Below are 57,671 nucleotides of genomic sequence, written 5' to 3' on the forward strand. Positions count from 1 at the left end.
TGCCGGCCGCACGGGCGTTCCGGGACCTCGGCTTCACCTCCCTCGCGGCCGTCGAACTGCGCAACCGGCTCGACGTGGCCACCGGGCTCACCCTGCCCGCCACGCTCGCCTTCGACCACCCCGACCCCACCGCCCTGGCGGCCCACCTGCGCACCGCACTGCTCGGTGGGGCGGCGCTGCCCGCGACCCGGACCTCGACGGTACGGCCCGCCGACGACGACCCGATCGTCATCGTCGGCATGGGTTGCCGGTTCCCCGCCGGGGCCGGATCACCGGCGCGGTTCTGGCGGCTGCTCGCCGACGGCGTCGACGCGATGACCGACTTCCCGACCGACCGGCACTGGGACCTGGCCGCGCTGCACCACCCCGACCCGGACCACCCCGGCGCGTCGTCGGTGACGCAGGGGGCGTTCCTCGACGACGCCGGGGCGTTCGACGCGGAGTTCTTCGGCATCTCCCCCCGCGAGGCGGTCGCCATGGACCCGCAGCAGCGGCTGCTGCTGGAGGTGTCCTGGGCGGCGATCGAGGACGCCCGGATCGACCCGCTCTCCCTGCGCGGCAGCCGCGTTGGCGTCTTCGCCGGCACCAACGGCCAGGACTTCGACAACCTCATCCGGTACGGCGGGGAACACCTCGCCGGCTACGGCGCCACCGGCGCCTCGGCGAGCGTGCTGTCGGGGCGGGTGGCGTACTCGTTCGGGTTCGAGGGGCCGGCGGTCACCGTGGACACGGCGTGTTCGTCGTCGCTGGTGGCGTTGCACCTGGCGGCGCAGTCGCTGCGGGCCGGGGAGTGCGACCTCGCCCTCGCCGGCGGTGTGACGGTCATGGCCACCCCCGGGGCGTTCGTCGAGTTCTCCCGGCAGCGCGGGCTCTCCACCGACGGGCGCTGCCGCTCGTTCGCCGACTCCGCCGACGGCACGGGTTGGGGCGAGGGCGTCGGGGTGTTGCTGGTGCAGCGCCTGTCCGACGCCCGGCGGGACAACCGCCGGGTCCTGGCGGTGCTGCGCGGCAGCGCGGTCAACCAGGACGGCGCGTCCAACGGCCTGACCGCGCCGAACGGGCCGGCGCAGCAGCGGGTGATCCGGCAGGCCCTGGCGAACGCCGGGTTGAGCACCGCCGACGTGGACGCGGTCGAGGCGCACGGCACCGGCACCACGTTGGGCGATCCGATCGAGGCGCAGGCCCTGCTCGCCACCTACGGGCAGGGTCGGGACGGGCACGAGCCGCTGCTGGTCGGGTCGGTCAAGTCGAACATCGGCCACACCCAGGCCGCGGCGGGTGTCGCCGGGATGATCAAGATGATGCTGGCGATGCGGCACGGTGTGGTGCCGGCGACGCTGCACGTGGACGCCCCGTCGTCGAAGGTGGACTGGTCCGCCGGTGCGGTCGCGCTGGTGACCGAGGCGCGGCAGTGGCCGACGGTGGACCGACCCCGGCGGGCGGCGGTGTCGTCGTTCGGCATCTCCGGCACCAACGCCCACGTCATCCTCGAACAGCCCGAGCCAGAGCCGGAGTCACCGCCGGCGTCGGGTGACGCGCAGCCGGGTACGAGCGTCGACCTGCCGGTGGTGCCGTGGTTGGTGTCGGCGCGCTCGGGTCCGGCTCTGGCCGGGCAGGCGGCCCGGTTGGCGGAGTACGCGCGTGTCCGCGACGACCTGTCCCTGGTGGATGTGGGCTGGTCCCTGGCCACGTCTCGGGCGGCCCTGGAACACCGGGCGGTGGTGCTGGGCGCCACGGCCGACGACCTGCGTGGGGGACTGGCCGCGCTGGCCGACGGTGGATCCGCACCCGGGGTGGTAACCGGGCAGGTGTCCTCGGGTCGTCGGGCGATCCTGTTCACCGGTCAGGGTGCGCAGCGTGCGGGTATGGGTCGGGAGTTGTATGCCCGGTTCCCGGTGTACGCGGACGTGTTCGACCGGGTGTGTGCGCTGTTCGAGGGTCGGTTGGATCATCCGTTGCGGGAGGTGGTGTTCGCCGATCCGGGTAGTGAGCTGGCGGCCTTGCTGGGTCAGACGGTGTTCACCCAGGCGGGGTTGTTCGCGGTGGAGGTGGCGCTGTTCGAGTTGCTCTCCTCCTGGGGGATGCGGGTCGATTACCTTGCCGGGCATTCGATCGGTGAGGTGGTTGCCGCTCATGTGGCGGGGGTGTTGTCGCTGGAGGATGCCTGTGCGTTGGTGGCGGCGCGGGGTTCGTTGATGCAGGCGCTGCCGTCTGGTGGCGGGATGCTGGCGGTCGGCGCGAGTGAGGCCGAGGTCCGCGAGGTCATCGGCACTGCCACCGGCAGCGGGGCTGCCGCTGACGGCAGTGGCAGCGTCAGTGTGGTCGATCATGGCAGCGCGGCCATCGCCGACATCGCGGGCACTGCCACCGGTGACACCGGCGAGAGCGGCGGCCCGGCCGGCATCGCTGCCGGTGTCGGCGGTGCCGGTGTCGGCGGTGCTGTGGACGTTGCGGCGGTGAACGGCCCCCGGTCGGTCGTGCTGTCCGGGCCGGTGGCCGAGCTGGACCGGGTTGCGCGGGTGTGTGGTGAGCGGGGTTGGCGGGTCAAGCGCCTGTCAGTCAGTCACGCCTTCCACTCCCGGCTGATGGAGCCGATGCTGGAGCAGTTCCGCACGATCCTGACCGGCCTCGACTGGCACGCCCCGAAGCTGCCGATCGTGTCCAACCTGACCGGCCAGATCGCCGACCCGACGGACATCGCCGGGCCGGACTACTGGGTCCGGCACGTGCGAGAAGCGGTCCGCTTCGCCGACGCGGTCGCCACCCTGCACCAGGCCGGGGTCACCACCTTCCTCGAAGTCGGCCCCGACGCCACCCTCACGGCGATGGCTGCCGACACCCCCACCGACCGTCCCACCCACCACATCGCCGCCCTGCGCCGCGACCAACCGGAGACCACCAGCCTGGTCACCGCCCTGGCCCGCCTGCACGTCACCGGCACCCCGGTGGACTGGACGCCCTGGTTCACCCACACCGGCCACCAGCCCCGCACCGTCGACCTGCCCACCTACGCCTTCCAGCGGACCTGGTACTGGCCGGAGGCGACCACGACCGGGAGCGGGAGCGCCGGCACCGACGGCGAACTCGACCAGCGGTTCTGGGCGGCGGTGGAGCAGGAGGACCTGGCCGGGTTGGGGGAGGAGTTCCAGCTGGCGGCCGATCAGCCGTTGAGTGCGTTGCTGCCGACGCTGGCGCGGTGGCGGCGGGCGGGACGGCGACGTGCCACCGCCGACTCCTGGCGCCACCGCGTCGAGTGGCGGCCTGCTCCCTCCGTACCCGAGCAGGGGTTGGCCGGGAGGTGGCTGGTCCTGGCGCTGCCCGATCAGGCCGACCACCCGCTCGTCGGTGGCCTGGCCGCGCACGGCGCCGACGTCGTGCCGGTGGTCCTCGACCCGGCGGCGACCCGCCGGGACGACCTGGCCGCGCGGCTGCGCGCCACCCTGCTCCACCTCGGCGAGGTCGCCGGGGTGGTGTCGTTGCTGTCGTTGTCCGGCGTGGGTGTCGGTGGGGTGTTGGCGGCGGTGCAGGCGCTGGGTGCGTCCGACCTGGGTGGTCGGGTGTGGTGGGTGACGCGGGGTGCGGTGTCGGTGGGCCGCTCGGACGCGGTGGTGGATCCGGTCGGGGCGGCCGGCTGGGGCCTCGTGAGGGTGGCGGCGTTGGAGGATCCGCGTCGTTGGGGTGGTCTGGTGGATCTGCCGGAGGTGCTCGACGCGCGGGCGGTGCGGCGGGTGTGTGGGGTGTTGGCTTCCGGGGTCGAGGATCAGGTGGCGGTGCGGTCGTCGGGGGTGTTCGTCCGGCGTCTGGTGCGGGCCGTCGATGACGTGGTGCGGCGTGAGTTCCGGCTGTCGGGCACGGTGCTGGTGACCGGTGGCACGGGTGCGCTCGGCTCCCGGGTGGCGGAGTGGGCGGTGGCGTCTGGGGCCGGTCATGTGGTGTTGACCAGCCGGCAGGGTGAGCGGGCGCCGGGTGCGGCGGAGCTGGCCGAGCGGCTGCGCGCCGCCGGGGCGCGGGTGACCGTGGCCGCGTGCGACGTGGCCGACCGGGCCGCGCTCGCCGCGCTGCTGGACGACCTCCAGCGCGAGCCCGTGCGTGCCGTCTTCCACGCCGCCGGCGCACCCCAGTTCACCCCGCTGCCCGACATCACACCGGACGAGCTGCGCGACGTCCTCCGCGCGAAGGTCGACGGCGCGGCGAACCTCGACGCCCTGCTGCCCGACGGACTCGACGCGTTCGTGGTGTTCTCGTCCATCGCCGGAGTGTGGGGCTCCGCCGGCCAGGCCGGCTACGCCGCCGCCAACGCGTACGCCGACGCACTGGTCGCCCGGCGGCGCGCCCGCGGCGCGCCCGGCACGTCGATCGCCTGGGGACCCTGGGCCGGCGCCGGCATGGCCGTGCAGGGCGAGGCACAGGAACAGCTCGCCCGCCGGGGCCTGCCCGCGATGGACCCCGACCTGGCGGTCACCGCCCTGCACGCCGCCCTCGACCGGGACGACACGGCCGTGGTCGTCGCCGACGTCACCTGGGACCGGTTCGCCGCCTCCTTCACCGCCCTGCGCCCCAGCCCGCTGCTCGACGAGATCCCCGAGGCCCGGCCCGCACCCACCGGCGACCTCACCGACGGCGGGCAGACCGGCCGCCGACTCGCCGGCATGACCCCCGCCGAGCAGGACGCGTACCTGCTCGACCTCGTCCGCGCCCAGGCCGCCGCCGTGCTCGGCCACGCCACACCCGACGCCGTGCCGGCCGACCGGGCGTTCCAGCGGCAGGGTTTCGACTCGCTCACCGCCGTCGAACTGCGCAACCGGCTCACCGCCGAGACGGGGCTCGCCCTGCCCAGCACCCTTGTCTTCGACCATCCCACGCCGCTGGCCCTGGCCGACCACCTGCGCGCCGAACTGACCGGCGCGCCGGCCGGCCCCCAGGAGCAGGAGCGGGTCGCCCCGGTCGGCGACGACCCGATCGTCATCGTCGGCATGGCCTGCCGGCTGCCCGGCGGCGTCGACACCACCGACCAGCTGTGGGACCTGCTCGCCACCGGCCGGGACGGCATCTCCGACTTCCCGCTCGACCGAGGCTGGGACACCTTCCTCGACGGCCGGCTCTCCGACACGTCGTTCCCCCGCCAGGGTGGCTTCGTCTACGACGCCGGCGCGTTCGACGCCGAGTTCTTCGGGATCTCCCCCCGCGAGGCCCTGGCCATGGACCCGCAGCAACGCCTCCTGCTCGAAGTCTCCTGGGAGGCCGTCGAGTCGTCCGGGACGGACCCGTCGCGGCTGAAGGGGGAGCGGGTCGGCGTCTTCGCGGGCGCCGGCTTCCAGGGGTACGCCTCGACGGCCATGGGTCGGGACCAGGAGGTCGGCGGTCACCTGCTCACCGGCAACGCCACCAGCGTGCTGTCGGGGCGGGTGGCGTACTCGTTCGGGTTCGAGGGGCCGGCGGTCACCGTGGACACGGCGTGCTCGTCGTCGCTGGTGGCGTTGCACCTGGCGGCGCAGTCGCTGCGTGCCGGGGAGTGTGACCTCGCCCTCGCCGGTGGCGTCACCGTGATGGCGTCCCCGGCCACCTTCGTCGAGTTCCAGCGCCAGGGCGGCCTCTCCGCCGACGGGCGCTGCCGTTCGTTCGCCGAATCCGCCGCCGGCACCGGCTGGGGCGAGGGCGTCGGCATGCTCCTCGTCGAGCGCCTCTCCGACGCCCGGCGCAACGGTCACCGGGTCCTGGCCGTACTGCGCGGCTCGGCGGTCAACTCCGACGGCGCGTCCAACGGCCTCACCGCCCCGAACGGGCCGGCGCAGCAGCGGGTGATCCGGCAGGCCCTGGCGAACGCCGGGTTGAGCACCGCCGACGTGGACGCGGTCGAGGCGCACGGCACCGGCACCACGTTGGGCGATCCGATCGAGGCGCAGGCCCTGCTCGCCACCTACGGGCAGGGCCGGGAGGACCGCGAACCGCTCCTGCTCGGCTCGATCAAGTCGAACATCGGCCACACCCAGGCGGCGGCCGGTGTGGCCGGGGTGATCAAGATGGTGCTCGCGATGCGGCACGGCCTGGTGCCGGCGACCCTGCACGTGGACGCCCCGTCGTCGAAGGTGGACTGGACCTCCGGTGCGGTCGCGCTGGTGACCGAGGCGCGGCAGTGGCCGACGGTGGACCGACCCCGGCGGGCGGCGGTGTCGTCGTTCGGCATCTCCGGCACCAACGCCCACGTCATCCTCGAACAGCCCGAGCCGGAGTCGCAGGCGCAGCCGGATTCGGCTGTCGCGCAGCCGTCGTCGGGTGTCGTGCAGCGTGGCACGGGCACCGGGCAGCGGGACGCCAACGGGCGGGCGGTGCCGGCGGGGGAGGTGTCCGGCCGGCAGCGGGATGTGGATGCCGACCTGCCGGTGGTGCCGTGGCTGGTGTCGGCGCGCTCGGGGCCGGCTCTGGCCGGGCAGGCGGTCCGGTTGGCCGACTTCACGCGCGAGCGCGATGACCTGTCCCTGGTGGACGTCGGTTGGTCCCTGGCCACCTCCCGGGCGGCCCTCGAACACCGGGCGGTGGTGCTGGGCGTCACGGCCGACGACCTGCGCGCGGGCCTGTCCGCCCTCGCGGAGGGCACGGCCGCGCCCGGCCTCGTCACCGGCGAAGTCACCCCGGGCCGCCGGGCGATCCTGTTCACCGGTCAGGGTGCGCAGCGTGCGGGCATGGGTCGGGAGTTGTACGACCGGTTCCCGGTGTACGCGGACGTGTTCGACCGGGTGTGTGCCCTGTTCGAAGGCCGGCTCGATCACTCCTTGCGGGAGGTGGTGTTCGCCGAGCCGGGTAGTGAGCTGTCGGCCTTGCTGGGTCAGACGGTGTTCACCCAGGCCGGGTTGTTCGCGGTGGAGGTGGCGCTGTTCGAGCTGCTCTCCTCCTGGGGCGTGCGGGTCGATTACCTTGCCGGGCATTCGATCGGTGAGGTGGTTGCCGCTCATGTGGCGGGGGTGTTGTCGCTGGAGGATGCCTGCGCGTTGGTGGCGGCCCGGGGTTCGTTGATGCAGGCCCTACCGTCTGGTGGCGGGATGCTGGCGGTCGGCGCGAGCGAGGCCGAGATCGGTGAGATCATCGGCACCGCACCTGACGCCGAGGCCGGTACCGGCCTCGGCAGCGGGGCTGCCGTTGATGGCAGTGGTGTGGACGTTGCGGCGGTGAACGGTCCCCGGTCGGTCGTGCTGTCCGGCCCGGTGGCGGAGCTGGACCGGGTCGGGCGGTTGTGTGGTGAGCGGGGTTGGCGGGTCAAGCGCCTGTCAGTCAGCCACGCCTTCCACTCCCGCCTCATGGAGCCCATGCTCGACCAGTTCCGCACGGTCCTGGCCGGCCTGGACTGGCACGCGCCGAAGCTGCCGATCGTGTCCAACCTGACCGGCCAGATCGCCGACCCGACGGACATCGCCGGGCCGGACTACTGGGTCCGGCACGTCCGTCAGGCGGTCCGTTTCGGCGACGCGGTGGCCACCCTGCACCAGGCCGGGGTCACCACGTTCCTGGAAGTCGGCCCCGACGCCACGTTGACCGCGATGGCTGCCGACACCCCCACCGACCGCCCCACCCACCACATCGCCGCCCTACGCCGCGACCAGCCGGAGACCACCAGCCTGGTCACCGCCCTGGCCCGCCTGCACGTCACCGGCACCCCGGTGGACTGGACGCCCTGGTTCACCCACACCGGCCACCAGCCCCCCACCGTCGACCTGCCCACCTACGCCTTCCAGCACCAGCGGTACTGGCTGCACGACAGCCCGCCGACCGCCACGCCGGACCGCACCGGCGGCTCAGGGACCGACGAGCGGTTCTGGGCGGCGGTGGAGCAGGAGGACCTGGCCGGGTTGGGGGAGGAGTTCCAGCTGGCGGCCGATCAGCCGTTGAGTGCGTTGCTGCCGACGCTGGCGCGGTGGCGGCGGGCGGGACGGCGACGCGCCACCGCCGACTCCTGGCGCTACCGGATCGACTGGCGGGCCGTACCCGATGTCGAACCGGCGATGTCGGGGACCTGGCTGCTGCTGGTGCCGTACACCGGCGTGGACGACCCGCTGCTCACGGCCGTGACCGACGGTCTGACGGCGGCCGGCGCGCAGGTCCGGCCGGTGCTGCTCGACGGCCCGGCCGACCGGGAACTGGTGGCGAAGGCGCTGCGCGACGTCGGCGAGGTCGCCGGGGTGGTGTCGTTGCTGTCGTTGTCCGGCGTGGGTGTCGGTGGGGTGTTGGCGGCGGTGCAGGCGCTGGGTGCGTCCGACCTGGGTGGTCGGGTGTGGTGGGTGACCCGGGGTGCGGTGTCGGTGGGCCGCTCGGACGCGGTGGTGGATCCGGTCGGGGCGGCCGGCTGGGGCCTCGTGAGGGTGGCGGCGTTGGAGGATCCGCGTCGTTGGGGTGGCTTGGTGGATCTGCCGGAGGTGCTCGACGCGCGGGCGGTGCGGCGGGTGTGTGGGGTGTTGGCCTCCGGGGTCGAGGATCAGGTGGCGGTGCGGTCGTCGGGGGTGTTCGTCCGGCGTCTGGTGCGGGCCGTCGATGACGTGGTGCGGCGTGAGTTCCGGCTGTCGGGCACGGTGCTGGTGACCGGTGGCACGGGTGCGCTCGGCTCCCGGGTGGCGGAGTGGGCGGTGGCGTCTGGGGCCGGTCATGTGGTGTTGACCAGCCGGCAGGGCGAGCAGGCCCCCGGAGCGGTGGAACTGGCCGAGCGGCTGCGCGCGGCCGGGGCCGAGGTGACCGTGGCCGCGTGCGACGTGGCCGACCGGACCGCGCTCGCCGCGCTACTGGACGACCTCCAAGGCGAACCGGTCCGCGCCGTGGTGCACGCGGCCGGGGCGGCGCACTCCACCCCGCTGACCGAACTGGGCGCCGACGAACTGGCCCACGTCCTGCGGGCCAAGGTGGACGGCGCGGCCAACCTCGACGCCCTGCTCCCCGACGGGCTGGACGCGTTCGTGGTGTTCTCGTCCATCGCCGGAGTGTGGGGCTCCGCCGGCCAGGCCGGCTACGCCGCCGCCAACGCGTACCTCGACGCGCTGGTCGCCCGGCGGCGCGCCCGTGGTCTCGCCGGCACCGCCGTGGCGTGGGGACCCTGGGCCGGCGCCGGCATGGCACACGGTGAGCAGCAGGAACAGCTAGCCCGTCGAGGCCTGCCCGCGATGGACCCCGACCTGGCGGTCACCGCCCTGCACGCCGCCCTCGACCGGGACGACACGGCCGTGGTCGTCGCCGACGTCACCTGGGACCGGTTCGCCGCCTCCTTCACCGCCCTGCGCCCCAGCCCGCTGCTCGACGAGATCCCCGAGGCCGGCACGGCCGAACCGCCGCAGCCGCCGGCGCCGGACGGGGGCGCGCCGCAGGCGCTGCGCGACCGGCTCGCCGCCGCCGGCGAGGCCGAACGCGACCGCATCCTCCTCGACCTGGTACGCGGCACCGCCGCCACCGTGCTCGGCCACCGCACCCCGACCGCGATCCGGGCCGGCCGGGGCTTCCTGGAACTCGGCTTCGACTCGCTCACCGCCGTCGAACTGCGTAACCGGCTCGCCACCGAGACCGGGCTGACCCTGCCCACCACCCTCGTCTTCGACCACCCGACGCCCACGGCGCTCGCCGCGCACCTGCGGGCCGAACTGACCCCCCACGGGTCGGCCACCCCGGTCGTCGCCGAGATCGACCGGCTCGACCAGCTCCTGCGCGACGTCCCCGGTGAGCGGCGCGGCGACGCGGAGATCACCCGCCGGCTGGAGGACCTGCTCACCCGGTGGCGCGGCGGCGACAGCCCGCCCGCACCGGCCACCGTCGAGTCGGCCGCCGACCTGGCCGCCGCCACCTCCGACGACATCTTCGACATCATCCAGCGGGAGTTCGGCAAGTCGTGACCACCGTCCGCCCCCGGGCGGGTGTCGCCGTCCCCGACCGGCGCCGCGGCACCCGCCCCAGGGCCTGTGTCGACGTCGCCGCATGGGCCCGCCGCAGGCCGGCCGGGGACGTCGACACCGGCCCTAGGGGTGTGCCGTGTCCATCTAGGGGTGTGCCGCCACCGGCGGGCCTCCATAGGGTCGGAGCCCGTCAGGTGGTCGTACCCGGCCCGCGCGCCGACGCGCCGGCCGGGCGGTGGGGGTGCGCGCGGGTGCCCGGAGACACGGGAGGTGCCGGGTGACCCGGATCCGCCAACTCGTCGCGATCAGCGACCTGCACGTGGTGTACGCGGAGAACCGCGCCGTCGTCGAGGCGCTGCGCCCCGACGGCGACGAGGACTGGCTGATCGTCGCCGGTGACGTGGGCGAGTTCGCCGCCGACGTCGAGTGGGCGCTCACCCTGCTGCGCGACCGGTTCGCCAAGGTCATCTGGGCGCCGGGCAACCACGAGCTGTGGACACCCCGCGACGACACCGTCCAACTGCGCGGCGAGGCGCGCTACCGGCACCTGGTCGAGCTGTGCCGCCGCCTCGGCGTGCTCACCCCGGAGGACCCGTACCCGGTGTGGGACCCGGACGGCGATCCCGTCCTCATCGCCCCGCTCTTCGTCGGGTACGACCACAGCTGGCGGCCCCCGGGGACGTACACCCGGGAGCAGGCGCTGGCCCGGGCGCACGAGACCGGGGTGGTCTGCACCGACGAGATCCTGCTGCACCCCGACCCGTACCCGACCCGGGACGCCTGGTGCCGGGCCCGGGTGATCCAGACCGAGCGGCGGCTCGACGCCGAGCGCGGCGGGCTGCCCACCGTGCTGGTCAACCACTATCCGCTGGTCCGCGAACCGACCCGGATCCTGCGCTTCCCCGAGTTCGCCCAGTGGTGCGGCACCGACCTCACCGCCGACTGGCACCTGCGCTACGACGCCCGCGTCGCCGTCTACGGCCACCTGCACATCCCCCGCACCACCTGGTACGACGGCGTCCGGTTCGAGGAGGTGTCCGTCGGCTACCCCCGCGAGTGGCGGCGCCGCGCCACCCCGCCCGGACGGCTGCGGACGATCCTGCCGACCCCCGCCCGGCACCTCGGCTGACCGGCCGCGCCCGACCGGTCCGTCAGCCCGCTGCCGGCCCGTCCCGCGCTGCCGGCCCGGCACCGGCCCGACCCGCCGCACGCTGCGGATATCCGGTCACCGGGCGGGCGCGAATGAGGGGTCCGTAGGGGTTGGGCCGCCCCGCACCGCTCAGTACCGTCCAGTCACGGTGGCGGTCGGATGCCGGCATTCCCGGTCGTGCGGTGATCAGCGGTGAGGACAACACGTTGAAGCGGTGAGTGCGTTCGCCATCGGTCGCGCCGGTCAGTGACGCCGAGCCGGATCGATGGCCTCCAGTCGGTGGAATCGATCGGCAGCAAGCTCCGGGCGGGTGGGTCATGGCGGACGAAGAGAAGCTCCTCGAACACCTCAAGTGGGTGACCACCGAGCTCCGCCAGGCGCACCGGCGCCTGCGGGAGCTGGAGGACGCCGAACCGGAGCCGATCGCCGTCGTCGGCATGGCCTGCCGGTTCCCCGGCGGCGTCAGCTCCCCCGAGGAACTGTGGGACCTCGTCGGCGCCGGCGCCGACGCGACCGGCACGTTCCCCACCGACCGCGGCTGGGACCTGGCCCGGCTGTACGACCCGGACCCCGACCACCCCGGCACCTCGTACAGCGACCGGGGCGGGTTCCTGCGCGACGCCGGGCACTTCGACCCGACCCTGTTCGGCATCTCGCCCCGCGAGGCGCTCGCGATGGACCCCCAGCAGCGGCTGCTGTTGGAGACCACCTGGGAGGTGTTCGAACGCTCCGGCCTCGACGTGGGCGCGCTGCGCGGCAGCCGTACCGGCGTCTTCGTCGGCACCGCCGGTCAGGACTACGCCTCCGTCCTGCGCCGCCTTCCCGAGGGTGCCGAGGGGTACGTGCTGACCGGCACCGCCGCCAGCGTCATCTCCGGCCGGCTCGCGTACACCTTCGGGCTGGAGGGCCCGGCCGTCACCATCGACACCGCCTGCTCGTCGTCCCTGGTCGCCCTGCACCTGGCCGGCCAGGCCCTGCGCGACGGAGAGTGCACCCTCGCCGTGGCCGGCGGGGTCAGCGTGATGGCCACCCCCGGCGGCTTCGTCGAGTTCTCCCGCCAGCGCGGCCTCGCCGCCGACGGCCGCTGCAAGGCGTTCTCCGCCGACGCCGACGGCACCGGCTGGGCCGAGGGCGTCGGCATGGTGCTCGTCGAGCGGCTGTCGGACGCCCGCCGCAACGGCCACCCCGTCCTCGCCGTGATCCGGGGCAGCGCCGTCAACCAGGACGGGGCCAGCAGCGGCCTCACCGCCCCGAACGGTCCCGCCCAGCAGCGCGTCATCCGGCAGGCCCTGGACAACGCCCGACTCACCCCCGCCGACGTGGACGTGGTCGAGGCGCACGGCACCGGCACCACCCTCGGCGACCCGATCGAGGCGCAGGCCCTGCTCGCCACGTACGGCACGGACCGCCCCGCGGACCGGCCGCTCTGGCTCGGCTCGCTGAAGTCGAACATCGGCCACACCCAGGCCGCGGCCGGCGTCGCCGGGGTGATCAAGATGGTGCTGGCGATGCGGCACGCGACCATGCCCCGCACCCTGCACGTCACGCAGCCGTCCCCGCACATCGACTGGACGACCGGCGCCGTCGCCCTGCTCACCGACGCCCGGCCGTGGCCGGCCGAGCCCGGTCGGGTCCGTCGTGCCGCCGTCTCCTCGTTCGGCATGAGCGGCACCAACGCCCACCTCATCCTGGAGCAGGCCCCCGCGCCCGAGCCCGCCACCGACGACGCCTCACCGGCGCGTGCGCTGCCGGCCGCCCCGGTGCTGCTCTCCGCCGCGCACCCCGCCGCGCTCGCCGCGCAGGCCGGTCGTTGGGCGTCCTGGCTGGAGGCCGACGGCGACCTGCGTCCACTCGACGTGGCGTTCTCGTCGGTGGCGACGCGGTCGACGTTGGACAGCCGTGCGGTGGTGGCGGCGACGGGTCGGGACGATCTGCTGGCCGGGCTGCGGGCGCTGGCGGCGGGGGAGCCGTCGGGTGCGGTCGTCACGGGTCAGGCCGGGGACCGGGGTCCGCTCGCGGTGCTCTTCTCCGGTCAGGGCGCGCAGCGCGCCGGCATGGGCCGGGAGCTGTACGCCGCCTTCCCGGTGTTCGCGGCGGCGTTGGACGAGGTCTGCGCCCACCTGGACCGGCTGCTGCCGCAGCCGCTGAAGCCGGTGCTGTTCGCCGACGAGGGCTCGCCCGAGGCCGGGCTGGTGGACCAGACGGTGTTCACCCAGGCCGGGTTGTTCGCGGTCGAGGTGGCGTTGTTCCGCCTCGTCGAGTCGTTCGGTGTGGTGCCGGACCTCGTGGGTGGACACTCGATCGGGGAGGTCACGGCGGCGTACGTGGCCGGGGTGTTGTCGCTGGAGCACGCGTGCGCCCTGGTCGCGGTCCGGGGTCGGCTCATGCAGGCCCTGCCTGCCGGCGGCGGCATGCTGGCGGTCAACGCGTCCGAGGCGGAGGTGGTGGCTGGTCTCGACGGGCTGGCCGACGTGGGGATCGCGGCGGTCAACGGGCCCACCTCCGTCGTCGTCTCCGGTGCGCTCGACGCGCTCGACGAGGTGGAGCGGGTCTGGCAGGGCCGGGGTGTGCGCACCCGTCGACTGACGGTCAGCCACGCGTTCCACAGCCCGCTGATGGAGCCGATGCTGGCCGAGTTCCGGGCGGTCCTGGAGAAGTTGACCTTCTCCAGGCCGGTGCTGCCGATCGTGTCGAACGTGACCGGCGCGCTCGCCGATCCTGACAAGATCGACACGGTCGACTACTGGGTGCGGCACGTCCGCGAGGCGGTCCGCTTCGCCGACGGCATCACCGCCCTGCGTGCCGCCGGTGTCGACACGTTCCTGGAGATCGGGCCGCAGAGCGTCCTGACCGCGATGACCGCCGACGCGCTGCCCGCCGACGCGGGTGTGCTTGCCGTGGCCGCCCAGCGCAAGGACCGCACCGAGGTCGCCGGGCTGCTCGCCGGCCTGGCCGAACTGCACGTCGCCGGGGTGCCCGTCGCGTGGCACACCTGGTTCACCGACACCGGCGCGACCCGGATCGACCTGCCCACCTACGCCTTCCAACGGGAGCGGTACTGGCCGGAGGTGGGGTCGTGGCAGGTCGGTGACGTGTCCGGGGCCGGCCTCGGGGTGGCCGGACACCCGCTGCTGGGTGCGGCGGTGCGTCTCGCCGGTGACGACGAGGTGGTGCTGACCGGTCGGCTCTCGGTGTCGACGCATCCGTGGCTGGCCGAGCACGTGGTCGCCGGCGCGGTGGTGGTGCCGGGTACCGCGCTCGTCGAGTTGGTGGTGCGCGCCGGTGACGAGGTCGGCACGTCCCGGGTACGGGAGCTGACCGTGTCGGCGCCGCTGACCCTGCCGCCGTCCGACGCCGTCCGGGTGCAGGTACGCGTCGGCGCGACCGACGCCGCCGGCGCCCGCCAGGTGACCGTCCACTCCCAGCCCGAGGACGACCCGGACGCCGAGTGGACCCGGCACGCCGACGGCGTCCTGGAACCCGCCCTGCCCGACGAGCCGACCCTGGACGCCTGGCCGCCGGCCGAGGCGTCCGAGGTGGACCTGTCCGGCTGGTACCCGGCCTTCGCCGAGCACGGCCTGTCGTACGGGCCGGTGTTCCAGGGGCTGCGTCGGGTGTGGTCCGGTGACGGTGCGGTGTACGCCGAGGTCGTGCTGCCGGATGAGGTGACCGACGCGGCGGGGTTCGGGGTGCATCCGGCGCTGTTGGACGCGGCTCTGCACCCGATCGGGTTGCTCGACGGTCAGGGCGGCTCCGGTGCGCGGGTGCCGTTCGCGTTCGAGGGCGTGCAGGTGCACGCCTCGGGTGCGCGCACGCTGCGGGTGCGGTTGACCCGCGCCGGTGCGGCGGTCCGCCTCGTCGCGGTGGACCCCTCGGGTACGCCGGTGGTGTCGGTGGACTCGCTGGTGCTGCGCGAGATGGGGGCGGGCGCCGCCCCGAGCCCGGCCGACCGGTCGCTGTTCGAGGTGTCCTGGCAGGTCGAGGAGGTCGCGCCGGCCGCCGCGCCGGTCGACTGGGCGGTGCTGCTGCCCGGCGGCCCACAGGGCGGTTCGGACCCGGGCTCCGCGACGGCTGCGGCCCTGCCCGGCACGACGGTCTTCCCGGACGTGGCGGCGTTGGTGGCGGCCGTGCAGGCGGGCGCCGACGCGCCGCCGGTCGTCCTGCTCCCGGTGCCGGTCGCCGACGTGGGCGCCGGTGCTGCGGTGGCGGACGCCGGCGGCACGCCGGACGTGGTGGGGCGGGTGACGGCGGACGTTCTCGCCGTGGTGCAGGCGTGGTTGGCGGCCGAGGAGCTGGCCGGGTCGCGGTTGGTGGTGCTGACCCGGGGTGCGGTGGCGGTCGGTGCTGAGGATCGGGTGGCTGATCTGGCCGGTGCGGCGGTGTGGGGGCTGGTGCGTTCGGCGCAGTCGGAGCATCCGGACCGGATCGTGTTGGCGGATGTGGACCGGGTGCCGGATGCCGAGGCGGTGGCGGTGCTCGCGGCGGTGGCCGCCGACCCGACCCCCACCGGCGGGCAGGTGGCGATCCGCGCGGACGCCGTGCGCGTACCCCGGCTGACCCGCCTCGGTGGCGACGACCTGACGCCCCCGGCGTCGGGCCCCTGGCACCTGGCCCCGGTCACGCCCGGCACCCTCGACGGCGTCGCCCTGGTGCCCGCGCCCGCCCTGCGGCCCGGCCCGGGACAGGTGCGGATCGCCGTACGCGCGACCGGCGTCAACTTCCGCGACGTGCTGATCGCGCTCGGCATGTACCCGGACCCGGCGGCCCGGATGGGCAGCGAGGGTGCGGGCGTGGTGCTGGAGGTCGGCCCCGGCGTCGACGACCTCGCCCCCGGCGACCGGGTGATGGGCATGTTCGAACCCGGGTTCGGCCCGCAGGTCGTGGCCGAGCGGGTACGGGTGGCGAAGATCCCCGCCGGCTGGTCCTTCACCGAGGCGGCCTCCGTCCCCCTGGTCTTCCTCACCGCCTACTACGCGCTGCACGACCTGGCCGGTCTGCGGGCGGGTGAGTCGGTGTTGATCCACTCGGGTGCCGGTGGGGTCGGTATGGCGGCGATCCAGCTCGCTCGGCATTTCGGTGCGACGGTGTACGCCACGGCCAGTCCCGGCAAGTGGGGCACCCTGCGGGATCTGGGGGTGGCGCAGGAGCGGATCGCGTCGTCGCGGACCACCGACTTCGAGGCCGCCTTCACCACCGCCTCCGGTGGCGACGGTGTGGACGTCGTGCTCGACGCGCTGGCGGGTGAGTTCGTGGATGCGTCGTTGCGGTTGTTGCCGCGGGGTGGTCGGTTCGTGGAGATGGGCAAGACCGACATCCGCGACGCCGACGCGGTGGCGCAGCAGCATCCGGGTGTCGCCTACCGAGCGTTCGACCTGAACGAAGCGGGCAGCACCCGCATCGGGCGGATGCTCACCGAACTGCTGGCGCTGTTCGAGCGCGGCGCGTTGCGGCCGTTGCCGGTGCGGACCTGGGACGTGCGGCAGGCGCGGCAGGCGTTGCGGCACATCAGTCAGGCCCGGCACGTCGGCAAGGTGGTCCTCACCGTTCCGACGCCGGTGGACCCGGACGGCACGACGCTGGTCACCGGCGCCAGTGGCACCCTGGCCGGGGTGGTGGCCCGGCACTTGGTCGGCACCGGCCGGTCCCGGCACCTGCTGCTGGCCTCCCGCCGGCTGCCCGTCGAGGGCAGCGACTACGCCGCACTGGTGGCCGAGCTGACCGATGCCGGCGCGACGGTCACCGCCGTGTCCGTGGACGTGGCCGACCCGCAGCAGGTCGACGCGCTGATCGCCGGAATCGACCCGGCCCACCCGCTGACCGCCGTCGTACACACCGCCGGAGTCATCGCCGACGCCACGATCACCTCCCTCGACGCCGACGCGGTCACCGCCGTCCTGCGGCCCAAGGTGGACGCGGCGTGGGCGCTGCACCGGGCCACCGCGCACCTGGACCTGTCGGCGTTCGTGCTGTTCTCCTCGATCGCGGCGACCCTCGGCTCACCCGGTCAGTCCAACTACGCCGCCGCGAACGCGTACCTCGACGCACTCGCCCAGCACCGGCGGGCCCAGGGCCTGCCGGCCACCAGCATCGGCTGGGGCATGTGGGCCACCACCAGCACCATGACCGCGCACCTCGACCGCGACGACGCGCAGCGGCTACGCCGCCTCGGCATGGCCGGCCTCACCGCCACCGAAGGCGCCGCCCTGTACGACGCCGCCACCGGCCGGGCGCTGCCCACCGTCGCGGCGGCCCGACTGCGGATCACCGCCGACGCCGGACAGGTCCCGCCGATCCTCCGGCTGCTCGCCCGCACCGGCGTACGCCGGCAGGCGGGCGGCCCGTCCACCGGCACCTCCTGGTCGGACCGGCTCGCCGGGCTGGCCCGGGACGAGGCCCGCCGGTTGCTGGTGGACCTGATCTGTGCGCAGGCGGCGGCGGTGCTGGGACACGCGTCGGCGCAGGCGGTGCCGGGTGGCCGGGCGTTCAAGGAACTCGGGTTCGACTCGCTGACCTCGGTGGAGCTACGCAACCGGCTGGCCGCCTCCACCGGGCTGCGGCTGCCCGCCACCCTCGTCTTCGACCACCCCACCCCGGAGCGCCTCGCCGCACACCTGCACGAGCAGCTCGGCGAGACCACCGCGTCACCGGAGCGGGAGCGCGTCCGCACGGTCGCCGCCGACGAACCCATCGCCATCGTCGGCATGGCCTGCCGCTACCCCGGCGGCATCGCCACCCCCGACGAACTCTGGGAGCTGGTCGCCTCCGGCGCGGACGCGATCGGAGGGTTCCCGTCCGACCGGGGCTGGGACCTCGACGCCCTCTACGACCCGGACGCCGACCGGGCCGGCACGTCGACCACCCGTCAGGGTGGCTTCCTGTACGACGCGGCGCAGTTCGACCCCGGCTTCTTCGGCATCAGCCCCCGCGAGGCCCTGGCCATGGACCCGCAGCAGCGGCTGCTGCTGGAAACCTCGTGGGAGGCGTTCGAACACGCCGGCATCGACCCCGCCACCGGGCACGGCACCGTCACCGGCGTCTTCATCGGCGCCGCGTCCTCCGGCTACGCCGCCACCGGCAGCGACGGCCTCGACGGCCTGGAAGGACACCTGCTCACCGGCACCGCCGGCAGCGTCGCCTCCGGCCGCGTCGCGTACACCTTCGGGTTCGAGGGCCCCGCCGTCACCGTCGACACCGCCTGCTCGTCGTCGCTGGTCGCCCTGCACCTCGCCGCGCAGGCGCTGCGCTCCGGCGAGTGCGAGATGGCCCTGGCCGGCGGCGTCGCGCTGATGGCCCAGCCCGGCATGTTCTCCGAGTTCTCCCGCCAGGGCGGCCTGGCCCCCGACGGCCGGTGCAAGGCGTTCGCCGCCGGCGCCGACGGCACCGGCTGGGGCGAGGGCGTCGGCATGCTCCTCGTCGAGCGGCTCTCCGACGCCCGGCGGCGCGGCCACCGCGTCCTCGCCGTCATCCGCGGCACCGCCGTCAACTCCGACGGCGCGTCCAACGGCCTCACCGCCCCCAACGGCCCGTCCCAGCAGCGGGTCATCCGGCAGGCCCTGGCCAACGCGCGCCTCACCCCGGCCGACGTGGACGCCGTCGAGGCGCACGGCACCGGCACCACCCTGGGTGACCCCATCGAGGCGCAGGCACTGCTCGCCACCTATGGGCAGGACCGGCCCGTCGACCGGCCGCTGCTGCTCGGTTCGATCAAGTCGAACATCGGCCACACCCAGGCCGCCGCCGGCGTCGCCGGGGTGATCAAGATGGTGCTCGCCATGCGGCACGGCCTGGTGCCGCCCACCCTGCACGTCGACGCGCCGTCCCCGCACATCGACTGGACCGCCGGGGCCGTCGCCCTGACCACCGAGGCCACCGGATGGCCGGCCGTCGACCGGCCCCGCCGCGCCGCCGTCTCCTCCTTCGGCATCAGCGGCACCAACGCCCACGCCGTCATCGAGCAGGCCCCCGCCGACACCCCGGCCCCCCGCAGCACACCCGTCGAGGCGGTGCCCGGCCTGGTCGCCGCCGACGCCGTGCCGCTGCTGGTCTCCGGCCGCAGTGCCCGCGCGCTGCGCGACCAGGCCGCCCGGGTCCACGCCCACCTCGCCGAGCGGCCGGACCTCGACCTCGTCGACCTCGGGTACGCGCTCGCCACCGGCCGCGCCCACCACCCGTACCGGCAGGTCACGGTGGTCGCCGACCGGGACGACGCGCTGGCCGGGCTAACCGCGCTCGCCGACGCCGCGCACCACGCCGCCGCCGGCGACGGTACGCCGAAGGTCGTCTTCGTCTTCCCCGGCCAGGGCACCCAGTGGGCCGGCATGGCGCTCGACCTGCTGGACTCCTCGCCGGTCTTCCGGCATCGCATGCACGAGTGCGCGGCGGAACTCGCCGGGCTGGTCCACTGGACCCCGGAGGACGTGCTGCGCGGCGCACCCGGCGCCCCGCCGCTGGACCGGGTCGACGTCGTCCAGCCGCTGCTGTTCTGCGTCATGGTCTCCCTCGCCGAGGTGTGGCGCTCCTGCGGCGTCCGGCCGGACGCCGTCATCGGCCACTCCCAGGGCGAGATCGCCGCCGCCTGCGTGGCCGGCGCGCTCACCCTGCCCGACGCGATGCGCCTCGTCGTCGCCCGCAGCCGCGGCCTGCTGGCCATCTCCGGGCTCGGCGGCATGGTCTCCGTGCCGCTCTCCGCCGACGACACCGCGCAGCTCATCGCGCCCTGGGACGGGGCCCTCTCCGTCGCCGCCCTGAACGGCGCAGGCGTCACCGTCGTCTCCGGCGACGCGGCGGCCGTCACCGAACTGCTCGCCACCTGCGCCGAGCGCGACATCCGGGCCCGGCGCATCGCCGTCGACTACGCCTCGCACTGCGGACACGTCGAGGCCGTCCGCGACGACCTGGCCGCCGCCCTCGGCACCGTCGAGGCCCACCCCACCACGGTCGCCTTCCACTCCACGGTCACCGGCGACCTCGTCGACACCACCGAACTCGACGCCGACTACTGGTACCGCAACCTGCGCGAGCCGGTCCGCCTCGCCCCCGTCGTGGACTCCCTGATCGACGCCGGATTCCGGGCGTTCGTCGAGGTCAGCCCGCACCCCGTGCTCAAGGTCGTGGTGCAGGACGCCCTCGACCGGGCCGCCCCCGACCGGCCCGGCGTGGTGGTCGGCTCGCTGCGCCGCGACGAGCACGGCCCCCGCCAGCTGCTCACCGCGCTCGGTGGCCTGCACACCGCCGGCGTACCCGTCGACTGGGCCGCCGTCTTCGCCGGCACCGGCGCGCGGCGGGTGGACCTGCCGACGTACGCGTTCCAGCGGGAGCGGTTCTGGCCGGAGGTGGGGTCGTGGCAGGTCGGTGACGTGTCGGGCGCCGGCCTCGGAGTGGCCGGGCATCCGCTGCTGGGTGCGGCGGTGCGTCTCGCCGGTGACGACGAGGCGCTGTTGACCGGCAGGTTGTCGGTGTCGACGCATCCGTGGCTGGCCGAGCACGTGGTGGCCGGTGCGGTGCTGGTGCCGGGGACGGCGCTCGTCGAGTTGGTGGTGCGGGCCGGTGACGAGGTCGGTGTGTCCCGGGTGCGGGAGTTGACGATCGCCGCGCCGTTGGTCCTGCCCGCCTCCGGCGGCGTCCGGGTGCAGGTGCGCGTCGGCGCGGCCGACGGGGACGGGACGCGCGGCGTCACGCTGCACGCCCAGCCCGAGGACGACCCGGAGGCCGAGTGGACCCGGCACGCCGAGGGCGTCCTGGAACCCGCGTCGGCCGACGAGCCGACGGTGGGCCAGTGGCCGCCGACCGGCGCGTCCGAGGTGGACCTGTCCGGCTGGTACGACACGCTCGCCGGGCACGGCCTGTCGTACGGGCCGGTGTTCCAGGGGCTGCGCCGGCTGTGGACCGGCGACGACGAGGTGTACGCCGAGGTCGCCCTCCCCGACGAGGTGGCGGAGAGCGCCGGCCGGTTCGAGGTGCACCCGGCGCTGTTCGACGCGGCCCTGCACCCGGTCGGGCTGCTGCTGGCCGACCCGCCCACCGGCCCCCGGATGCCGTTCGCCTTCGAGGGCGTGCAGGTGCACGGGGCCGGCGCCCCGACCCTGCGGGTCCGGCTGACCCGAGCCGGCGCCGCGGTACGCCTCGTCGCGGCGGACGAGTCCGGCGCGCCCGTCGTGTCGGTGGACTCCCTCGTGCTGCGGGAGGCCGGCGCCGCACCGCTGCCTGCCACGGCGGACCGGTCCCTGTTCGAGGTCGCCTGGCAGCCCGAGCAGGTCGACCCCGCCGGGGACGTCACCGGCTGGGCGGTGCTCGGCGCACCGGTCGACCTGCCCGGCGTGCCGGCGTACGCCGACCCGGCGGCCCTGGCCGCCTCGATCGCGGTGGGGGAGCCCGCACCCCGGACCGTCCTGCTCCCGGTGGCCGGCGGCGCGACGGACGACGACCTGCCCGCGCGGGTCCGGGCCACCACCCTGGACGTGCTGGGCACCGTGCAGGCGTGGCTCGCGGTCGACGCCCTCACCGACACCCGGCTGGTCGTGGCCACCCGGGACGCCGTCGCGGCGCAGCCGGGCGACCCGGCCGGTGACCTGGCGGGCGCGGCGGTGTGGGGGCTGCTGCGCTCGGCGCAGTCCGAGCATCCGGACCGCATCGTCCTGGCCGACCTCGACCGCGTCCCGGACGCCGACGCGCTGGCGCTGCTCGCGGTGGTCGCCGCCGACCCGACCCCCACCGGCGGGCAGGTCGCGCTGCGCGGCGACACCGTGTACGCGCCCCGGGTCACTCGCCCGGCCGCCGACCGGCTCACCCCGTCCACCGACCTGTGGCACGTGGCGGCGGTGCACCCCGGCACCATCGACGGCGTCGACCTGCTGCCCGGCGCGGCGCAGCCACTCGCCGCCGGTCAGGTACGCGTCGCCGTCCGGGCGGCGGGCGTGAACTTCCGCGACGTGCTGATCGCGCTCGGCATGTACCCGGATCCCACCGCCGCCATGGGCAGCGAGGGCGCCGGCGTGGTGCTGGAGGTCGGCCCCGGCGTGGACGACCTGGCGCCCGGGGACCGGGTGTTCGGGTTGTTCGAGCCCGGCTTCGGCCCGCAGGTGCTCGCCCAACGCGACCGGATCGCGAAGGTGCCGGCGGACTGGTCGTTCGTGCAGGCCGCGTCGGTGCCGGTGGTCTTCCTCACCGCCTACTACGCGCTGCACGACCTGGCCGGTCTGCGGGCGGGTGAGTCGGTGTTGATCCACTCGGGTGCGGGTGGGGTCGGTATGGCGGCGATCCAGCTCGCTCGGCATTTCGGTGCGACGGTGTACGCCACCGCCAGTCCCGGCAAGTGGGGCAGCCTGCGGGATCTGGGGGTGGCGCAGGAGCGGATCGCGTCGTCGCGGACCACCGACTTCGAGGCCGCCTTCACCACCGCCTCCGGTGGCGACGGCGTGGACGTCGTGCTCGACGCCCTGGCCGGTGAGTTCGTGGACGCGTCGCTACGGCTGCTACCGCGGGGTGGCCGGTTCGTGGAGATGGGCAAGACCGACATCCGCGACCCGGAACTCGTCGCCGCCCAGCACCCCGGCGTGGCGTACCAGGCGTTCGAACTCAACGCCGCCGGCGGCGCCCGCATCGGGCGGATGCTCACCGAACTGCTGGCGCTGTTCGAGCGGGGTGCGCTCGCGCCGTTGCCGGTGCGGACCTGGGACGTGCGGCAGGCGCGGCAGGCGTTGCGGCACATCAGTCAGGCCCGGCACGTCGGCAAGGTGGTCCTCACCGTTCCGACGCCGGTGGACCCGGACGGCACGACGCTGGTCACCGGCGCCAGTGGCACCCTGGCCGGGGTGGTGGCCCGGCACTTGGTGGCCACCGGCCGGTCCCGGCACCTGCTGCTGGCCTCCCGCCGGCTGCCCGCCGAGGGCAGCGACTACGCCGCACTGGTGGCCGAGCTGACAGATGCCGGCGCGACGGTCACCGCCGTGTCCGTGGACGTGGCCGACCCGCAGCAGGTCGACGCGCTGATCGCCGGAATCGACCCGGCCCACCCGCTGACCGCCGTCGTACACACCGCCGGAGTCATCGCCGACGCCACGATCACCTCCCTCGACGCCGACGCGGTCACCGCCGTCCTGCGACCCAAGGTCGACGCCGCCTGGGCGCTGCACCGCGCCACCGCGCACCTGGACCTGTCGGCGTTCGTGCTGTTCTCCTCGATCGCGGCCACCCTCGGCTCACCCGGCCAGGGCAACTACGCCGCCGCCAACCGCGCCCTCGACGCCCTCGCCCACCACCGGCGGACCCACGGCCTGCCGGCGGCCAGCCTCGCCTGGGGACTCTGGGCCACCACCAGCACCATGACCGCCCACCTCGACGCCACCGAGCACCGCCGGGCCATCCGTACCGGCAGCGCCCCGCTCACCGACGCCGAGGGGCTCGCCCTGCTCGACGCCGCGCAGCGGCACGGCGGCGCGCACGTCGTCCTCATGAAGGTGCCGGCGGCCCCGGACCCCGGCCGGGTCCCCGCGCTGCTGCGCGACCTCGTCCGCCCGCCCCGCTCCCGGCGGCGCGCCGCGGTCCGGGCCACCGCCGAGGTGTCGGTGGCCGACCGGCTCGCGGCGCTCAGCCCCGTCGAGCGGCGCGGCCAACTCCTCGACCTGGTCACCGGCAGCGTGGCCGCCGTGCTCGGCCACCGGTCCGCGGACACCGTCGACGCGCAGCGGCCGTTCAAGGAACTGGGCTTCGACTCGCTCACCTCCGTCGAACTGCGCAACCGGCTGGCCGCCGCCACCGGCCTGCGGTTGCCCGCCACCGTCGCCTTCGACCACCCCGCCCCCGTCGTGCTCGCCGACTTCCTCGACCGGGAGATCGGCGGCCGGGCCGCCACCGCGCCCGCCCCGACCACCGTCACCGCCACCGGGGTGGACGAGCCGATCGCCATCGTCGGCATGGCCTGCCGCTTCCCCGGCGACGTCCGGACCCCCGAACAGCTGTGGGACCTCGTCACCGCCGGCGCCGACGTCATCGCGCCGTTCCCCACCGACCGTGGCTGGGACCTCGCCGCCCTGCGCGCCGACGGCGGGGACGGCACCACCACCCCCCAGCACGGCGGCTTCCTCTACGACGCCGCCGACTTCGACGCCGCCTTCTTCGGCATCAGCCCCCGCGAGGCCCTGGCCATGGACCCGCAGCAGCGGCTGCTGCTGGAGACCTCGTGGGAGGCGTTCGAGCGGGCCGGCATCGACCCGCTCACCGCCCGGGGCGGCAGCACCGGCGTCTACGTCGGCCTGATCTACCACGACTACGCCGGCAAGGCCCTCGGCACCTCCGACGACCTCGACGGGTACGTCGGCAACGGCAGCGCCGGCAGCGTCGCGTCCGGCCGCATCTCCTACCTGTTCGGCCTGGAGGGCCCGGCCGTCACCGTCGACACCGCCTGCTCGTCGTCCCTGGTCGCGCTGCACCTGGCTGCCCAGGCGCTGCGGCAGGGCGAGTGCGGCCTCGCCCTCGCCGGTGGCGTCAGCGTCATGTCCACCCCCGGCATGCTCGCCGAGTTCTCCCGCCAGCGCGGCCTGTCGCCCGACGGGCGGTGCAAGGCGTTCGGCGCGGGCGCCGACGGCACCGGTTTCGCCGAGGGCGTCGGCATGCTGCTGCTCGAACGCCTCTCCGACGCCCAACGCAACGGCCGGCGCATCCTCGCCGTCGTCCGGGGCAGCGCGGTCAACCAGGACGGCGCCAGCAGCGGCCTCACCGCCCCCAACGGCCCGTCCCAGCAGCGGGTCATCCGGCAGGCGCTGGCCAACGCGCGGCTGGCCCCGGCCGACGTCGACGCGGTCGAGGCGCACGGCACCGGCACCGCGCTCGGCGACCCGATCGAGGCGCAGGCCCTGCTGGCGACCTACGGGCAGGACCGGCCGGCCGACCGGCCGCTGCTGCTCGGCTCGGTCAAGTCCAACATCGGCCACGCCCAGGCCGCCGCCGGTGTCGCCGGGGTGATCAAGATGGTCCTGGCGATGCGGCACGGGCTGCTCCCGGCCACCCTGCACGTCGACGAGCCGTCCCCACACATCGACTGGACCGCCGGGGCGGTCGCCCTGCTCGCCCAGGCCCGGCCCTGGCCCGAGACGGACCGGCCCCGCCGGGCGGCCGTCTCGTCGTTCGGGATCAGCGGCACCAACGTCCACACCATCCTGGAGCAGGCCCCCGAGGGCACGCCCACGCCGGCCGGGACCACACCGCCGGCCGTCACCTCCGGCGACCTCACCGTCCCCTGCGTGCTCTCCGCCCGCACCGGCGAGGCGCTGCGCGACCAGGCCCGACAGCTGCGCGACTGGCTGGGCCGGCACCCGGACACCGCGCTGTCCGACCTCGGTCACGCCCTGGCCACCGGACGCTCCGCGTTCGCCCACCGGGCGGTGCTGCTGCCCCGGGACCGGCAGCACCTGATCGCCGGCCTCGACGCCGTCGCCGACGACCAGCCGTCGTCCATCGTGGTGCGCGGCACGGCCGGCACCGGCCGGCTCGCCGTGCTCTTCTCCGGCCAGGGCGCGCAACGCGCCGGCATGGGCCGGGAGCTGTCCGGGGCGTTCCCCGTCTTCGCCGCCGCGCTGGACGAGGTCTGTGCCCACCTGGACCGGCTGCTGCCGCAGCCGCTGAAGGCGGTGCTGTTCGCGCCGGAGGGCTCGCCCGAGGCCGCGCTGCTGGACCAGACGGTGTTCACCCAGACCGGGTTGTTCGCGGTCGAGGTGGCGTTGTTCCGCCTGGTGGAGTCGTTCGGTGTGGTGCCGGACTTCGTGGGTGGGCACTCGGTCGGGGAGATCACCGCCGCGCACGTGTCGGGGGTGCTGTCGCTGGCGGACGCGTGCGCGTTGGTCGCGGCGCGGGGTCGGCTGATGCAGGCGTTGCCCGCCGGCGGCGGGATGCTCGCCGTCAACGCGTCCGAGGCGGACGTGCTGCCGGTGCTCGACGGGCTGGCCGACGTGGGGATCGCCGCCGTCAACGGGCCCAACTCCGTGGTCGTCTCCGGCGCGCTCGACGCCCTCGACCGGGTGGCCGAGCACGTCACCGCCCTCGGGGTACGCACCCGGCAGCTCACCGTCAGCCACGCCTTCCACAGCCCGCTGATGGCACCGATGCTCGACGAGTTCCGCGCCGTGCTCGACGGGCTGACGTTCCACCCGCCGCTGCTGCCCGTCGTGTCGAACCTGACCGGGACGGCCGCCGACGCCGACGAGCTGCGCGACCCCGGGTACTGGGTGCGGCACGTCCGCGAGGCGGTCCGCTTCGCCGACGGCATCGCGTACCTGCGGCAGCGTCACGTCGGCACGTACCTGGAGGTCGGGCCGGACGGCGTGCTCGCCGGCATGATCCGGGACTGCCTGGCCGACATCGACGACACCACCACCGGCCCGGTGGTCGTGCCGACCCTGCGCAAGGGCCGCACCGAGGCGTCCGCGCTGCTCACCGCCCTCGCCGAGGCGTACGCCGGCGGCGTGCCCGTCGACTGGACCCCACTGACCGGCGACGGCGGACGGCCGCTCGACCTGCCCACCTATCCGTTCCAGCGGCAGCGCTTCTGGCCCGACGCGGCGGCCTGGCGCTCCGACGACGTGTCCGGCGCCGGACTGGCCGCCCCCGGGCACCCGCTGCTGGGTGCGGCGGTGCGTCTCGCCGGTGACGACGAGGCGCTGTTGACCGGGCGGTTGTCGGTGTCGACGCATCCGTGGCTGGCCGAGCACGTGGTCGCCGGTGCGGTGCTGGTGCCGGGGACCGCGCTCGTCGAGTTGGTGGTGCGCGCCGGTGACGAGGTCGGTGCGTCCCGGGTGCGGGAGTTGACGATCGCCGCGCCGTTGGTCCTGCCCGCCTCCGGCGGCGTCCGGGTGCAGGTGCGCGTCGGCGGCGCCGACGACACCGGCGGCCGGGACGTGGCCGTGTACTCCCAGCCCGACGACGACCCGGACGCCGAGTGGATCCGGCACGCCGACGGCGTCCTGGAACCGGCCGCCGCCGAGGAGCCCGGCCTCGCCGCCTGGCCGCCGGTCGGCGTCCCGGAGACCGACCTCACCGGCTGGTACGACGCCCTGGTCGGGCACGGCCTGTCGTACGGGCCGGTGTTCCAGGGGCTGCGTCGGGTGTGGTCCGGCGACGATGCGGTGTACGCCGAGGTCGTGCTGCCGGATGTGGCAGGGGCCGACGCGGGCGGGTTCGGGGTGCATCCGGCGCTGTTGGACGCGGCTCTGCACCCGATCGGGTTGCTCGACGGTCAGGGCGGCTCCGGTGCGCGGGTGCCGTTCGCGTTCGAGGGCGTGCAGGTGCACGCCTCGGGCGCGCGCACGCTGCGGGTGCGGTTGACCCGCGCCGGTGCGGCGGTGCGCCTGGTGGCGGTGGACGAGTCGGGCGCCCCGGTGGTGTCGGTGGACTCGCTGGCGCTGCGGGAGTTGACCGGTGTGGCCACGCCCAGCGCGGTGGACCGGTCGCTGTTCGAGGTGACCTGGCAGGTCGAGGAGGTCGCCCCGGCCACCGCGCCGGTGGACTGGGCGCTGCTGCTGCCCGGACGGGCCGGGTCGGGCGGTGGCTCCGACATCCTCGGTCAGCCGGCACCCGGGAACCCGGCGCACGGCAGCGGTGCGGACCCCGAGCTCGCTGCGGCCCTGTCCGGGGCGGCGGTCTTCGCGGACGTGTCGGCGCTGGTGGCGGCCGTGCAGGCGGGTGCCGACGCGCCGTCGGTCGTCCTGCTCCCGCTGCCCGCCGCCAGCGTGGTCACCGCTGCCGCCGATGACGCCGGGGTGGTCGACGCCGCCGGCATGCCGGCCTTGGTGCGGCGGGTGACGGCGGACGTCCTCGCCGTGGTGCAGCAGTGGTTGGCGGCCGAGGAGCTGGCCGGGTCGCGGTTGGTGGTGCTGACCCGGGGTGCGGTGGCGGTCGGTGCTGAGGATCGGGTGGCTGATCTGGCCGGTGCGGCAGTGTGGGGGCTGGTGCGTTCGGCGCAGTCGGAGCATCCGGACCGGATCGTGTTGGCGGATGTGGACCGGGTGCCGGATGCCGAGGCGGTGGCGGTGCTCGCGGCGGTGGCCGCCGACCCGACCCCCACCGGCGGGCAGGTCGCCGTCCGCGACGACCGGGTGTGCGTACCCCGGCTGGTGCGGCAGGTGGGCGCGGAGCTGACGCCGCCGGTCGACGGCGCGTGGCACGTCGCCGCGGCCCGGCCCGGCACCCTGGACGGCGTCGAGATCGTCCCGGCCACCCCGGCCGAGCTGGCGCCCGGCGAGGTACGGGTGGCCGTGCGGGCGGCGGGCGTGAACTTCCGCGACGTGCTGATCGCGCTGGGCATGTACCCGGACCCGGCGGCGGTGATGGGCAGCGAGGGCGCGGGCGTGGTGCTGGAGGTCGGCCCCGGTGTGGACGACCTGGCGCCCGGGGACCGGGTGTTCGGGTTGTTCGAGCCCGGCTTCGGCCCGCAGGTGGTCGCCCAGCGGCAGCGGATCGCCCGGATGCCGCACGGCTGGTCCTTCCGCGACGCCGCGTCCGTGCCGGTGGTCTTCCTCACCGCCTACTACGCGCTGCACGACCTGGCCGGTCTGCGGGCGGGTGAGTCGGTGTTGATCCACTCGGGTGCCGGTGGGGTCGGTATGGCGGCGATCCAGCTCGCCCGGCATTTCGGTGCGACGGTGTACGCCACGGCTAGCCCCGGCAAGTGGGGCACCCTGCGGGATCTCGGCGTGGCGCAGGAGCGGATCGCGTCGTCGCGGACCACCGACTTCGAGGCCGCCTTCACCACCGCCTCCGGTGGCGACGGTGTGGACGTCGTGCTCGACGCCTTGGCCGGTGAGTTCGTGGATGCGTCGTTGCGGTTGTTGCCGCGGGGTGGCCGGTTCGTGGAGATGGGCAAGACCGACATCCGGGATGCCGACGTGGTGGCGCAGCAGCATCCGGGTGTCGCCTACCGGGCGTTCGACCTGAACGAGGCCGGTGGGACGCGGATCGGGCAGATGCTGGGCGAGCTGTTGGTCCTGTTCGAGCGGGGTGCGCTCACGCCGTTGCCGGTGCGGACGTGGGACGTGCGGCAGGCGCGGCAGGCGTTGCGGCACATCAGCCAGGCCCGGCACGTCGGCAAGGTCGTGCTGACCGTCCCGACGCCGATGGATCCGGACGGTACCGTCCTGGTCACCGGGGCGGCCGGCGCCCTCGCCGCCGTGGTGACCCGGCACCTCGTCGCCACCGGCCAGGCCCGGCACCTGCTGCTCGCCTCCCGCCGACTCCCCGCGCAGGAACCCGCCTACGCGGCGCTGGTCCAGGACCTCACCGACGCGGGCGCCACCGTCACGACGGTGTCGGTCGACGTCATCGACGCCGCGCAGGTGGCCGATCTGGTCGCCGGCGTGGACCCGGCGCACCCGCTGACCGCCGTCGTGCACACCGCCGGCGTCGTCGCCGACGCGACCGTCACCGCACTCACCAACGAGGCCCTGGCGACCGTCCTGCGGCCCAAGGTGGACGCGGCGTGGGCGCTGCACCGGGCCACCGCGCACCTGGACCTTTCGGCGTTCGTGCTGTTCTCCTCGATCGCGGCGACCCTCGGCTCACCCGGCCAGGGCAACTACGCCGCCGCCAACAGCACCCTCGACGCCCTCGCCCAGCACCGGCGGGCCCAGGGCCTGCCGGCCACCAGCATCGGCTGGGGCATGTGGGCCACCACCGGCGGCATGACCGCCCACCTCAGCGCCGACGACCAGCAGCGGCTGGGTCGGATCGGCATGGGCGGCCTCCCCGAGACCGAGGGCGCCGCCCTCTTCGACGCGGCGCGCAGCGGCCCCCTGCCGGCGGTGGTGGCCGCCCGGCTACGCATCACCGCCGACGCCGGTCAGGTCCCACCCATCGTCCGCCGGCTGGCCCGGACCCCGGGACGCCGCCAGGCCCGCACCGCCGTGGCCGGCACCGGATCGGACTGGTCGGACCGGCTCGCCGGGCTGGCCCGGGACGAGGCGCGTCGGTTGCTGGTGGAGGTGGTCTGTGCGCAGGCGGCGGCGGTGCTGGGGCACGCGTCGGCGCAGGCGGTCGCGGGTGGCCGGGCGTTCAAGGAACTCGGGTTCGACTCGCTGACCTCGGTGGAGTTGCGCAACCGGTTGGCCTCGGCCACCGGGCTGCGGCTGCCCGCGACCCTCGTCTTCGACTACCCGACCCCGGAGCGGCTGGCCGAGCACCTGCACGAGCAGTTGGGGCACGCCGCGTCGCCCGCCGCCGCCACCCGGGCGGTCACCCCGGCCGGCGCCGACGACCCGATCGCCATCGTCGGCATGGCCTGCCGGTTCCCCGGCGGGGTGTCCAGCCCCGACCAGCTGTGGGAGCTGGTCGCTTCCGGCGCGGACGCGATCGGTGGGTTCCCGGCAGACCGGGGCTGGGACCTCGACGCGCTTTACGACCCGGACGCCGACCGGGCCGGCACGTCGACCACCCGTCAGGGTGGCTTCCTGTACGACGCGGCGCAGTTCGACCCCGGCTTCTTCGGCATCAGCCCCCGCGAGGCCCTGGCCATGGACCCGCAGCAGCGACTGCTGCTGGAGACCTCGTGGGAGGCGTTCGAGTCCGCCGGTCTCGACCCGCGCGACACGAAGGCCACCACCGGCGTCTTCGCCGGCCTGATCCACCACGACTACGCCGGCCGGCTCGACGCCTCGGCGGAACTCGAGGGCTACCTCGTCAACGGCACCGCCGGCAGCGTCGCCTCCGGCCGCGTCGCGTACGTCTTCGGCCTGGAAGGGCCGGCGGTGACCGTGGACACGGCGTGTTCGTCGTCGCTTGTGGCGTTGCACCTGGCCGCGCAGGCGCTGCGGTCGGGGGAGTGCGACCTGGCCCTGGCCGGTGGCGTGACGGTGATGGCCACCCCCAGCGCGTTCGTCGGCTTCTCCCGCCAGCGGGGGCTGTCGCCGGACGGGCGGTGCCGGTCGTTCGCCGCGTCGGCCGACGGCACCGGCTGGTCCGAGGGCGTGGGCATGCTGCTCGTCGAACGGCTCTCCGACGCCCGCCGCCACGGCCACCGCGTCCTCGCCGTGCTGCGCGGCAGCGCCGTCAACCAGGACGGCGCGTCCAACGGGCTGACCGCCCCGAACGGCCCGGCCCAGCAGCGGGTCATCCGGCAGGCCCTCGCGAACGCCCGACTGTCCACGGCCGACGTGGACGCGGTCGAGGCGCACGGCACCGGCACGACGCTCGGTGACCCGATCGAGGCGCAGGCCCTGCTGGCGACGTACGGGCAGGACCGGCCCGCCGACCGTCCGCTGCTGCTCGGGTCGATCAAGTCGAACATGGGCCACACCCAGGCCGCCGCCGGGGTGGCCGGGGTGATCAAGATGGTGCTCGCCATGCGGCACGGCCTGGTGCCGCCGACCCTGCACGTGGACGAGCCGTCGCCGCACATCGACTGGACGGCCGGGGCGGTGGCCCTGGCCACCGAGGCGACCCCGTGGCCGCAGGTGGACCGGCCCCGCCGGGCCGCCGTGTCGTCGTTCGGCATCTCCGGCACCAACGCCCACGTCATCGTGGAGCAGCCACCGGCGGACCTGGCGTCGCCGCAGGCCGACCCGGCACCGATCGCGGCGGACCGGGCGGTGCCGGTGCTGCTCTCCGCGACGTCGGAGGCGGCCCTGGCCGGGCAGGCCGGCCGGTGGGCGCGGTGGCTGGCCGACGACGGGTCGCGGCGTCCGGTGGACGTGGCGTGGTCGTCGGTGACCACCCGACCCGCCCTCGAACAGCGGGCCGTGGTGACCGCCGTCGACCGCGACGACCTGCTCGCCGGCCTGCGCGCCCTCGCCGCCGGTGAGCCGTCCGCCGCCGTGCTGACCGGTGTTCCGGAGCAGCGCGGACAACTCGCCCTGCTCTTCTCCGGCCAGGGCGCGCAGCGTGCCGGCATGGGCCGTGAGTTGTACGCCGCGTTCCCGGTGTTCGCCGCCGCGGTGGACGAGGTCTGCGTGCACCTGGACCGGCTGCTGCCGCAGCCGCTGAAGCCGGTGCTGTTCGCCGACGAGTCCGGGCTGCTGGATCAGACCGTGTTCACCCAGGCTGGGTTGTTCGCGGTCGAGGTGGCGTTGTTCCGCCTGGTGGAGTCGTTCGGGATCGTGCCGGACTTCGTGGGTGGGCATTCGGTCGGGGAGATCACTGCCGCGCACGTGGCGGGGGTGCTGTCCCTGGCCGACGCGTGCGCGTTGGTGGCGGCGCGGGGTCGGTTGATGCAGGCGTTGCCGGCCGGGGGTGGGATGCTCGCTGTCGCCGCGGCCGAGGAGGCCGTGGCGGAGTCGATCGAGGGTCTGACCGACGTGGGTGTCGCCGCCGTCAACGGCCCGGCCGCCGTCGTCGTCTCGGGTGCGCTCGACACCCTGGACGAGGTGGAACGGGCCTGGAAGGACCGGGGCATCCGCACCCGCCGGCTCACCGTGAGCCACGCGTTCCACAGCCCGCTGATGGCACCGATGCTCGACGAGTTCCGCACCGTCCTGGCCGGGCTGACCTTCGCCGCGCCGCTGCTGCCGGTGGTGTCGAACCTGACCGGCGCGCTGGCCGACCCGGACGAGATCCGCACCGCCGACTACTGGGTGCGGCACGTGCGCGAGGCGGTCCGGTTCGCCGACGGTGTCACCGTGCTGCGCAAGGCCGGGGTGGACACGTTCCTGGAGATCGGGCCGCAGAGCGTCCTGACGGCGATGACCGCCGACGTGCTGCCCGGCGACGCGGGCGTGCTCGCGGTCGCCGCCCAGCGCAAGGACCGCACCGAGGTCGCCGCGCTGCTCGCCGCCCTGGCCGAACTGCACGTGGCCGGGGTGCCGGTGACCTGGCAGCCCTGGTTCACCGACACCGGCGCGCAGCGGGTGGACCTGCCGACGTACGCCTTCCAGCACCAGCGGTTCTGGCCCGAGCCGGTCGCCCGCACCCCGGACAACACAATCGACGGTGGAGACGGGGAGTTCTGGGCCGCCGTGGAGAGCGGCGACCTGGCCGCCCTGGCCGGGCAGCTCGGCGAGGACGCCGTGCACGCCCTCACCCCGGCCCTGCCCGCGCTCACCACCTGGCGTCGCGCCCGCACCCGGGACGCCGCCGTCAACGGCTGGTCGTACCAGGTCAGCTGGCGGCGGGTCGACCTGGGCGACGGCACGGCGACCGGCCGGTGGCTGCTCGTCGCGCCCGACGACGACCCGGTGGCCGCGCAGCTCACCGCCGCGCTCACCGCGACCGGCGGCGACGTGCGACAGGTGACCGCCGCACCGGCCACCGCCACCCGCGCCGGCCTCGCCCGACGGCTGGCCGCCGCGCTCGCCGACGGGCCGGTCACCGGCGTCGTCTCCCTGCTCGGCCTGTCCGACGACCCGCACCCACGGCACCCGGCCGTACCGACCGGCACCGCCGCCACGCTGCTGCTGATCCAGGCGCTGCACGACACCGCCCCGACGGTCCCGCTGTGGTGCGTCACCCGGGGCGCGGTCGGCACCGGCGACGCCGACCCCGTACGCCGGGTCGCCCAGGGTGGCCTGTGGGGCCTCGGCCGGGTCGCCGGCCTGGAGCTGCCGCAGCTGCGCATCGGCCTGCTCGACCTGCCCGAGTCCGACGTCGACCCGGCCCGGCTGGCGGCGGCGCTCACCGCCGCCGGCGACGAGGACCAGCTCGCGCTGCGCCCGACCGGCGTGTACGCGCGCCGGCTCACCCGGGCCACCCCCGCCGACCCGGCGGCGGTCGACCGGTGGCGACCCACCGGCACCGTGCTGATCACCGGCGGCACCGGCGCGCTCGGCGCGCACGTGGCCCGCTGGGCCGCCGGCCACGGCGCCGCGCACCTCGTGCTGACCAGCCGGCGCGGAGACGCCGCCCCCGGCGCCGCCGAGCTGCGCGACGAGCTGACCGCCCTCGGCGTCCGGGTCACCGTGGCCGCCTGCGACGTCGCCGACCGGGACGCGGTCGCCGCGCTGCTCGCCCGGATCGACGACGACCCTGCCCCGCTCACCGCGGTGGTGCACGCCGCCGGGCTCAACGACGTCACCCCGCTGCTCGACACCGACACCGACCGGCTCGCCGGAGTGATGACCGGCAAGATCGCCGGCGCGGCGCACCTCGACGAACTGCTCGGTGACCGGCCGCTGGACGCGTTCGTGCTCTTCGCCTCCATCGCCGGGATCTGGGGCAGCGGCGGGCAGGCCGGATACGCGGCCGGCAACGCGTACCTCGACGCCCTGGCCGAACGGCGACGCGCCCGCGGCCTCGCCGCCACCTCCGTGGCCTGGGGCCCCTGGGCCGACGGCGGGATGGCCACCGACGAGGCCCGGCGGGAGCTGTCCCGGCGCGGCCTGCGGGCCATGGACCCCGCCGACGCCGTGCACGCCCTGCGGAGCGCCGTCGGACGCGGCCGGGCCTGCCTGACCGTCGCCGACGTCGACTGGTCGACCTTCGCCCCGGCGTACACGTCGGCCCGGCCGCGACCGCTGCTGGCCGACCTGCCCGAGGCCCGGGCGGCCGGCGCAGCCGCCGACGACACCACCGGGGCCGACGGTGGCCGCTCGCTGCGCGACCGGCTGCTCGCTATGCCCCGCGACGAGCAGGACCGCCACCTCACCGACCTGGTCCGCGCCCAGGCCGCCGCCGTGCTCGGCCACCCCGGCCCCGAGCGGGTCAAGCCACGGCGGGCGTTCAAGGAACTGGGCTTCGACTCGCTCACCGCGGTCGAGCTGCGCAACCGGCTCACCCGGGCCACCGGCCTGCCCCTGCCCACCACGCTGGTCTTCGACTACCCCGACCCGGTCACCCTCGCCGACCACCTGCTCACCGCGCTCGTCCCCGAGGCGCAGCGGCAGGACCCGGCCGACCCGGCCGAGACCGCGGTACGCCAGGCGCTCGCCACCGTCCCGCTGGCCCGCATCCGCGAGGCCGGGCTGCTGGACCTGCTGCTGAAGCTCACCGACGGCGACGACACCGACCCCGCCTCCACCGACGAGGACGTCGACATCGACGAGATGGACGCCGACACCCTCATCAGGCTGGCGCTCGACGGCTCCGAGTCCTGACCCTTGTCCCACGTACGGAGTACATGATGTCCACGTCTGCAGATAAGGTCGTCGAGGCGCTTCGGGCTTCGCTCAAGGAGACCAGCCGGCTCAAGCAGCTCAACCAGCAGCTCAGCGCGGCGGCCCGGGAACCGGTCGCCATCGTGGCGATGTCCTGCCGCTACCCGGGCGGGGTGTCCGGCCCCGACCAGCTGTGGGACCTGGTCGCCTCCGGGGGCGACGCCATCGGCGGCTTCCCCACCGACCGGGGCTGGGACCTGGACAACCTCTACGACCCGTCGGCGGACCGGGTCGGGCGCTCCACCACCCGTCAGGGCGGCTTCCTGTACGACGCGGCCGAGTTCGACGCCGAGTTCTTCGGCGTCAGCCCCCGTGAGGCGCTGGCCATGGACCCGCAGCAGCGGCTGCTGCTGGAGACCTCCTGGGAGGCGTTCGAGAGCGCCGGCATCGCCCCGTCCGCGATGCGCGGGCAGAAGGTCGGCGTGTTCGTCGGCACCGCCGCCAACGGCTACGGCGTCGGGCAGGACGGCGGCGCGGACGGCGCCGACGAGGGCTACCTGCTCACCGGCACCGCCACCAGCGTCGTCTCCGGGCGTATCGCGTACGCCCTCGGCCTGGAGGGCCCGGCGGTCACCGTGGACACCGCCTGCTCGTCGTCGCTCGTCGCGTTGCACCTGGCCTGCCAGGCACTGCGCTCCGGCGAGTTCGACCTGGCGCTGGCCGGCGGCGTGACCGTGATGGCCACCCCCAGCGCGTTCGTCGGCTTCTCCCGGCAGCGCGGCCTCGCCTCCGACGGGCGGTGCAAGTCGTTCGCCGCGTCCGCCGACGGCACCGGCTGGGCCGAGGGCGTCGGCCTGCTCCTCGTCGAGCGGCTCTCCGACGCCCAGCGCAACGGCCACCGCGTCCTCGCCGTGGTCCGCGGCTCCGCGATCAACCAGGACGGCGCGTCCAACGGCCTCACCGCCCCCAACGGCCCCGCCCAGCAGCGGGTGATCCGGCAGGCGTTGAGCAACGCCCGGCTCGCCCCCGCCGACGTGGACGCCGTCGAGGCGCACGGCACCGGCACCACCCTCGGCGACCCGATCGAGGCGCAGGCGCTGCTCGCCACGTACGGGCAGGAGCGCGACGGCGACCCGCTCTGGCTCGGCTCGGTCAAGTCGAACCTCGGGCACAGCCAGTCCGCCGCCGGCATCGCCGGCATCATCAAGATGGTCATGGCGATGCGGCACGGCGTGCTGCCGGCCACCCTGCACGTCGACGCCCCGTCGCCGCACATCGACTGGTCCGCCGGGGCGGTCGAACTGCTCACCGAGGCCCGGCCCTGGCCGCAGGTGGACCGGGCCCGCCGGGCGGCCGTGTCGTCGTTCGGCATCTCCGGCACCAACGCCCACGTCATCCTGGAACAGGCCGACCCGGCGCCCGCCCCGCCCCCCGTGCCGGCGCAGCAGCCCGCCCTGCTCACCACGCCCGCCACCGTCTGGACGCTGTCGGCCCGGTCCGTCCCGGCGCTGCGCGCGCAGGCCGCCCGGCTCGCCCGCCACCTCCGCGACCGCGACGAGACCGACCCGGCCCGGGTGGCCTGGTCGCTGGCCACCACCCGGTCGGTGTTCGAGCACCGCGCGGCGGTCGTCGCCGCCGACCCGGCGCACCTGCTCGCCGGCCTCGACGCCCTCGCCGCCGGCACGCCCGCCGGCGCCGTGGTCACCGGCGTCGCCGGCGAGCCCGGCGAGGGCCCGGTCTGGGTCTTCCCCGGCCAGGGCGCCCAGTACGTGTCGATGGCCGCCGGACTGATCGGCGCCTGCCCCGTCTTCGACGAGACGCTGGCCGAGTGCCAGGCCGAGTTCGACCGCTGGCTCGACGTCGACCTCGTCGCCGTGCTCACCGGCGACGACGACACCTGGCTGACCCGCTCCGAGATCGTCCAGCCGGCCTTGTTCGCCGTCGCCGTGGGCCTGGCCCGGGTGTGGCGGCACACCGGGGTGACCCCCCGCGCGGTCATCGGCCACTCCCAGGGCGAGATCGTCGCCGCCCACGTCGCCGGGGCGCTGACCCTGGCCGACGCGGTGAAGATCCTCGCGCTGCGGGCCCGCGCCCTCACCGGCATCGCCGGCACCGGGGCGATGATCTCCATCGACCTGCCCGTCGACGCGGTCACCGGCCACCTGCCCGACGGGATCACCGTCTCCGTCCTCAACGGCCCGAACACCACGGTGGTCTCCGGGCCGCCGCAGGCCGTCGCCGACCTGGCCGCCGCGTACGCCGCCGACGGCGTCCGGGTACGCACCATCGACATCGACTACGCCTCGCACTCGCCGGCCGTCCAGCCGGTCGCCGACCGGATACGCGCCGACCTGGCCGACGTCACGCCCCGCGACGGCGACGTGCGGATCATCTCCACCGTCACCGGCGGCTGGATCGACGGCGCCGACCTGGACGCCGACTACTGGGCCGACAACCTGCGCCGGCCGGTGCTGTTCGACACCGCCGTGCGGACCGCGCTCGACGCCGGCCACACCGACTTCGTCGAGGTCTCCCCGCACCCGGTGCTGAGCATGTCGCTGACCGCCATCCTCGACGACACCGGCGTCACCGGCCGGGCCCTGGCCACCCTGCGACGCGGCGAGGACCCGACCGTACGGCTGCTGACCAGCCTCGCCGCGGCCCACGCCCACGGCCTGCCGGTGGACCACCGGCGGATCCTCGCCCCCGCCCCGATCCTCACCGACCTGCCCACCTACGCCTTCCAGCGGCAGCGCTACTGGCCGGAGCGGATGGCCGCCACCACCGCCGCCGGGCCGGTCAGCCCGGACGTGGTCGACGTGGAGTTCTGGTCGGCCGTGGAACGCTCCGACGTGGCCGCGCTCGCCGCCCAGCTCGACGGACCGGCCGACCTGGAGGTGCTCGCCCCGGCGCTGCCCGTGCTGTCGTCCTGGCGCCGGGCCCGGTTGCAGCGGGCCGTGCTGGACGGCTGGTCGTACCGGGTGGTGTGGAAGCCGGCCGGGCCGACCGGCGGCCGGCCCGTCGACGGGGACCTGCTGGTGGTGCTGCCCGCCGCCGACGCCACCGTGGACGGCTGGGTGGACCGGCTCGCCGCCGTCGCCGGCCGGCCGGTCCGGCGGCTCACCGTCGACCCGGCCGCGACCAGCCGCGAGGACCTGGCCCAGGCGCTGGCCGGGCACCGCGACGCCGAGGTGGCCGGCGTGGTCAGCCTGCTCGGCCTCGCCGAGGCGCAGTACCCGGGACACCCCGGCATCCCCACCGGGCTGGTCGCCACCACCCGTCTCGTGCAGGCGCTCCAGGACGCCGACGTACCCGCCCCGCTGTGGTGCCTCACCGTCGGCGGGGTCGGCACCGACCCGGCCGAGCCGGTGGCCAGCGCCGCGCAGCACGCCCTGTGGGGCCTGGCCCGGGTGGTCGGGCTGGAGCACCCGCGCCGCTGGGGCGGCCTGGTCGACCTGCCCGCCGAGCCCGACGACACGACCTGGGCCGAGGTCACCCGCCTGCTCACCGGCGGCGGCGACGAGGACCAGTTCGCCGTGCGCCCGTACGGCACCTTCGTGCGCCGGCTCGCCCGCGCCACCGCCGGCGCCGCCCGGCAGGTCACCGCGTGGCAGCCGCATGGCACCGTCCTGGTCACCGGTGGCACCGGCGCGATCGGCGCGCAGGCCGCCCGCTGGCTCGCCGCCAACGGCGCCGCGCACCTGGTCCTCACCAGCCGCCGGGGCCTCGACGCGGCCGGCGCCCGCGAGCTGGCCGACGAGCTGACCGCCACCGGGGTACGGGTCAGCGTCGTCGCCTGCGACATGGCCGACCGCGCGCAGGTCGCCGCGCTGGTCGCCGGCCTGGACGAGGTCGCCCCGCTGACCGCCGTGCTGCACGCCGCCGGGGTCACCCGGCTCACCGCGCTTGTCGACACCGACCTCGACGTGCTCGACCACGTGCTGGCCGGCAAGGTCGCCGGTGCGGCGTACCTCGACGAACTGCTCGGGGACCGGCCGCTCGACGCGTTCGTCACCTTCGCCTCCATCTCCGGCGTCTGGGGCAGCGGCGGGCAGGGCGCGTACGCGGCCGCGAACGCGTACCTCGACGCGCTCGCCGAGCAGCGCCGCGCCCGGGGGCTCACCGCCACCTCCATCTCCTGGGGCGCCTGGGCCGAGGGCGGCATGGCCACCACCGAGGAGGCGCAGCGGCTGCTCAGCCGCCGTGGCCTCAACCCGATGCAGCCGGCCGCCGCGCTGCTCGCCCTGCGCCGCGCCGTCGAGCACGGCGAGACCTGCCTGACCGTCGCCGACATCGACTGGGAGCAGTTCGCCCCCGCGTACGCGTCGGCCCGGCCGCGCCCGCTGCTCGACGACATCGCCGAGGCCCGTGACGCCCTCGCCGCGCGTCCCGCCGACGTCGGCGCCGACCACGCCACCGCGCTGCGCGCCCAGCTGACCGCCCTGACCCGCGCCGACCGGGACCGGCACCTGACCGACCTGGTCCGCGACCACGCCGCGGCCGTGCTCGGCCACGCCGGCACCGACGCGGTCAAGCCGAAGCGGGCCTTCAAGGACCTCGGCTTCGACTCGCTGACCGCCGTGGAGCTGCGCAACCAGCTCACCGCCGCGACCGGGCTGACCCTGCCCACCACGCTGATCTTCGACTACCCCAACCCGGCCACCCTCGCCGGCCACCTGGCGGCCCTGCTGCGCCTGGACGACACCGCCGAAGCCGGAGCGCCGGCCGGCGCGGGCGGGCCGGTCGCTGCCGACGAGCCGATCGCCATCGTCGGGATGAGCTGCCGCTACCCGGGCGGGGTCAGCGACCCCGACGGGCTGTGGGACCTGGTCGCCTCCGGACGCGACGGGATCACCGAGTTCCGCGCCGACCGGCACTGGGACCTGGACCGGCTGTTCGCCGCCGACCCCGACGCTCCCGGACGCTCGTACACCCGCCACGGCGGGTTCCTCGACACCGCCACCGACTTCGACCCGGTCTTCTTCGGCATCAGCCCGCGCGAGGCGCTGGCGATGGACCCGCAGCAGCGGCTGCTGCTGGAGGCCACCTGGGAGGCGTTCGAGCAGGCCGGCGTCACCCCGGACGCGCTGCACGGCACCCCGACCGGGGTGTTCGTCGGGGCGTCCCCGTCCGGCTACGGCACCGGCGACGAGACCCCCGACCTGGACGGCTACCGGCTCACCGGCGGCGCGCACAGCGTCATCTCCGGCCGGGTCGCCTACACGTTCGGCCTGGAGGGGCCGGCCGTCACCGTGGACACCGCCTGCTCGTCGTCGCTGGTGGCGCTGCACCTGGCCGTGCAGTCGCTGCGGCAGGGCGAGTGCGACCTCGCCGTCGCCGGCGGCGTGACCGTGATGGTCACCCCCGGCGCGTTCGTCGAGTTCACCCGGCAGGGCGGGCTCGCCGCCGACGGCCGGTGCCGCTCCTTCGCCGCCGCCGCCGACGGCACCGGCTGGGGCGAGGGCGTCGGTGTGCTGCTCGTCGAGCGGCTCTCCGACGCCCGCCGCAACGGCCACCGGATCCTCGCCGTGGTGCGCGGCAGCGCGGTCAACCAGGACGGCGCGTCCAACGGGCTGACCGCCCCGAACGGGCCGTCCCAGCAGCGGGTGATCCGGCAGGCGCTGACCAACGCCGGGCTCACCCCCGCCGACGTCGACGTGGTCGAGGCGCACGGCACCGCCACCACCCTCGGCGACCCGATCGAGGCACAGGCCCTGCTGGCGACGTACGGGCAGGACCGGCCGGCCGACCGTCCGCTCTGGCTCGGCTCGATCAAGTCGAACATCGGGCACACCCAGGCCGCCGCCGGTGTCGCCGGGGTGATCAAGATGGTGCAGGCGCTGCGGCACGGCGTCCTGCCCCGCACCCTGCACGTCGACGAGCCCACCCCGCACGTCGACTGGTCGGCCGGCGCGGTCGAACTGCTGACCGAGGCGCGGCCGTGGCCGCGGACGGACCGGCCGCGCCGGGCCGCCGTGTCGTCGTTCGGGGTCAGCGGCACCAACGCCCACGTCGTCATCGAGCAGCCGCCCGCCGAGGTCGTCCCCGGCGAGATGGTCGACGCCACCGCGCCGCCGCTGGCGCCGGTGCTGCTCTCCGCCCGGGGCGAGGACGGGCTGGCCCGGCAGGCCCGGCACTGGTCCGACCGGTTCGGCGCGGCCGGCCTGCCCCGCCTGGTCGACGTCGCCTGGACCTCGCTGACCGCCCGGACGGCCCTGGAGCACCGCGCGGTGCTGCTCGCCGCCGACCACGCCGAGCTGACCGCCGCGCTGGCCGCCCTCGCCGCCGACGAGCCCAGCGACACCGTGCTCACCGGGCGGGCCACCGACCGGGGCCCGGTCGCGGTGCTCTTCTCCGGCCAGGGCGCGCAGCGCGCCGGCATGGGCCGGGAGTTGTACGCCGCGTTCCCGGTGTTCGCCGCCGCGGTGGACGAGGTGTGCGCCCACCTGGACCCGCTGCTGCCGCAGCCGCTCAAGTCGGTGCTCTTCACCGACGAGACCGGGCTGCTGGACCAGACCGTGTTCACCCAGGCCGGCCTGTTCGCGGTCGAGGTGGCGTTGTTCCGTCTCGTCGAGTCGTTCGGGATCGTGCCGGACTTCGTGGGTGGGCATTCGGTCGGGGAGATCACGGCCGCGCATGTGGCGGGGGTGTTGTCGCTGGCGGACGCGTGCGCGTTGGTCGCGGCGCGGGGTCGGTTGATGCAGGCGTTGCCGGCCGGTGGTGGGATGCTCGCGGTGGCCGCGTCCGAGGCGGACGTGCTGCCGACGCTGGACGGGCTGGCCGACGTCGGCGTCGCCGCCGTCAACGGGCCCACCTCCGTGGTCGTCTCCGGCGCCCTCGACACCCTCGACGAGGTGGAGCGGACCTGGCAGGGCCGGGGCGTGCGCACCCGCCGGCTCACCGTCAGCCACGCGTTCCACAGCCCGCTGATGGCACCGATGCTCGACGAGTTCCGCGCCGTCCTCGACGGGCTGCGCTTCGCCGCGCCGCTGGTCCCGATCGTGTCCAACCTGACCGGCGCCCTCGCCGACCCGCAGGAGCTGACCCGCCCCGACTACTGGGTACGACACGTCCGCGAGGCGGTCCGCTTCGCCGACGGCATCACCGCCCTGCGCGCGGTCGGGGTCGACACGTTCGTCGAGATCGGACCCGGCGCGGTGCTCACCGCCCTGGTCCGCGAGACCCTCACCGCCGACGGCGTCCTCGCCGTGCCCGTCCAGCGCCGCGACCGCGCCGAGCCGCGCGCCCTGCTCGCCGGCCTGGCCGAGCTGTACGCCGCCGGCGGGACCGTCGACTGGGCCCCGCTGTTCGCCGACGCCGCCCCGGCCCGGGTCGACCTGCCCACGTACGCCTTCGCGCAGCAGCGCTTCTGGCTGCGTCCCGCCGGCCGGGCCTCCGACGTCTCCGGCGCCGGCCTCGGCGCGGCCGGGCACCCGCTGCTCGCCGCCGCCGTCCGGCTGGCCGGCGAGGACGCCGCCGTGCTCACCGGCCGGCTCTCCGTGGCCGCCCAGCCGTGGCTGGCCGACCACGTGGTGGCCGGCGCGGTGGTCGTCCCCGGTACCGCGCTGATCGAGCTGGCGCTGCGCGCCGGCGACGAGTTCGGCCCCTGCCGGGTGCGGGAGCTGACCATCGCCGCCCCGCTCGTGCTGCCCGACCGGGGCGCGGTGCGGGTGCAGGTCCGCGTCGGCCCCCGCGACCACGCCGGCTGGCGGCCCGTCACCGTCCACTCGCAGCCCGACCACGACCCCGACGGCGACTGGGTGCGGCACGCCGAGGGGGTGCTCACCGCCGTCGACCCGACCGACGACACCGGTCTCGGCGCGTGGCCCCCGGCGCACGCCGACGAGGTCGACCTCGCCGGCTGGTACCCGGCCCTCGCCGGGCACGGCATGACGTACGGGCCGGTGTTCCAGGGCCTGCGCCGCGCCTGGACGGCCGGCGACGACACCGTCTACGCCGAGGTGACCCTGCCCGCCGCCACCGGCGACGGCAACGCCGGCTTCGGCGTGCACCCCGCGCTGCTCGACGCCGCCCTGCACCCCACCGCCCTGCTGCCCGGCGACGGCACCGGCGGACCCAAGGCGCCGTTCGCGTTCGAGGGCGTCCAGGTGCACGCCGTCGGGGCGGACACCCTCCGCGTCCGGCTCACCCGCGCCGGGTCGGCCGTGCGGCTGCTCGCCGTGGACGACACCGACCGCCCGGTGGTCTCCGTCGACTCCCTCGTGCTGCGCGAGATGACCGGCGTCGACCCGTCGGCGGCCACCCTTGCCGCCCGGTCGCTGTTCCGCGTCGCCTGGCACGCCGAGACGCTCACCCCCACCGAGCCGCCCGCCACCGCCCTGCTGGGCGCGCCCCACCCGGCCCTGCCCGGCATCCCCGCGTACCCCGGGGTCGCCGACCTGGTCGCGGCCGGCGACGTACCCGGACTGGTCCTGCTGCCGGTGCCCGCGACGCCGGCCGGCGAGCTGCCGGCGGCGGTCCGGGCGGTCACCACCGACGTGCTCGCCGCCGTGCAGGAGTGGCTGGCCGCCGACGACCTCGCCGACACCCGCCTCGCCGTGGTCACCCGCCACGCGGTGCGGGCCACCGACAGCGACCCGGCCGAGGACCTGGCCGGCGCGGCCGTCCGGGGCCTGCTGCGCTCCGCCCAGTCCGAGCACCCCGGCCGGATCGTCCTGGCCGACCTCGACCGGGACCTCGACGCGGCGGCCGTCGCGCTGCTCGCGGCCGCCGCCGACGACCCGGCCGCGGCGCAGCTCGCGGTCCGTGGCGACACGGCGTTGACCCCCCGTCTGGTACGCGCCGACACCCCGCCCACGGACACCCCACGGCTGCGCGGCGGCACCGTGCTGGTCACCGGCGGCACCGGCGCCCTCGGCGCCCTGCTCGCCCGGCACCTCGTCACCGAGTGGGGCGTGGAATCCCTCGCCCTGGTCAGCCGGCGTGGCCCCGACGCCGCCGGCGCGGCCGACCTGGCCGCCGAGCTGACCGCCCACGGCGCCCGGGTCCGGGTGCTCGCCTGCGACGTCACCGACCCCGCCGCCGTGCGCGCCCTCGTCGGGCAGCTCACCGACGGCGACCGGCTCGCCGGCGTGGTGCACACCGCCGGTGTGCTCGACGACGCCGTCGTCACCGGCATCGACCCGGACCGGCTGGCCCGGGTGCTCGCCCCGAAGGTCGACGCCGCCTGGTGGCTGCACCAGGCCACCGCCGAGCTGGACCTCGATCTGTTCGTCGTCTTCTCCTCCATCGCCGGGGTGCTCGGCTCCCCGGGCCAGGGCGCGTACGCGGCGGCCAACAGCTTCCTGGACGCCCTCGCCGCCCACCGTCGGGGCCGCGGCCTGCCCGCGCACGCGCTGGCCTGGGGCATGTGGGACACCGACGGCATGGCGGCCACCCTCAGCGCCGCCGACCGCTCCCGGGTCACCCGCTCCGGCCTCGGCCTGATCACCGCACCCGTCGGCGTCGCGCTGCTCGACGCGGCCGTCGCCACCGACACCCCCGCCCTCGTCCCCGCCGTCGTCGACGTGCCGGCCCTGCGCGCGGCGGCCACCACCACCGGCGTACCGCCGATCTGGCGTGCCCTGGTCGGGACGGTGACCGCCCGGCGGCAGGCCGGCGGCGCGGCGGCCGGCGGCCTCGCGCAGCGGCTGGCCACGCTCGCCCCCGACGAGGCCCGCGCCCAGGTCGACATCCTGGTCCGGGGCCTGGTGGCGCAGGTGCTCGGGCACGGTGGCGCGGACGCGGTGCCCGCCGACCGGGCGTTCCGGGAGCTGGGGTTCGACTCGCTGACGGCGGTGGACCTGCGTAACCGGATCAACGCGGCGACCGGGCTGCGGCTGGCCTCCACGCTGGTCTTCGACTACCCGACCCCGGGCGCCCTCGCCGCCCACGTGCACGAGCAACTCACCGGCGCGGTCGCCGCCCGGCCCGACGTGGTCGCCGCCACCGGCGTCGACGAGCCGATCGCGATCGTCGGCATGGCCTGCCGCTACCCGGGCGGGGTGGACAACCCCGAGCAGCTCTGGCGGCTGCTGGTCGCCGGCGGCGACGGCATCGGCGAGTTCCCCACCAACCGGGGCTGGGACCTGGACTCGCTGTACCACCCGGACCCCGACCACCCCGGCACCTCGTACGCCCGGCACGGCGGCTTCCTCACCGGGGCGGCCGCGTTCGACCCCGCCTTCTTCGGCATCTCGCCCCGGGAGGCCGTCGCGATGGACCCGCAGCAGCGGCTGCTGCTGGAGGCGTCCTGGGAGACGTTCGAGTCCGCCGGCCTCGACCCGGCGCGGGTACGCGGCAGCCGCACCGGCGTGTTCGCCGGCCTGATGTACCACGACTACGCCTCGCAGGTGCAGGAGCTGCCGGACGGGCTGGAGGGCTACATCGGCACCGGCAACTCCGGCAGCGTGGTCTCCGGGCGGGTGGCCTACACCTTCGGCCTGGAAGGCCCGGCGGTGACCGTGGACACGGCGTGCTCGTCGTCGCTGGTAGCGCTGCACCTGGCCGTACAGGCGCTGCGCAGCGGCGAGTGCGATCTGGCGTTGGCCGGTGGCGTGACGGTGATGGCGACGCCGGGGACGTTCGTGGAGTTCTCCCGGCAGCGGGGCCTGTCCCCGGACGGGCGGTGCAAGTCGTTCGCCGCGTCGGCCGACGGCACCGGCTGGTCCGAGGGCGTGGGCATGCTCCTCGTGCAACGGCTCTCCGACGCCCGCCGCGACGGCCGGCGGATCCTGGCCGTGGTACGCGGCACGGCGGTCAACCAGGACGGCGCGTCCAACGGGCTGACCGCACCCAACGGCCCGTCGCAGCAGCGGGTCATCCGGCAGGCCCTCGCGAACGCCCGACTGTCCACCGCCGACGTGGACGCCGTCGAGGCGCACGGCACCGGCACCACCCTCGGCGACCCGATCGAGGCACAGGCCCTGCTGGCCACCTACGGGCAGGACCGGCCGGCCGACCGTCCGCTCTGGCTCGGGTCGATCAAGTCCAACATCGGCCACACCCAGGCCGCCGCCGGGGTCGCCGGCATCATCAAGATGATCATGGCGATGCGGCACGGGACCATGCCGCGCACCCTGCACGTGGACGAGCCGTCCCCGCACATCGACTGGACGGCCGGCGCGGTCGAACTGCTCACCGAGGCGCAGCCCTGGCCGCAGACGGGCCGACCCCGCCGCGCCGCAGTCTCCTCGTTCGGCGTCAGCGGCACCAACGCCCACGTGATCATCGAGCAACCGCCCGCCGGGGCTCGCCCCTCGGCTGCGGACGCGCCCGCGCCGGCCACCCCGGCGGCGGCGGTGCTGCTGTCCGCGCGCACCGACGCCGCCCTCGCCGCCCAGGCGCAGCGCTGGGCCGGGTGGCTCGCCGCCGACCAGGAGTTGCGCCCGGTCGACGTGGGCTGGTCGTCCGTCACCGGCCGGGCCGTCCTGGAACACCGCGCGGTCGTCGCGGCGGCGGACCGGGAGGAACTGCTGGCCGGGCTGCGCGCCCTCGCTGCCGGCACCCCGGCCGGCACCGTCGTCACCGGCGCCGGCACGGCCCGGGGTCCGCTCGCGGTGCTCTTCTCCGGCCAGGGCGCGCAGCGCGCCGGCATGGGCCGTGAGCTGTACGCCGCGTTCCCGGTGTTCGCCGCCGCGGTGGACGAGGTGTGCGCCCACCTGGACCCGCTGCTGCCGCAGCCGCTCAAGTCGGTGCTCTTCACCGACGAGACCGGGCTGCTGGACCAGACCGTGTTCACCCAGGCCGGCCTGTTCGCGGTCGAGGTGGCGCTGTTCCGGCTCGTCGAGTCGTTCGGTGTGGTGCCGGACTTCGTGGGTGGGCATTCGGTCGGGGAGATCACCGCCGCGCACGTGGCGGGGGTGCTGTCGCTGGCGGACGCGTGCGCGTTGGTCGCGGCGCGGGGTCGGTTGATGCAGGCGTTGCCGGCCGGTGGCGGGATGCTCGCGGTGGCCGCGTCCGAGGCGGACGTGCTGCCGACGCTGGACGGTCTGGCCGACGTGGGGATCGCCGCTGTCAACGGGCCGACCGCCGTCGTGGTCTCCGGCGCGCTCGACGCCTTGGACGAGGTGGAGCGGACCTGGCAGGGCCGGGGCGTGCGCACCCGCCGGCTCACCGTCAGCCACGCCTTCCACAGCCCACTGATGACGCCGATGCTCGACGAGTTCCGCGCCGTCCTCGACGGACTGGTGTTCCGGGCGCCGCTCGTGCCCGTCGTGTCCAACCTGACCGGCGCCCTCGCCGACCCGCAGGAGCTGACCCGCCCCGACTACTGGGTACGCCACGTCCGCGAGGCCGTCCGCTTCGCCGACGGCATCACCGCCCTGCGCGCGGCCGGCGTCGACACGTTCCTGGAGATCGGGCCGCAGAGCGTCCTGACCGCGATGACCGCCGACGTGCTGCCCGACGACGAGAGTGTGCTCGCGGTGGCCGCCCAGCGCAGGGACCGCGCCGAGGCGCAGGCGCTGCTCGCCGCCCTGGCCGACCTGCACGTGCACGGCGTCGCCGTCACCTGGCCGCAGTGGTACGCCGGGGCGGACCCGCAGCGCGTCGACCTGCCCACGTACGCCTTCCAGCACGAGCGCTACTGGCTCGGCATCGGCCGGGCCAGGGCGGGTGACGTGACCGGCGCCGGGCTCGGCGCGGCCGGGCACCCGCTGCTCGGGGCGGCGGTCACCGTCGCCGGCGAGGACATGGTGGTGCTCACCGGCCGGCTGTCGGTCGCCACCCACCCGTGGCTCGCCGACCACACCGTCGCCGGTGTGGTGGTCGTCCCCGGTACGGCCCTGGTCGAACTGGCCGTCCGGGCCGGCGACGAGGCGGGCGTGCCCCGGCTGCGGGAGCTGACCATCGCCGCCCCGCTGGTGCTGGCCGACACCGGCGCGGTCCGCGTCCAGGTCCGCGTCGGCCCGCCCGACGACAGCGGCGCGCGGCCGGTCGCGGTGCACTCGCAGTCCGACGGCGACCCCGACTGGGTACGGCACGCCGACGGGGTGCTCGACGTGGCGTCGGCCGACGAGCCGACCGTGGGGCAGTGGCCGCCGGTCGGAGTCTCCGAGGTGGACCTGTCGGGCTGGTACGACGCGCTGGCCGGGCTCGGCCTGTCGTACGGGCCGGTGTTCCAGGGGTTGCGTCGGGCGTGGGCCGGTGACGGCGAGGTGTACGCCGAGGTGGCGCTGCCGGAGGAGACGGCCGGTGAGGCGGTGCGCTTCGGGGTGCACCCGGCGCTGCTGGACGCCGCGTTGCATCCGATCGGGTTGCTGCTGTCCGAGGAGGGGTCCGCGCCTCGGGTGCCGTTCGCGTTCGAGGGTGTGCAGGTGCACGCCTCGGGGGCGCGGACGCTGCGGGTGCGGCTGACCCGTACCGGCGGGGGAGTCCGTCTCGTCGCGGTGGACGAGTCGGGTGTCCCGGTGGTGTCGGTGGACTCCCTGGTGCTGCGCGAGCTGACCGGCGTCGTCGCGCCCGGCGCAGCGGCCCGCTCCCTGTTCACCCTCGCCTGGCAGGCCGAGGACCTCACCCCCGCCGAGACGTCCGGCTGGGCCCTGCTGTCGGCCACGCCGGCCGGGCTGCCGGACCTGCCGGCGTACCCGGACATCGCGGCCCTGACCGAGGCGGTCGAGACCGGCCGGACCACCGCGCCCCGGGCGCTGCTGCTGCCGCTGCCCGCCGGCCGCGACGCCGCCGTCCCGGACACCATCCGGGCCCTCACCGCCGACGTCCTCGCCGTCACCCAGGCATGGCTGGCCGCCGACGCGCTCGCCGACACGCGACTCGTCGTGGTCACCCGGGGCGCCGTGGCGGCGCACCCCGCCGACCGGGTCGACGACCTGGCCGGCGCGGCCGTGTGGGGCCTGCTGCGCGCGGCGCAGTCCGAGCACCCGGGCCGGATCGTCCTGGCCGACGTTGACGGCGACCTGGACCCCGACGTGCGGGGCCTGCTCGCCCGCGCCGCCGACGACCCGACCGGCGGCCAGGTGGCGGTGCGGGCCGGTGAGGTGTGGGTGCCGCGCCTGGTGCGGGCGTCGGGCTCCTCAGCGGAGGTCGTCGTCGGTGCGGGCACGGTGCTGGTGACCGGTGGCACCGGTGCGTTGGGCGCGCTGGTGGCGGAGCATCTGGTGTCGGCGTACGGGGTGCGGTCGCTGGTGCTCGCCTCGCGGCGGGGGATGGACGCCGCCGGCGCGGCGGCGTTGGTGGACCGGCTGTCCGGGCTGGGTGCGTCGGTGCGGGTGGTGGCGTGCGACGTGACCGACCGGGACGCGGTGCGGTCGCTGGTCGATGAGGTCACCGCCACCGGCCGGCTCGCGGGTGTGGTGCACACGGCGGGCGTGCTGGACGACGGTGTCGTCACCGGTATCACCGCCGGTGGGCTGGCCCGGGTGCTCGCGCCGAAGGTGGACGCGGCGTGGCATCTGCACGAGGTGACGGCGGGTCTGGATCTGGATCTGTTCGTGATGTTCTCGTCGGTGGCCGGGGTGCTCGGCTCGCCCGGTCAGGGGGCGTACGCGGCGGGGAACACGTTCCTGGACGGTTTGGCGTGGTTCCGGCGGCAGGTGGGTCTGCCGGCGGTGTCGTTGGCGTGGGGGATGTGGGACACCGACGGGATGGCGGCCTCGGTGTCCGAGGCCGACCGGGCCCGCTCGGCCCGCGCGGGTCTGACCCCGATGAGTGCCGAGACCGGGCTGGCGCTCTTCGACGCCGCGCTCGCGGCGGGCCTTCCGGCGCCGGTGCCGGCCGTGCTCGACGTACCCGCCCTGCGGGCCGCCCTCGGCGCCGGCCCGGTGCCGGCCGTGCTGCGTACCCTGGTCGGCGCGAGCACCACCCGCCGGCAGGCCGGGCAGGGCGGCGACTGGGCCGACCAGCTCGCCGGCCTCGCACCCGACGACGCCCGCGCCCGGATCGACCTGCTGGTCCGGGGCCTGGTGGCACAGGTGCTCGGGCACGGTGGCGCGGACGCGGTGCCCGCCGACCGGGCGTTCCGGGAGCTGGGTTTCGACTCGTTGACCGCGGTGGACCTGCGTAACCGGATCAACGCGGCGACCGGGCTGCGGCTGGCCTCCACGCTGGTCTTCGACTACCCGACCCCGGCCGTGCTCGCCGAGCACCTCCACGCGCAGGTGTCCGGCCAGCTCACCGCCCGCCGGTCGGCGGTGCGCGCCGTCGGCACGGACGAGCCGATCGCCATCGTCGGCATGGCCTGCCGCTACCCGGGGGACGTGGCGAGCCCCGACCAGCTCTGGGAACTGCTCGCCGCCGGTGGGGAGGGCATCTCGGAGTTCCCCGCCGACCGGGGCTGGGACCTGGAGTCCCTCTTCGACCCGGACCCGAACCACAGCGGCACCTCGTACACCCGGCACGGCGGGTTCCTGCGCGACGCGGCGGACTTCGACCCGGCGTTCTTCGGCATCTCGCCCCGCGAGGCGATCGCCATGGACCCGCAGCAGCGGCTGCTGCTGGAGACCTCGTGGGAGACGTTCGAGTCCGCCGGTCTGGACCCGCAGCGGCTGCGCGGCAGCCGTACCGGTGTCTTCGCCGGGGTCATGTACCACGACTACGCCTCCCGGCTGGCCGACCTGCCGCCGGACGCCGAAGGCTACGTCGGCACCGGCACCTCCGGCAGCGTGCTGTCCGGGCGGGTGGCGTACACGTTCGGCCTGGAAGGCCCGGCCGTCACGGTCGACACGGCGTGTTCGTCGTCGTTGGTGGCGTTGCACCTGGCCGCGCAGGCGCTGCGGTCGGGGGAGTGCGATCTGGCGTTGGCCGGTGGCGTGACGGTGATGGCGACGCCGGGGACGTTCGTGGAGTTCTCCCGGCAGCGGGGCCTGTCGCCGGACGGGCGGTGCAAGTCGTTCGCGGCGTCGGCCGACGGCACCGGCTGGTCCGAGGGCGTGGGCATGCTCCTGGTCCAACGCCTCTCCGACGCCCGGCGCGAGGGTCGCCGGGTGTACGCGATCGTGCGCGGCACGGCGGTCAACCAGGACGGTGCGTCCAACGGGTTGACCGCCCCGAACGGGCCGTCGCAGCAGCGGGTGATCCGGCAGGCCCTCGCGAACGCCGGACTGTCCACGGCCGACGTGGACGCCGTCGAGGCGCACGGCACCGGCACCACCCTCGGCGACCCGATCGAGGCGCAGGCCCTGCTGGCCACCTACGGGCAGGACCGGCCGGCCGACCGTCCGCTCTGGCTCGGGTCGGTCAAGTCGAACATCGGCCACACCCAGGCCGCCGCCGGGGTCGCCGGGGTCATCAAGATGGTGCTCGCCATGCGGCACGGCCTGGTGCCGCCCACTCTGCACGTCGACGAGCAGTCCCCGCACGTCGACTGGACGGCCGGGGCGGTGGCCCTGGCCACCGAGGCGACCCCGTGGCCGCAGGTGGACCGGCCCCGTCGGGCGGCGGTGTCGTCGTTCGGCATCTCCGGCACCAACGCCCACGTCATCATCGAGCAGCCGCCCGCCGACGTGATCGACGGCGAGATCGTGCCGCCCGCCCGCCCCGATGCCGAGCCGGCCACCACCGTGCCGGTGCTGCTCTCCGCCCGGTCGCAGGCGGCCCTGGCCGGGCAGGCCGGCCGGTGGGCGCGGTGGCTGGCCGACGACGAGTCGCTGCGTCCGGTGGACGTGGCGTGGTCGTCGGTGACCACCCGTGCGGTGTTGGAGCAGCGGGCCGTGGTGACCGCGGCCGACCGCGCCGGGCTGATCGCCGGCCTGCGCGCCCTCGCCGCCGGCGAGCCCACCGGGACGGCCGTCACCGGCGCGGCAGTACCGCGCGGGCACCTGGCCCTGCTCTTCTCCGGTCAGGGCGCGCAGCGCGCCGGCATGGGCCGGGAGCTGTCGGCGACGTTCCCGGTGTTCGCGGCGGCGTTGGACGAGGTGTGCGCGCACCTGGATCCGTTGCTGCCGCAGCCGTTGCGGCAGGTGCTGTTCGCCGACGAGTCCGGGCTGCTGGATCAGACGGTGTTCACCCAGGCTGGGTTGTTCGCGGTCGAGGTGGCGTTGTTCCGCCTGGTGGAGTCGTTGGGTGTGGTGCCGGACTTCGTGGGTGGGCATTCGGTCGGGGAGATCACGGCCGCGCACGTGGCGGGGGTGCTGTCGCTGGCGGACGCGTGCGCGTTGGTCGCGGCGCGGGGTCGGTTGATGCAGGCGTTGCCGGCCGGTGGCGGGATGCTCGCGGTGGCCGCGTCCGAGGCGGACGTGCTGCCGACGCTCGACGGGCTGGCCGACGTCGGTGTCGCCGCCGTCAACGGGCCGACCTCGGTCGTGGTGGCCGGCCCCGTCGACGCGCTCGACCAGGTGGAGCGGGCCTGGCGGGACCGGGGCATCCGGACCCGCCGGCTGACCGTGAGCCACGCGTTCCACAGCCCGCTGATGGCGCCGATGCTCGACGAGTTCCGGGCGGTTCTCGACGGGTTGTCGTTCGCGGCCCCGCTGCTGCCGATCGTGTCCAACCTGACCGGGGCGCTGGCCGACCCCGACGAGATCCGCACCTCCGACTACTGGGTGCGGCACGTGCGTGAGGCGGTCCGGTTCGCCGACGGCATCACCGCCCTGCGCAAGGCCGGGGTGGACACGTTCCTGGAGATCGGGCCGCAGAGCGTCCTGACGGCGATGACCGCCGACGCGCTCCCCGACGACGGTGTGCTCGCCGTGGCCGCCCAGCGCAAGGACCGCACCGAGGTACAGGCGCTGCTCGCCGCCCTGGCCGAGCTGCACGTCGCCGGGGTGCCCGTCACCTGGCGGCAGTGGTTCGCCGACACCGGCGCACGGCGGGTCGACCTGCCCACGTACGCCTTCGCGCACCAGCGGTACTGGCCCTCGGCCCCCCGCCCCCGCATCGGTGACGTGTCGGGAGCAGGGCTCGGCGACGCCGGCCACCCGCTGCTCGGCGCGACGGTCGACCTGGCCGGCGACGGCGAGGTGGTGCTGACCGGCCGACTCTCCCTGGCCACGCACCCCTGGCTCGCCGACCACACGGTCGCCGGCCTGACCCTCGTCCCGGGCGCCGCGCTCGTCGAACTGGCTGTACGCGCCGGCGACGAGGCCGGCCTCTCCCGGCTGCGGGAACTGACCGTCGCCACGCCGCTGGTCCTCCCCGACACCGGAGGCATCCGTCTCCAGGTACGGGTCGACGGGCCCGCCGACTCCCCGTACCGTGCCGTGACCATCCACTCCCGACCCGAGGACGACCCCGAGGCGGCCTGGACCCGGCACGCCGACGGGGTGCTCGACGTGGCGTCGGCCGACGAGCCGACCGTGGGGCAGTGGCCGCCGGTCGGAGTCTCCGAGGTGGACCTGTCGGGCTGGTACGACGCGCTGGCCGGGCTCGGCCTGTCGTACGGGCCGGTGTTCCAGGGGTTGCGTCGGGCGTGGGCCGGTGACGGCGAGGTGTACGCCGAGGTGGCGCTGCCGGAGGAGACGGCCGGTGAGGCGGTGCGCTTCGGGGTGCACCCGGCGCTGCTGGACGCCGCGCTGCATCCGATCGGGTTGCTGCTGTCCGAGGAGGGGTCCGCGCCTCGGGTGCCGTTCGCGTTCGAGGGTGTGCAGGTGCACGCCTCGGGGGCGCGGACGCTGCGGGTGCGGCTGACCCGTACCGGCGGGGGAGTCCGTCTCGTCGCGGTGGACGAGTCGGGTGTCCCGGTGGTGTCGGTGGACTCCCTGGTGCTGCGCGAGCTGACCGGGATGGCCGCGCCGAACGCCGCCGCCCGGTCCCTGTTCGAGGTGTCCTGGCAGTTGGCCCCGCTCACCCCTACCACGCCGGTCACCGGCTGGGCGCTGCTCGCCGGGGACGCCGAGCGTCCGGCCGGGCTGCCGGCGTACCCGGACGTGGCGGCGGTGCTCGCCGCGGTCGCCGCCGGGGCCGACGCCCCGCGCGCCCTCGTGCTGCCGGTCCCCGCCACGCCCGCGCAGGTCGACGACCTGCCCGGATACGCCCGGTCGGTGACCTCGCGCGTCCTCGGCGTGGTGCGGGCCTGGCTCGCCGCCGACGCGCTCGCCGGCGCGACCCTCGTCGCGGTGACCCGGGGCGCGGTCGTCGCCCGCGACGGCGACCGGATGGCCGACCTGGCCGGCGCTGCCGTGTGGGGCCTGCTCCGGTCGGCGCAGTCGGAACACCCCGGCCGTATCGTCCTGGCGGACCTGGACGCCGACGCGCCGACCGGCGACCTGACGCCCGACCTGCTGAGCGTGCTCGCCGCCACCCTCGACGACCCCGCTGGCGGCCAGCTGGCGGTGCGGGCCGGTGAGGTGTGGGTGCCGCGCCTGGTACGCGCGCCAGGCTCTGCGGCGGAGGTCGTCGTCGGTGCGGGCACGGTGCTGGTGACCGGTGGTACCGGTGCGTTGGGCGCGCTGGTGGCGGAGCATCTGGTGTCGGCGTACGGGGTGCGGTCGCTGGTGCTCGCGTCCCGGCGTGGCGCTGCGGGTGCGGACGCGCTGGTGGACCGGCTGTCCGGGCTGGGTGCGTCGGTGCGGGTGGTGGCGTGCGACGTGACCGACCGGGACGCGGTGCGGTCGCTGGTCGACGAGGTCACCGCCGCCGGCCGGCTCGCCGGTGTGGTGCACACGGCCGGTGTGCTCGACGACGGTGTGGTCGAGGGGCTGACCGCCGAGCGGTTGGCGGCGGTGCTCGCGCCGAAGGTGGATGCCGGCTGGCATCTGCACGAGGTGACGGCGGGTCTGGATCTGGATCTGTTCGTGATGTTCTCGTCGGTGGCCGGGGTGCTCGGCTCGCCCGGTCAGGGGGCGTACGCGGCGGGGAACACGTTCCTGGACGGTTTGGCGTGGTTCCGGCGGCGGGCGGGTCTGCCGGCGGTGTCGTTGGCGTGGGGGATGTGGGACACCGACGGGATGGCGGCCTCGGTGTCCGAGGCCGACCGGGCCCGCTCGGCCCGCGCGGGTCTGACCCCGATGAGTGCAGAGACCGGGCTGGCGCTCTTCGACGCCGCCCTTACGACAGGACGGCCGGTGCTGGTGCCGGCGACCATCGACGTGCCCGCCCTGCGGGCCGCCGCCTCCGGTGGCGTCGTACCGCCGATGCTGCGGACCCTGGTCGGCGCGACCAGACGGCAGGTGAGCGGGAACGGGTGGGCCGACCGGCTCGCCGGGCTCACCGACGACGAGGGCCGCGCACAGCTCGCGCTCCTGGTCCGGGGCCTCGTCGCCCAGGTCCTCGGGCACGGCGGCGCCGAGGCGGTGCCCGCCGACCGGGCGTTCCGAGAGCTGGGTTTCGACTCGCTGACGGCGGTGGACCTGCGCAACAGGATCAACGCGGCGACCGGGCTGCGGCTGGGCTCCACGCTGGTCTTCGACTACCCGACCCCGGCCGTGCTCGCCGCGCACCTGTGGTCCGAGCTGGCCGGCGTACCCGGATCGGCGGCCGAGGTGGCCGTCAGCGCCACCACCGGCACCGACGAGCCGATCGCCATCGTCGGTATGGCCTGCCGCTACCCGGGCGGGGTGCAGAGCCCCGACCAGCTCTGGGAGTTGCTGGCCACCGGCGGGGACGGCGTCGGGGAGTTCCCCGCCGACCGCGGCTGGGACCTGGAGTCCCTCTTCGACCCGGACCCGAACCACAGCGGCACCTCGTACGCCCGCCACGGCGGGTTCCTGTACGGGGCAGCCGAGTTCGACCCGGGCTTCTTCGGCATCAGCCCCCGTGAGGCGCTGGCGATGGACCCGCAGCAGCGGCTGCTGCTGGAGACCTCGTGGGAGACGTTCGAGTCCGCCGGCCTCGACCCGGCGCGGCTGCGCGGCAGCCGTACCGGTGTGTTCGCCGGGGTGATGTACCACGACTGGGCGACCCGGTTGATGGACCTGCCCGCCGAGGTGGAGGGGTACGTCGGCACCGGCACCTCCGGCAGCGTGCTGTCCGGGCGGGTCGCCTACACCTTCGGCCTGGAAGGACCGGCCGTCACCGTCGACACCGCCTGCTCGTCGTCGCTGGTGGCGCTGCACCTGGCCGCGCAGGCGCTGCGGTCGGGGGAGTGCGACCTGGCGCTGGCCGGTGGCGTGACGGTGATGGCCACGCCCGGCACGTTCATCGAGTTCTCCCGGCAGCGGGGGCTGTCGCCGGACGGGCGGTGCAAGTCGTTCGCGGCGTCGGCCGACGGCACCGGCTGGTCCGAGGGCGTCGGCGTCCTGCTCGTGCAGCGGCTCTCCGACGCCCGCCGCGACGGCCGGCGGATCCTGGCCGTGGTGCGCGGCACGGCGGTCAACCAGGACGGCGCGTCCAACGGGCTCACCGCCCCCAACGGGCCGTCCCAGCAGCGCGTCATCCGCCAGGCCCTCGCCAACGCCCGGCTCAGCCCGGCACAGGTCGACGTCGTGGAGGCCCACGGCACCGGCACCACCCTCGGCGACCCGATCGAGGCGCAGGCCCTGCTCGCCACCTACGGGCAGGACCGGCCCGCCGACCGGCCACTGCTGCTCGGCTCGATCAAGTCCAACATCGGCCACACCCAGGCCGCCGCCGGCGTCGCCGGGGTGATCAAGATGGTGCTCGCCATGCGGCACGGCCTGGTGCCGCCGACCCTGCACGTGGACGAGCCGTCGCCGCACATCGACTGGACGGCCGGGGCGGTGGCCCTGGCCACCGAGGCGACCCCGTGGCCGCAGGTGGACCGGCCTCGCCGGGCGGCGGTGTCGTCGTTCGGCATCTCCGGCACCAACGCCCACGTCATCATCGAGCAGCCGCCGTCGCCGCCCGTGGTCGACGGCGAGGTGGTCGAGCGGCAGACGCCGGTCGTGCCGGTGCTGCTCTCCGCGCGTACCGACGCCGCCCGCGCCGCGCAGGCGGGCCGGTGGGCGCGGTGGCTGGCCGACGACGGGTCGCTGCGTCCGGTGGACGTGGCGTGGTCGTCGGTGACCACCCGACCCGCCCTCGAACAGCGGGCCGTCGCCCTGGTCGCCGACCGGGACGACCTGCTCGCCGCGCTGCGCGCCCTCGACACCGGCGAGCCCTCCGGCGCCGTGGTCACCGGCAGCGCCACCGCACGCGGCCAGCTCGCCGTCCTCTTCTCCGGTCAGGGCGCGCAGCGTGCCGGCATGGGCCGGGATCTGTACGCCGCATTCCCGGTGTTCGCGGCGGCGTTGGACGAGGTGTGCGGTCACCTGGATCCGCTGTTGCCGCAGCCGTTGCAGTCGGTGCTGTTCGCCGACGAGACCGGGCTGTTGGATCAGACGGTGTTCACCCAGGCCGGTCTGTTCGCGGTCGAGGTGGCGTTGTTCCGCCTGGTGGAGTCGTTCGGTGTGGTGCCGGACTTCGTGGGCGGGCATTCGGTCGGGGAGATCACGGCCGCGCACGTGGCCGGGGTGCTGTCCCTGGCGGACGCCTGCGCGTTGGTCGCCGCCCGGGGTCGGCTGATGCAGGCGCTGCCCGCCGGTGGTGGGATGCTCGCGATCAATGCGCCCGAGGCCGCGGTGGTCGAGTCGATCACCGGGTCTACCGACCGGGTCGGCATCGCCGCCGTCAACGGGCCCAACTCTGTCGTCGTGTCCGGCGACGGGGCGGCCCTGGACGAGATCGCGCAGCTCTGGAAGGACCGGGGCGCCCGGACCCGCCGGCTCACCGTCAGCCACGCGTTCCACAGCCCGCTGATGGCGCCGATGCTCGACGAGTTCCGCGCCGTCCTGACCGGACTGACCTTCGCCGCGCCGCTGGTCCCGATCG

Annotated in this window: 3 protein-coding genes and 1 pseudogene (2 of these 4 only partly in view); all 4 read left to right on the plus strand. The window is 75.6% G+C overall.

Annotation, left to right across the window (positions count from 1 at the left end; genetic code table 11):
* Positions 1 to 9,860 (plus strand): annotated as a pseudogene (locus tag GA0070614_RS28350) (type I polyketide synthase); its annotated part reaches 4,837 nt to the left of the window's first position; the annotation flags it as partial.
* A gap of 277 nt (positions 9,861 to 10,137) precedes the next feature.
* Entirely contained in the window at positions 10,138 to 10,989 is an 852-nt protein-coding gene (locus GA0070614_RS28355) for a metallophosphoesterase family protein (protein ID WP_088978817.1), read from the plus strand.
* Positions 10,990 to 11,327: 338 nt separating this feature from the next.
* Positions 11,328 to 35,012 carry a type I polyketide synthase gene (locus tag GA0070614_RS28360; protein WP_231933421.1) on the plus strand — a complete coding sequence of 7,895 codons (23,685 nt, stop codon included), beginning with the start codon at positions 11,328 to 11,330 and terminating at the stop codon, positions 35,010 to 35,012.
* 26 nt (positions 35,013 to 35,038) lie between these two features.
* A protein-coding gene (locus GA0070614_RS28375) for a type I polyketide synthase (RefSeq protein WP_088978818.1) crosses the window boundary here: on the plus strand, positions 35,039 to 57,671 show its 5' portion. 7,001 nt of this gene lie beyond the right edge of the window; 22,633 of the gene's 29,634 nt are visible here — the first part of the coding sequence; the start codon lies at positions 35,039 to 35,041; its stop codon lies off the right edge, out of view.

It is taken from the genome of Micromonospora coxensis (genome assembly GCF_900090295.1).
Lineage (GTDB): Bacteria > Actinomycetota > Actinomycetes > Mycobacteriales > Micromonosporaceae > Micromonospora > Micromonospora coxensis.

Coding starts and splice junctions, on each gene's coding strand:
- GA0070614_RS28360 (WP_231933421.1), top strand. CDS start 11,328: ATGGCGGACGAAGAGAAGCTCCTCGAACACCTCAAGTGGGTGACCACC.